The following is a 57,027-nucleotide window of genomic DNA, read 5'->3' as shown; positions in this document are numbered from 1 at the left end:
CGACGTCGGCCACGATCCCGGGCAGGGCTTTCATGGCGGCGCCCGGTTTGCCCGCCGTCACTCCAGGGAGCGGACTGATCATGATGGACCCGGTCTCGGTCTGCCACCAGGTGTCCACAACGGGCGTGCGGTTGTGCCCGATGTTCTCCCGGTACCAGATGTACGCCGCGGGGTTGATCGGCTCGCCCACCGTGCCGATCACACGCAGGCTCCCGAGGTTGTACTTTGCCGGTATCTGGGCGCCCCACTTCATGAACGTGCGGATCGCGGTGGGGGCGCAGTAGAGAATCGAAACTTTGTACTTGTCGATGATTTCCCACCAGCGTCCTTGGTGCGGGGTATCGGGAGTCCCTTCGTACAGTACGGAGGTGGCGCCATTGGCCAGGGGACCGTACACGATGTAGCTGTGCCCGGTGACCCAACCGATGTCCGCCGCTGTCCAGAAAATATCGGAGGCAGCCTTCAGATCGAACACCGCCCAGTGCGTATACGCGCATGCCGTGAGGTAGCCGCCGGTGGTGTGCAGGATGCCCTTGGGCTTGCCGGTGGTCCCCGATGTGTACATCACGTACAGCGGATGCTCGGCATCGAACGTTTCGGCCTGATGGTCAGTGGAGGCCAACTCAACCGACTCATGCCACCAGATATCCCGACCCTGGATCCAGTCGATCTCCTGGCCTGTTCGTCGGACCACAAGGACGTTGCGGACGTCCGGGCAGTCCAGCAGGGCCTCGTCGACGGCGGCCTTCAGCCCGGTTGCCTTGCCCCGGCGGTAGGCGCCGTCGGAGGTGATGACGATCCGGGCGTCGCAGTCGTGGATCCGGGTCCGGAGGGCGTCCGCGGAGAACCCGCCGAAGACGACGGTGTGCGGAGCCCCGATCCGGGCGCAAGCCAGCATCGCCACGATGGTTTCCGGGATCATCGGCATGTAGATCGCCACCCGGTCTCCTGCCGTGACGCCCAAATCAGTCAGCGTATTCGCGGCCTGGCAGACCATGTCCGTGAGCTGGGCATAGGTGATGGTGCGGGTATCTCCGCCTTCCCCCTCGAAGTAGTAGGCGATTTTGTCTCCGCGGCCGGCGGCGACATGCCGGTCCAGGCAGTTGTAGGCCGCATTCAGCTTGCCCCCGATGAACCATTTGGCGAATGGCGGGTTGGACCAGTCCAGGACCTCGGACCATTTTTGCGACCAGTCCAGCCGTTCCGCCTGCCTCGCCCAGAAGGCCAGCCTGTCGGCGTCGGACTGTTCATAGTCCGACGCCGTGGCGTTGGCTTGGGCGGTAAAGCCGGCTTCCGGAGGGAATCGCCGTTGTTCGTGCAGCAGGTTTGCGAGGGTCTCATCCGATTCTGTCGGGTAGTCGGCCATCGCCGGTCACCGTGGTCCCACAGGAAGCAGGACTCGTTTGAACGTAAAGTTCGCCACCACCGCAAGGGAGCAATACCAAGCGATGAGCGCAGTCACAATGCCCAGCCAGCCGCCAAGCATCGTCATGGCGGAGGACGCGGCGAAGGCGCCGATGAACAGGGCGATGAAGGTCAGGGTCAGGAAAACGAAAACGGCGAAGACGCCCATGCTGACACGCCACGCGGCAATGGTCATGTATGCGGTGAAGATGGCCCACGCCAGCAGATAGAGGCCGACGCCCTTGCCGGCGTCCGCCGGTGGAAGGCCGGCCGCGCTGAACTGGGCAAGGAACCAGAAGGACAGCCAGAACGCCCCGTACGAGCAGAAGGCCGTCGCGCCGAAGACGTTGCGGTTGGCAAACTCCCAGATCCCTGCGCCGAACTGTGCAAGGCCACCATAGAACAGTGCCAACCCAAGGACTACGGGTTCGTCGCCCTTGGCGATCAGGCCGGCATTGACGACACTCAAAACGAAAGTGGTCAATGCGAAAGCGCCCAAGCCCAAGGCTGCAGGATCAGCAAACGGGGGACTGGCGCTCGGCTGCGGTGATACCGCAACACTTTGGGCTGGGAGGGGATTTCCAGCCCGGTGACCACTATCGGCCGGGGCGGTTCCCGCGGCAGAACTTGATTCGATACTCATGGCACGACTCCTTGGTCAGCACCAGCACCATCACTGGCGTCGCATATCAGATTACACCTGAGTATGCAAGTCACAATCGAAACGCAGTGTGGTTCAAATCACAGTATCTTGTGGCGTAAGTCACATGGGCGGACGCTTCGCTGCTATCCGCGGGGCGCTGCCCTGACCACCCGGTTCCTTCCGAGTGACTTGGCTTCGTAGAGGGCCGCGTCTGCAGCGGCAATCATCGCGGTGAGGTCGACGGCGTCGAACCCGGTGGAGGTGACTCCGTAACTCACGGTAGGAATGTGAATGTCCTCGAGGTTTTTGCTTGCCGCCAAGGCACGATTGATGTCGGCCGCGATGCTTTCGGCCCGTTCCTGGCTGGCTCCCGGCAAAAGCAGGATGAACTCTTCGCCCCCGTATCGTCCGACCAGGTCGGTGGAACGTACCGACTCGTTGCACGCGGCCGCGAATGCCTGCAGCGCGGCGTCGCCGGCGGCATGGCCGTACTCATCGTTGATCGCCTTGAAGTGGTCCAGGTCGGCCAGGATCAAGGAAGCGACCGAGCTTGAAGTGTGCAGGCGCTCGAGTTCCTTGGTGGCCAAGTCCATGAATGTGCCACGATTGAGAAGCCCGGTCAGGTTGTCGCGGGCAGCGCGCTCGCTGAGCCGGTTGATCAGCTGATCGTTGCTGAGGGCGGTCATGCTGAAGGAAACGGCAACCAGGAGTACCAGCGTGACGAGGCTGGCAATCGACGGGCCAAAATACATGCGGAAGGTCGGGCCGGTCGGACCTTCGACGAGGTAAACAGCAAGGCGGCAAAAATAGTAGGCGGCAAGGAAGCCGGCGGCCAAGGCCATCGATTTGTGCACGTGGGAATAGCTGGAATCCAGGCGCCACAGATCTCGGGAGGCCAACGCGATGCCCAGCGTCATGAATCCCAGATATACCAAGCCTCCGGACCAGGTGTTGTAACCGGGGCTCTCCACAACGGAGGCAAGGGCCGTGATTCCACACGCAGTAGCAAACTGCCACTTTGGCGGCGGCAACTTCCTCAAGGACCGGGCGCCCGTCCACACGCTCAGCGCGCCCGCCACCAACAGGACGTTCCCCGAGGGATTTGCCCAGACTTGATGCGGCGTGCCGTTGAGAAGGAAGGCCAGGTTTCCAGCCAGGAAGCACAGAAGCGCGATGCACCACCACCCGTTGTAGGACGAACGCGTGCGCCTGAAGGATGCATAGAACAAAAGGAGCAGCGTCAGGGCGACAACGCCAAGGGCGACTCGCAGAGTTGTTATATCGAGGACCAAGATTTGCTCCCGTAGCCGAGGACGTGTCCAATTATGGCACTGTGAGTCACAGAACCAAGTGCACCATGCATACGGTCTAGTTAAATAGCGCGCCGTGACGTCCCGTGGACGGCTGCCCAGGCTCCGCGTCTTCCTGTCAGCGGTGTGTGAAAGAGTTTTCCTATGACAGATCCACTGCTTGCCCATGCCACCGAATACGGCCGGATGTATGCCCGGTCCACGTCCGAGGCTTTCTCGGTTCCTTCCATCACCACGGTGATCGGCCAGCAGGCCCATTCCTTGGACGGCTGGTTCGGCTACATGGGTGCCAGCAGCTTGGCGAAAGACCCCGAACTCCCGCAGCACCTTTCCAGTCCTGCCAAGTTGAGGCAGGCCGTCAACAAAGCTGCCAAGGCGGCGGAGGTGTACCGGGACGACGCTGCGCGCCGCGGCGACCGTGTGCACAACTACTGCGAGCAAGTGGCCCTCCGCGCCCTCGGACGCCCTCACCGCGTAAAGGAAACGCTCGAAGAGCTCGTTTCCAACGGAGAGGAAGCGTTCGCGGCCCGCTTCGATGAATGGTGGGAGTTGTACCGGGTGGAGCCCATCGCGCCCGAGATCACCGTGTGGAACGCCAGCGTGGGCTACGCCGGAACCCTGGACCTCGTGGCCAAAATCAACGGCAGGGTCTGCCTGATCGACTACAAGACCAAAGGCACCACCCGCGATGGAACGGTGAAACCCCTCGACGACAAGGTGGTGATGCAGCTTGTCGCGGGAATGAAAGCCGAGGAGAGCCTTGTGGATCCAGTGGCAGGGGAGTGGGAGCCGTGGAAATACGGTGAAAACCCGGTTCTCCTCGCGGTGGCGATCGGCGAGACCGAAGTGCGTCCCCAGCGGGCCAACCCGGACGTCCTCAAACACCATTGGTGGAAGTTCTGCGCCTTGAAGAGGGTGTGGGAGATGTCTGCCGACGTGGCCGCGGCCGGAACGGCGCTGCTCCCTGTGGCTCCGCCGTCGTACCCTGCCGCCACGGCACCCGCAGGCTCAACTAAACTGGCCTAGGCCCCTTTTGCCGGGACCGAAGCTTCGCCGATCGTGAGGAAAGACAGCACATGGCCATTTTGAGTATCCGTATCATCGGCGACCCCGTGCTCCGCACGGTTGCTGATCCAGTCACGGAATTCGGGCCTGAGCTCGCCAAACTCGTGTCGGACATGACCGAGACCATGGAAGACGTGGACGGTGCAGGTCTCGCCGCGCCGCAGATCGGCGTGAGCCAGCGGGTCTTTACCTACCGGATCGGCGGCGTGGAAGGCCACATCATCAACCCCGTGCTCGAGAGCAGCGATGATTTCCAGCCCGACGAAGTGGAAGGCTGCCTCTCCATTCCCGGACTCGCGTTCCCGGTCCGCCGCCGCAGGACCACCCGCGCCACCGGCGTGGACATGCACGGCAACCCCGTGACCGTTGAAGCGGAGGGCATGCTTGCCCGCTGCTTCCAGCACGAGACCGACCACCTGGACGGGATCCTGTTCACGGACCGCCTGGAGGGTGAGGACCGGAAAACCGCCCTCCGGGCCATCCGCGCGGCGAACTACCACTCCGTGACCGAACGGACCACCGCCAAGAGGGCCAACACCGTGGGCTCTAGCTTCGGCAGCTTCGGGGCCGCCGAATGAGGGTGCTCTTCGCCGGCACCCCGGCTGTCGCCATCCCTTCCCTTGACGCGCTGGTCGAGGCCGGATTCGAGATCGTGGCCGTGCTGACCAGGCCGGATGCCCCGACCGGCCGCAAACGGATCCTGACGCCGTCGCCCGTGGCAGCACGTGCCGCTGAGCTCGGCATCGACATCATCCACGCCTCCAAGGTGGACGCCGGGACAACCGAGCGGATCGCTTCGTATGAGCCGGACGTCGCCGCGATCGTCGCCTACGGGGGCCTCGTCCCCAAGGCCGCACTCGGAGTCCCGCGCCACGGTTGGATCAACCTCCATTTCTCCCTCCTCCCTGCCTGGCGGGGCGCCGCACCGGTCCAACGCTCGGTCATCGCCGGCGACGACATCACCGGGGCGGCCACCTTCCTCCTGAAAGAAGGACTCGACACCGGGCCGGTTTTCGGGACGCTGACGGAAACCGTCCGCCCTGAAGACACGGCGGGCGACTTGCTGGAGCGGCTTTCGCGCAGCGGCGCGGTCCTGCTCACCCAGACACTGTCCGCCGTCGAGTCCGGCATGGCGTCCCCCGTGCCCCAGCAAGGCGACGTTTCGCTCGCGCCCAAACTGACGCTCGACGACGGCCGGCTCGACTGGACGCAACCGGCCCTCGCCATCAACCGCAGGTCCCGCGGGGTCACCCCCGAACCGGGAGCGTGGACCATGCTCGACGGGCAGCGCGTCAAACTGGAACCCGTCGGTTTGCGCCCGGACATCCGGGACCTTGCACCCGGATCGATCCGGGTTGACGGCAAGAACGTCCTGGTCGGGACCGGATCCCATGCAGTGCAGCTCGGGCAGATCCAGCCTGCGGGCAAAAAGATGATGCCGTCGGCCGATTGGGCCCGTGGTTTGGCAACACCAGAAAGCGTGGAATTCGAATGAATGAGTCCGGCCGGCGCGGCTCCGACAACAGTGGGAACAGGGACGGCGGGAGCCACGGAAACCGCGGTCCCCGCGGCGAAAGCAACCGCAACGCCCAAGGCCGCGAACGCAACAGGGGCCCGCAACGCGGTTTCACCACCAACGCGCCGTCCCAGCGGACCCGGCGCGCGGATCCGGCGCGATTGGTGGCCTTCGAAGTCTTGCGCGCAGTCGCTTCGGAAGACGCATATGCGAACCTCGTGCTGCCCTCACGGATCCGCCACCACCACCTCGACAAGCGCGACGCCGGATTCGCCACCGAACTGAGCTACGGAGCACTGCGCGGCCAGGGAATGTACGACGCCGTCCTGGCCGAGTGTGTCGACCGGCCGCTCGACCAACTCGATCCGGCAGTCCTGGATGCGTTGCGGCTTGGTGCCCACCAATTGCTCGCCATGCGCGTTCCCGCCCATGCGGCGCTCGACCAGACTGTCGGGCTGGCCCGCGCGGTCATCGGGGCCGGCCCGTCGGCGCTCATCAACGCGGTGCTCCGGAAGGTCACCGCCAGGACGCTCGCGGAGTGGCTCGACCATCTGCTGGAGAGCGAGACCGACGAAACCAGGATCGCCTCCGTACGCCATGCGCACCCGGAATGGATCGTGAGGGCGCTGCGCCAGTCGCTCGTCATGCATGGCCGTCCCGCGAGTGAAATCACCGAACTGCTCGAAGCCGACAACGCCGCCCCTGTGGTGAACCTCGTGGCGCTTCCCGGCATCGGCAACCTCGATGAAGCCTTGGAGAACGGGGCCACTCCCGGTGAACTCGTGATCGACTCGGCGCTGTCCAGCGGTGGCGACCTCGGGCGCATGTCCTCCATCCGCGAAGGCACCACGCGCGTCCAGGACGTCGGATCTCAGCTGGTAGCCCGCGCCGTCGCTGGTGTGGACCTCGGACAGGCTGCCCGGGACGGCGAGAAGTGGCTGGACCTGTGTGCCGGTCCCGGTGGCAAGGCCGCGCTGCTGGCGGCCCTCGCCCGCCAGGAAGGTGCGACCCTCCTGGCCAACGAGCCCGCGGAGCACCGGGCCAAGCTGGTCAGCCAAGCCCTGTCTGCGGTTCCCGCGGACTCCTGGACCGTGCGGGTTGGCGACGGTCGCGACGTCGGCACGGAACAACCGGAGGCTTTCGACCGCGTGTTGGTCGATGTTCCCTGCAGCGGCCTGGGTGCCCTGCGACGCCGGCCCGAGTCACGCTGGCGCCGGACCCCCAAGGACCTCGCCGATCTCGGCCCGCTTCAGCGTGAATTGCTCAATTCGGCCATCGACGCCGTCAAGCCTGGCGGAGTGGTGGCGTACGTGACGTGCTCCCCGCACCCGGCCGAAACCACCGCCGTCGTCAGCGATGTCCTGCGCAAGCGGGACGACTTGGAGCAGATCGACGCCGGCGCGGCCCTGGACGCGGTCAGCCTGAGCGGCAACCTTGGAGCCGGGCACGAGTTGACCGCCCAGCTGTGGCCGCATGTGCATCAAACCGATGCGATGTTCCTGGCGCTGATCCGGAAGAAGCCGTAACCTTCGGCGCCTTTCCCGGTTGAACGTCCCGCGTACCTAAGCTGGAGAATTGCCACAACCACCAGACCGCCACCAACACTGAGGGAACTGCCTTGACTGAGTGCTGTATCAACCCGAGCATCCTGTCCGCGGACTTCGTGAACCTGGAAGCCGAGCTGAAGAGAATCAGCAACGCCGACGCCGTCCACGTCGATGTAATGGACAACCATTTTGTGCCGAACCTGACTCTGGGCCTTCCGGTGGTGGAGCGGATCCAGGCCGTGAGCCCGGTGCCGCTCGACGCGCACCTGATGATCGCCGACGCCGACCGCTGGGCACCGGCCTACGCCGACGCCGGCGTGGCTTCCGTGACTTTCCACGCGGAAGCGGCGATGGCTCCCATCAAGCTCGCCCGTGAGCTCCGTGCCCGCGGTGCGAAGGCAGGCATGGCGCTCCGTCCGGCCACGCCGGTGGAACCATACCTGGACATGCTCAGCGAACTGGACATGCTCCTCATCATGACCGTGGAGCCGGGCTTCGGCGGGCAGTCCTTCCTCGACGTGACCCTGCCCAAGATCCGGCGGGCGCGTGCGGCGATCGAAGGTTCGGGTATCGGCGTCGCCATCCAGGTCGACGGCGGCGTCACCGAGGAGACCATTGTCCGGGCAGCAGAGGCCGGTGCGAATGTGTTCGTTGCGGGCTCCGCGGTGTACGGACATGAGGACCCCGCTGCCGCCATTGAGCGGCTCCGGGCGGCCGGCCTCGCGGCAATGTGACCGGACCCGCTGCAATGTGACAACAATGACGCAAAGGCATGCATATTGCACCGGGAATACATCGGCCATGCCCCCAGTTGTGTCAGAATAGCAACACACATACGTGCTCCGGGGTCGGTGTAATTCCGAACCGGCGGTTATAGTCCGCGACCCGCGAGCCATCGCGATTCTTTCACGGGAATCACGACGGCGGACGGTTGAACTGGTGGAATTCCAGTACCGACAGTTAAAGTCTGGATGGGAGAAGCACGTACAGTCATGCTTTGGGCGTTTCGTGCGCCCGGCATCGCGCTGTCGTACACCCCCGGAGCCATCGCGGCATTCGAGGGAAGGAACGACATGGACTTTCTGCGATGGCTCTTCGAAGCACAGATTCCCGTAGGCGGATCTGTGCTTGTTCTTCGCGAAGTGCTAGGCAATATTTTCGGGCTCGCCAGCGCCCTGGGCGGCATGCGCCGCAAAGTCTGGGCATGGCCGATCGGAATCGCGGGCAACCTGCTCCTGCTCTCGGTCTTTCTGGGCAACGTCTTCGGCGCCGCCTCGCCGGCAACCCTATGGGGCCAGGCAGGACGCCAGATCATGTTCATTACCGTCGCCGTCTACGGCTGGTACCGCTGGCGCCAAGGACTCCAAGCAGGCACGCATGGCCACGCCGTCGTGCCCGGCTGGGCAAGCCCCACAGCGCGGATCGGCATGGTGGCCGCCATGATTGCGGGAACAGCCGCGCTGACTCCCGTCTTCGCTTCCATGGGATCGTACCCTCCTGTGTGGGCAGACGCCTGGACCTTCATGGGTTCCCTCCTGGCGACGTCTGGCATGGCGCGTGGCTGGACCGAATTCTGGCTGATCTGGGTCGCCGTGGACATTGTTGGCGTTCCCTTGCTCTTTAGCGCAGGCTACTTTGCCAGCGCCTTCATGTACCTCTTTTACGGGTTCTTCACCCTTGCCGGATTCTTCGTCTGGTGGCGCGCAGACCGACGTGAAAGCCGGCCGCTCAGGCCAACGCCCGAGCCGGAAACCGCAGGAGCCCTCTCATGAGCGACGCTATTGACCCGAATTTTTCGGAAGCTGAGTCCGCCGCCATGGAGACGGCACTTCACGTGGCCCTCCGGGGACATCGCGGTGCCAACCCGTTGGTGGGTGCGGTTGTGCTCGGGCCCAGCGGAGAACAGCTCATCACGGGTTACCATCGCGGCGCAGGGACGCCACACGCCGAGGCGGATGCGATCGCCAAGGCGCAGGCGAAAGGCCTCGACCTCGCGGGAACAACCATGGTAGTGACCTTGGAGCCGTGCAACCACGTAGGGCGCACGGGACCGTGCACCACGGCGATCATTGACGCCGGCATATCGCGGGTCGTTTACGCCGTCGATGATCCCCACGATCCGGCTGCAGGCGGTGCCGGCAGGCTGCGCGCTGCCGGTGTGGACGTGCGGTCCGGGCTTGCCGCGGCCGAGGCCTTGAAGCTGAACCGCGAGTGGTTCAATGCGGTAGATGCCAGGCGCCCATTCGTCACGCTCCACATTGCCCAGACCCTGGACAGCAGGATCGCGGCCGCCGACGGAACCAGCCAATGGATCTCCAGCCCTGAATCGCTCGCCGACAACCACGGATTGCGCCGCCTGATCGACGCCATCCTTGTGGGCACCGAAACCGTCCTGGTGGACAACCCCCGGCTGACCGCGCGGGACAGTGACGGCGTCGAATCGCCAAGCCAGCCGCTCCGGGCCGTCATGGGGCTGCGGGAGGTGCCGGCGGATGCCGCCGTGCGCGGGACTGACGGCAAGTTCATCCAGTTGCCGACCCGTGACCCGTCAGAGGCCTTGGAGTTGCTGTTCGCCCAAGGCGTCCGGCACGTCATGGTGGAAGGCGGCTCCCGCATCCTGAGCGGCTTCCTCGCCGCCGGCCTGGTGGATGAATTGATCGTCTATCTTGCGCCCACCCTGTTGGGTGCCGGTACACCTGCCCTCATGGATCTCGGCATCTCCACCCTCGCCGACGCCCAGCACTGGAACTGGGACGACGCCGGCGGCGGTGCGGTCCATGCGCTGGGCCGCGACCTCAGGCTGCATTTGAGGTCCGGACCATCGGACGGAAACAAACCGGCCTGGAGCAAGTCGCACACCGAACACCACGAACCATTTCCGGGCAAGGACGCCTCGGACACCACCACAGGAGGACACTGATGTTTACCGGAATCGTTGCCGAGCAAGGCACGGTCCTGTCCGTCGAGCACGACGGCGAGGCCAGCGCCACGCTGCGCCTCACGGCCCCGAGCACTACTGAGGGGCTTGGATTGGGCGGCTCCATCGCGGTCAATGGCGTATGCCTCACCGCAACGGACATCGACGGCCGGGAGTTCAGCGTCGATGTCATGGGCGAAACCCTCGTCCGCACCACCATCGGCGAGCTTGCCGCCGGCGACTTGGTGAACCTCGAGCGGTGCGTCCAGGCGGGCGGCCGCTTGGACGGCCACGTCGTGCAGGGCCACGTCGACGGCGTCGGGCAGCTTCTGGAGCGCGAGTCGCTGGGCAACTGGGACCGCCTCCGCTTCGCCGTGCCGGCCCCGCTGGCACGGTACATCGCCGAAAAGGGCTCGATCGCCGTCGACGGCGTTTCACTCACCGTCACCGCCGTCAGCCCGGCCGAAGAAGAGAACCCTTGGTTCGAAGTGGGCCTCATTCCCACCACGCTGGACGAAACCGGGCTCGGGGCCAAGCCCGCCGGTGGACGCGTCAACCTTGAGGTGGACGTTCTCGCGAAATACACCGAGCGCCTGTTGTCCTTCCGTACTTCAGCAACAGCCGGCGGGGCCGTCCAGTGAGCGCCGCACACAACGGCAGCACCACGGTACTGCGCCAGGGCCTGGACCCTGTGGAGAAGGCCGTGCAGGCCATGGCAGCCGGCCGGCCCGTCATCGTGGTGGACAATGAAGACCGCGAAAACGAAGGTGACATCATCTTCGCCGCCGAACACGCGACGCCTGCCCTCATGGGCTGGACCATCCGCTACAGCTCGGGAGTCATTTGCGTTCCGCTCGAGGAGTCGCGGGCCGATGCGCTGGCGCTGCCGCCCATGGTCCTGGTCAACGAAGACGCCAAAGGCACGGCGTACACGGTGTCCTGTGATGCTGCGCTGGGCGTAAGCACCGGTATTTCCGCCACGGACAGGGCCCTGACGGCCCGGATTCTGGCTGATTCCAGCAGCACTCCGTCCTCGATCACACGGCCCGGGCATATTTTTCCGCTCCGGGCCGTTAAGGGGGGAGTGCGTGAACGTCCGGGACACACGGAAGCGGCAGTTGATCTCTGCAGGCTTGCGGGGCTCGCCCCGGTGGGCGTGATCGCCGAGTTGGTACATGACGATGGTGAAATGATGCGCCTGGACAGCCTCCGGGAGTTCGCTGCCGAGCATGGATGTCCTCTGATTTCGATCGAGGACCTCGTAGCTTATGTTGTAGCGACGGAGGCGGGGCACCAGGTTGCAATTCCGGCAGGAAACGAGGAGCAGCGATGACCACAGCGACAACGCACGACGGCGGCACAGCCGCGCGCGCACCGCATCCCGTGAGCGGCGGCCCGATTGTCCAGCTACCCACCGCCTTCGGTGAGTTCGTGGCACAGGCGTGGACCGATCTCGCGACCGGTGCGGAGCACCTGGCCGTGAGTTCCCCGAAAGCGCCGATTGCCGGCAAGCCTCCCCTGGTGCGCCTGCATTCGGAGTGCCTTACGGGCGACGTTTTCGGTTCGTACCGCTGCGATTGCGGCGAACAGCTGGCCTACGCCCTTGAACTCATCCGCGAAGAGGGCGGGACCCTGCTCTACCTTCGTGGACAGGAAGGCCGCGGCATCGGCCTGGCAAACAAGATCAAGGCCTACGCCCTGCAAGAGGCCGGATTCGACACGGTCGAGGCCAACGAGCAGCTGGGACTCCCCGTGGACGCCCGCTGCTACAAGGCCGCCGCCCAGATCCTTGCCGAAATGGGCCTTCACGAAATCCGGCTCCTGAGCAACAACCCGGACAAGCAGAACCGGCTTGCCGCGGCCGGCGTGAAGGTGGTCGAGATGGTGCCCACCGAGGTCCCGTCCCGGGAAGAAAACCTGCGGTACCTCCAGACCAAGAAGGACCGCATGGACCACCGCCTGACCCTCGGCGACACTGAACCGGCCGGCACGCACGCAACCGCCGGCACCTTTGACCTCGAACAAGACTGAACTTCACCCTTAAGACTGAACGGATCACCACACACCCATGAGCGGACACGGCGCCCCCACCATCGACCTCACCACCCTCAATCCCGAGGAAACCCACCAGCTGAAACTCGCCATCGTTGCTGCCAGCTGGCATACCCAGATCATGGACGGCCTTCTCGACGGCGCGCTGCGTGCCGCCAAGGAAGCCGGCATCGCCGAGCCCACCGTGCTGCGCGTCCCGGGATCCTTTGAGCTTCCCGTCGCAGCTGCACGGCTCGCGCCGCACTTCGACGCCGTCGTTGCCCTCGGCGTCGTCATCCGCGGAGGCACGCCGCACTTTGACTACGTTTGCCAGGCGGCGACGTCGGGCCTCACCGAAGTCAGCGTCCGTACCGGCGTGCCGGTGGGCTTCGGCGTGCTCACGTGCGACACCGAGCAGCAGGGCCTGGACCGCGCCGGGCTGGAAGGCTCGTCCGAGGACAAGGGCCACGAAGCCGTGACCGCTGCGCTCTCCACTGCGCTGACCCTCAAGCAGTACACCTAGTCACTTGCCGCGAGCTCGCCGGAACGGTGCCAACTCGCCGGAGCCTTCCGGCGAGCGGGGCGCGTTCCGGCGATCTCGACGACGGCTTGTGCGTTCGCTCACATCCCTTCCGTCATGCAATGACCCGACAGGCCCCGAGCAAGTAGGCTGTAGGGCGTGAAGAATTTCGAGACGCTGTTCGCAGAACTGAGCGAAAAGGCAGCGACCCGTCCGGCAGGCTCCCGTACCGTGGCCGAATTGGACTCCGGAATCCACGGCATCGGCAAGAAAGTCGTGGAGGAAGCCGCTGAAGTCTGGATGGCTGCAGAGTATGAATCCGATGAAGCCGCGGCCGAGGAAATCTCCCAGTTGCTCTACCATCTGCAGGTCCTGATGCTCGCCAAGGGTCTGAGCCTGGAAGACGTTTACAAGCATCTCTAGCCACGTCCGCTCGGTCCGGACCTGAAAAGGTCCTGGCGGAGCCCAGCGTGGCCCCCGCGCTGACTGCGCCGTCTCTTGCGAGAACAGCGCCGTGAGCACAATGCCTGAAACTTCCCCTTCCACTTCCCAAGAAAGTCCCCCCATGCTGCGAGTAGCCGTCCCCAACAAGGGTTCCCTGTCCGAAGCCGCCTCCGCGATGCTGACCGAGGCGGGATACCGCCAGCGCCGCGATACCCGTGAACTGGTCATGGTCGATCCCGACAACGACATTGAGTTCTTCTTCCTGCGCCCCCGCGACATCGCCGTGTATGTAGGCCAGGGCACCCTCGACGTCGGCATCACCGGCCGCGACCTCCTCCTGGACGCGCAGGTCGAAGCAGAAGAGCTGCTTCCCCTGGGCTTTGCCGCCTCCACCTTCCGTTTCGCCGGGCCCGTCGGCGACTTCACCGGCGTCGAGCAGCTTGAAGGCAAGCGCCTCGCCACGAGCTACGACGGCCTCCTGCGCGACTACCTCGCCGAGCGCGGCGTCAAAGCCAAGGTGGTCCGCCTTGACGGTGCCGTCGAGTCTTCCGTGCGTCTCGGTGTCGCCGACGCGATCGCCGACGTCGTCGAAACCGGCAACACGCTCAAGGCTGCAGGAATGGAGATCTTCGGCGAGCCCATCCTCAAGTCCGAAGCCGTCCTGATCCGCCGCACCGGCGAGGGTGGTGCCGCAAACGGCACGGCGAAGGAGATCGAGGTCCTGATCCGGCGCCTGCAGGGCGTGCTCGTGGCCCGCCAGTACGTCCTCATGGACTACGACATCCGCAAGGACCTCGTCGAAGAAGCAGCCACCCTCACCCCGGGGCTCGAATCGCCCACCGTGTCGCCGCTGCGCGACTCGGACTGGGTTGCCGTCCGCTCCATGGTTCCGAAAAAGGAAACCAACCGCATCATGGACGAACTGTACGACCTCGGCGCCCGCGCAATCCTGGTCAGCAGCATCCACGCCTGCCGCATCTGACACGAGACAATCGAGGAGCAGCAATGGCTGTAGCAGTACGGGTCATCCCTTGCCTGGATGTCGACGCCGGCCGTGTGGTGAAGGGCATCAACTTCGAGGGGCTGCGCGACGCCGGAGACCCCGTGGAGCTGGCGCACCGCTATGACAACGCCGGGGCGGATGAACTCACGTTCCTTGACGTCACGGCGTCTTCCGGGAACCGGGAAACCACGTTCGACGTCGTTCGCCGCACCGCCGAGGAAGTCTTCATCCCGCTGACCGTCGGTGGCGGCGTCCGGGGCGTGGCCGAAGTGGACAAGCTCCTGCGTTTCGGCGCGGACAAGGCCTCCATCAACACAGCCGCCGTCGCGCGCCCTGACGTCATCGACGAGATCACCCGCCACTTCGGATCACAGGTGCTGGTGCTGTCGGTGGACGCGCGGCGGACCAGGCCCGGCTTCGAGCCCACGGCTTCCGGCTTCGAGGTGACCACCCACGGTGGACGCCAGGGGACCGGAATCGACGCCGTTGCGTGGGCAAAGGAAGCCGCGGACCGGGGTGTGGGGGAGATCCTCTTGAATTCGATAGACGCCGATGGCACCAAGGACGGCTTCGACCTCGAACTGATCCGTCTGGTCCGTGCGGCCGTCCACATCCCGATCATCGCTTCCGGCGGTGCTGGCAAACCGGCGCACTTCCCGCCCGCGGTGGAGGCCGGTGCCGACGCCGTGTTGGCCGCGTCGGTGTTCCATTTCGGCCCGGATGACATGATCGCCCAGGTCAAAGCCGCGATCCGCGATGCAGGCTTCCTGGTCCGCTAGCGGGATCCGACCCAACTCCAACCCAACTGGCTCGCAGTTAACGTCGTTTTGAGCGCTCATAACGACAACAACTGCGAGTTAGTTGGGTTAACGGGCGGGTTAGAGGCCGACTTCGGCGGACTGGAGCAGCGCGACGGCGTCCGGCTGGCCTTCGAAGGTGACCAGGGCGTGATGCGTGCGGCCATGGGCGTGCATAAGGAGTTCACCGGGCTCGCCCACGATGGCGACGGATACGGGAGCCCGCTTGGCAACGTGGCGGGGGCCGGTGGGGCGAACCAACACGATCCCGAGATCCACGCCGCGGTAGAGAATGGCGGCGCGCTTGATCAATTCATCCCACAAGGCGTCCGAGTATTCCTCGTCGAGGGCCCGTGGAGCCCAACGGTCTCCGGCCCTGCGGATGTCTTCCGTGTGCACGAAATATTCAATGAGGTTGGAGGACTCGTCGAGGGCCTTGATCTTCAAGGGAGACAAAGCCGGCGGCCCTGAACGGAAGGTATTCACCAGCTCGGCGTAATCTTCCGTGGTCTTGAGCTTGGAGGCCAGCTTGGCAGTGGCTTTGTCCGAGGCCCGGGCGAGGCTCTTGATGAGCAATCCAATACCGACGGCCGCTTTGCGCTCCCGCAAGTACAAGTGCGCAGCGAGGTCCCTTGTCAGCCACCCTTCGCAGAGCGTGGGGGAGTCAGGTCCGGCCGCCAGGAGTGTTTCGGCCAGTACTTCGCGGGAGGGATCGACGAAATGCATCACTTGTGAAACTAGCACGAGACGCGCTCTGTTGCGCAGTGGAACCGCCGCTGAATTTCGCCTCCACATGAGGCACTAGACTTGATCTGATGTCTGAGCAGTCAACACCCCCAGCCACGCCCGCTGCCGCTTCTGCCGCGGAGCCCGCCGTCGTGCCCGTTAGTCCGCTCCCGCACGAGCTGGCCGCCGCGCTCAAGCGCGATTCCGCCGGCCTTGTGGCAGCAATCATCCAGCAGTTCGACACCGACGAAGTGCTGATGCTCGGCTGGATGGACGATGAAGCTTTGCACCGGACCCTGACCACCGGACGCGTCACCTTCTTCTCCCGCTCCCGCCAGGAATATTGGCGCAAGGGAGACACCTCCGGGCACGTTCAGTTCGTGAAATCGGTGGCCTTGGACTGCGACGGCGACGCCCTCCTGGTCCGCGTCGACCAAGTGGGCGCGGCCTGCCACACCGGGACGCGCACGTGCTTCGATGACCGGAGCCTCGCCGCCGTGACCGGCGAGCGGGACTAGCCCGCTACACACCATCCACTGAGGCAAGCACACAAGAAAAGGCGGAGAACACAAACCATGCAGGACCTTGGAATCATCAGCCCGGGCCTGGAGGAGTTCCGCGAACTCGCCGCGCACAGCCGTGTCATCCCGGTCCGGCTGAGGGTACTGGCCGACGCCGAAACTCCCATCGGGCTCTACCGCAAGCTGGCCCAAGGCCAACCCGGCACCTTCCTCCTGGAGTCGGCAGCCGTCGGAGGGGCATGGTCACGCTATTCCTTCATTGGTTCGCGTTCGCGTGCCACTTTGACCAGCAAGGACGGCCAGGCGCACTGGATCGGCGAGCCGCCCGTCGGCGTGCCCGTGGACGGCAGCCCCGTCGACGCCGTCCGGGACACCATTGCGGCCCTGCAGACCGACCGCTTCCCGGACCTTCCTCCCTTCACCTCCGGCCTTGTCGGCTTCCTTGGCTGGGAAACAGTCCGGCACTGGGAGAAGCTGACCAGTCCCCCGGAGGATGACCTCCATCTGCCCGAACTGGCCCTGAACCTCGTGACGGACATGGCTGTCCACGACAACATGGACGGCACCGTCCTGCTGATTGCCAACGCGATCAATTTCGACAACAGTTCCGAACGGGTCGACGAAGCCTGGCACGACGCCGTCGCCCGGGTGAAGCGCTTGCTCGACCAGATCAGCACTCCCGTGAAGCAGCCTGTATCGGTGTTGCAGTCCGAAGCCCTCGACTTCGCGTCGAGCGTCCAGGAACGCTGGGCTGAGCAGGAGTACCTCGACGCGATCGATCGGGGCAAGGAGGCGATCGTCGACGGCGAGGTCTTCCAGGTGGTCATTTCGCGACGCTTCGAAATGGAGTGCGCCGCGGATCCGCTGGATGTGTACCGCGTGCTGCGCAACACCAACCCGAGTCCGTACATGTACCTCTTCAGCCTCGAAGATCCCGACGGACGCGAGTACACGATCGTCGGTTCCTCTCCCGAGGCCCTCGTGACGGTGACGGGCAACGAGGTCATCACCCACCCGATCGCCGGATCGCGGCCTCGCGGCAAAACCGTGGAAGCCGACAAAGCGCTGGCCACCGAGCTGCTCGCGGACCAGAAGGAACGCGCCGAGCACCTCATGCTCGTGGACCTGTCCCGGAACGACCTGTCCAAGGTCTGCGTGGCTGGAACAGTGGACGTCACGCAGTTCATGGAGGTCGAACGCTTCAGCCACATCATGCACCTCGTGTCCACTGTCGTCGGAGAATTGGCGCCCGGGGCGAAGGCATACGACGTGCTCAAGGCGACCTTCCCGGCCGGCACGCTGTCCGGCGCGCCCAAGCCACGCGCACTGCGGCTCCTGGACGAACTCGAACCGCACCGGCGCGGCATCTACGGCGGCGTCGTCGGATACCTCGACTTCGCGGGCGACATGGACATGGCGATCGCCATCCGCTCGGCACTGTTGCGTGAGGGCCGGGCGTACGTCCAGGCCGGCGGCGGCATCGTGGCCGATTCCCACAAGCCTTCCGAAGCGCTGGAGACCGTGAACAAGGCGGCGGCCCCCTTGCGTGCCGTGCACACTGCCGGATCGCTCAACAACATTTCCCCGGACGCCGTTTCCGCGGAATCGATCGTCGACGGGAAGCCCGCGCTGTGACCGCCGACCGCCCTCAGACGGCCACCACAAAGCCTCCCGTGTGGGCACGGAAGGGCAACGTCGTGCTCGCCATGGCCATTCTTGCCCTCGCCGTTTTCGGGACCACCACCCAGACCTGGATCAACGTCCGGCTCGATCCCGCCGCCGCGGCGAATGCCGACCTCCACGTCCAGGGGAGCAAGGCCGCCACAGCGGTGACCGCGCTCGCGCTCGTCGCCCTTGCCGGGGGACTGGCATCGTCCATTGCGGGCAAGGTTTCGCGCTGGATCATTTCAACGATCATCGTGCTCGCCTCGGCGGGCATCCTCATTGCCGCGGTGACCGTCCTGGCAGACCCACTCGGTGCGGCGCAAGGAACCATTGCGGCGACCACAGGCATTTCGGGCGGGCAGGCGGCCGCATCGTCCACCGTCTTCCCGGTACTCGCCGTCGTGGCTGCCGGCCTGCTCGCCTTGTGCGGTGGCCTGCTTCCGCTCGCGGGCCGGCACTGGAAGGCGCGCACCAAGTACGACGTCGCCAGCCGGGCGGCCCTCGCGGGTTCCGGACCGGTCGACGAGATCGACAGCTGGGACAGCCTCTCCCGCGGAGAAGACCCCACGTAAGACTCGACTGTCCGGACGTCGGACGATGTCCCGGGTGCAGTCAATAAATGGCAGAATGTAAGCAGTATTCATCCTGAGGAGATTTTCACATGAGCAAAACCACAGTGTCCGCGAGCAAGGCCCCTGTGACCGCTGCAAGCCACAGCGACGCCATCGGCCACGGCAACAGCCCGGCCGCGTGGACCTGCGTGATTGTCATGCTGGTAGGGGCCTTGATTTCATCCATCGCCTTTGTGATCGCCAGCACCCCCATTTTCATCGCCGGCATTGTTGTCATGTTCGGCGGCCTGATCGCCGGCTGGGCCATGCGCAGGGCGGGCTACGGCGTCGACGGCAGCAAGCTGAAGAACGCCGGCCACTGACCGTGACCGTTCTTGATGACATCATCGTCGGTGTCAGGGAGGACATGGAGGCACGCCGCCTTGTTGTTGGCCTTGACGAGCTGAAAGAGCGCGCCGCGGCCACTGCGCCCGCACTGGACGCGTGGGCTGCCTTGGGCGGTCCGTCTGCCAGCCGCGACGAATTGAAGGTCATCGCGGAAATCAAGCGCCGCAGCCCGTCGAAAGGCGATCTCGCGAGCATCGTCGACCCTGCGGCACTTGCGGTGCAGTACGCCGACGGCGGCGCTTCCGTGATCAGCGTCCTCACCGAACAGCGGCGCTTCAACGGGTCCCTGGCGGACCTCGACGCGGTCCGCGCCGCCGTCGACATTCCGTTGCTGCGCAAGGACTTCACGGTTGACGAGTACCAGATCTGGGAAGCCCGCGCCCACGGCGCGGACCTCATCCTGCTGATCGTCGCGGCGCTTTCCGATGCACAGCTGCGCGAATTCAGCGCGTTGAGCCACGAGCTCGGCATGAACGTCCTGGTGGAAACCCACACGCCCGAGGAAATCGAGCGTGCGGCCGCAGCCGAGGCACGGATCATCGGCGTGAACGTCCGCAACCTCAAGACGCTCGACGTCGACCGCTCCCTTTTTGCCTCGCTCGCCGGAAGCATTCCAGCGGGAGCAGTTGTCGTGGCTGAATCCGGTGTGCGGAACGCCGAGGACGTTGCGCACTATGCGGGAAACGGTGCCCACGCAATCCTTGTGGGCGAAGCCCTTGTGAGCGACTCCACGCCACACGAGCGGATCAGCGAATTCAAGGCGGCCGGAGCTGCCGCCATCGCCGTCAGGACCTAAGGCAGGCCTGATTCGCGACCGGGACCCGGACAGCAGCAGACAACACGGCTGCCTGCTGTCCTGCGGCTCCTGGAAGAACCCAACTACCAACTGAACAGGACGGTGAGACTGATGGTGGACGCATCAACAGCCAACTCGGATGAGAATGTGGCCGACGCATTCCTACAAGGCGGAACCTCGCTCCGCAACGCCGCTGGGCCGTATTTCGGCTCCTACGGTGGACGTTGGATGCCCGAGTCCCTCATCGCCGCCCTGGACGAAGTTGAGGACACGTTCGAGAAAGCCAAAGCCGATCCCGAGTTCCTCGCCCAGCTGAAGGACCTCAACAAGAACTACTCGGGCCGTCCGTCGCTCCTGACGGAGGCCAAGCGGTTCTCGGAGCACGCCGGCGGGGCCCGTATCTTCCTCAAGCGCGAAGACCTGAACCACACCGGATCGCACAAGATCAACAACGTGCTCGGACAGGCCTTGCTCGCGAAGCGCATGGGCAAGTCCCGTGTCATCGCGGAAACCGGCGCCGGCCAGCACGGCGTTGCCAGTGCCACCGCCGCGGCCCTGCTCGGACTCGAATGCGTCGTCTACATGGGCGCCGAGGATTGCCGCCGCCAGGCGCTCAACGTGGCACGCATGCAGCTCCTGGGCGCCACCGTGGTTCCCGTGACCAACGGATCACAGACGCTCAAGGACGCCATCAACGACGCCCTCCGCGACTGGGTTTCCAATGTCGACAACACCCACTACCTGCTCGGCACTGCGGCCGGCGCGCACCCGTTCCCGGCGATGGTGCGTTTCTTCCACGAGGTCATCGGCGAAGAAGCGCGCGCCCAGATCCTGGAGCAGACCGGCAAACTGCCCGACGCCGTCTGTGCCTGCATCGGCGGCGGTTCCAATGCCATCGGCATCTTCCACAGCTTCCTGGACGACGCCTCAGTGAAGATCTACGGCTTTGAAGCCGGCGGCGAGGGCGTCGAAACCGGCCGGCACGCCGCCGCCATCACTCTCGGACGCCCCGGCGTGCTGCACGGTGCACGCTCCTACCTCATGCAGGACGAGGACGGCCAGACCATCGAGTCCCACTCGATTTCCGCCGGCCTGGACTACCCGAGCGTGGGTCCGGAGCACTCCTACCTCGCGGACATCGGCCGCGTCACGTATGAGCCCATCACGGACACCGAGGCCATGGAAGCGTTCCGTCTGCTTTGCCGGACCGAAGGCATCATCCCCGCCATCGAGTCTTCGCACGCCCTCGCCGGCGCCATCAAGGTGGGCAAGCAGCTCACGGAAGGCAAGGAAAACCCGGCAGACACGATCATCATCGTGAACCTGTCCGGGCGCGGGGACAAGGACGTGGAAACGGCCGCCGAATGGTTCGACATGTTGGATGAAAACGGCAACGTCAAGGGCACCACCCTCTCCACGCGCAAGCCCAAGGGCACGTCCGAACGCAGCAACCTTGAGATCAGCACTGAAGAAGCAAACGGGGGCCGGAACTGATGACTGAGCAGATGAGCAGCAAGTCCGCGGCCGCGATCGACCGTGCGAAGGCACAAGGCCGGGCGGCGTTGATCGGATATCTGCCGGCAGGCTACCCGGACGTCCAGTCAAGCATCGACGCGGGCATTGCCATGGCCCGCAACGGCGCGGACCTCATTGAAATCGGCATCCCGTATTCGGACCCCGTCATGGACGGCTCGGTCATCCAGGCTGCGACGACGGAAGCAATCGCCAACGGTTTCCGCGTCGCCAGCGTGTTCGACGTCGTCGCGGGCATCACCGCGGCCACCGACGCCGCAGTGCTGGTCATGACCTATTGGAATCCCGTCATGCGCATGGGCGTCGACGAGTTCTCACGCAGGCTGGCCGAGGCCGGGGGAGCCGGGCTCATCACTCCGGACCTCATTCCGGACGAGGCCGCCGAATGGTTCGCTGCCTCGGACAAATACGGACTCGACCGGGTCTTCCTCGTGGCACCGTCGTCCACGCCGGAGCGCCTCGCCATGACGGTGGAGGCGAGCCGAGGCTTCGTCTATGCCGTTTCCATCATGGGTGTCACCGGAGCGCGGCAGTCAGTCAGCAGCGCCGCGGAGAAGGTCGTGGCCGATACGCATGCAGCCGGCGCCGAACGTGTTTGTGTCGGGCTCGGAGTCTCCACCGCGGACCACGTCCGCGAGATCGCCGCTTATGCGGACGGCGTGATCGTCGGTACCGCGCTGGTTGCCGCAATCCGCGACGGCGGCGTTGACGGCGTCGCGCAACTCACCAAGAACCTCAGCGCCGGTCTCAGCCGGGCAGCAGCGCAAGCCCACAACACAGCGCAGGCCTAGAAAAGGAAAAGCGTAGACAATGCAGAGTCTCCTCCACGTCGCGGCAATGGCTCCCATGAGCATTCCGAGCCCCTCATGGTCCGGATTTGATATTCCGCTTCCGTGGGGGAGCCTCCGCATCCATGCCTACGCCCTGTGCATTCTCCTGGGCATCATCGTGGGCCTGTGGCTCACCGCCGTGCGCTGGAAGCGCCGCGGCACCCCCGAAGGCAGCCTGTGGGACATCGCCATCTGGGCGATCCCCTTCGGCATTGTGGGCGGCCGCCTCTACCACGTGATCTCATCGCCGGACGCGTACTTCGGCCCGGGCTTCAACGGCACCGGCGACCTCTCCCTGATCCCGCAGATCTGGCGAGGTGGCCTGGGCATCTGGGGTGCAGTGGTTCTCGGCGTGGTCGGCGCCTGGCTCGGATGCCGCCGTTCCGGCGTCAAGCTCACTGCCTTCCTGGACGCCGCAGCACCCGGGCTCCTGCTGGCGCAAGCGATCGGACGCTGGGGAAACTGGTTCAACCAGGAACTCTTCGGCGGACCCACCACGTTGCCGTGGGGCCTCCAAATAGATCCCAACAGCCCCAACTTTCCGGCCGGGATGCCTAGCGACACTCTGTTCCACCCGACGTTCCTCTACGAATCCCTCTGGAACATCATCGGCGTCGTAGTCCTCCTTGTCCTGGACCGCCGCTTCCATTTCCGCCGCGGCAGGCTCTTCTGGCTGTACGCCATCTACTACACGCTCGGCCGTGTCTGGATCGAAGCGTTGCGGATCGACGACGCCGAACAGATCAACCTCTTTGGCATCACCACACGGCTCAACGTCTGGACCAGTATCTTCGTCTTCGTCGCGGCGCTCATCATCTTCATCGCGCTGAGCCTGCGCGGCAGGCCCGAGCCGGACACGGCGTACCTTCCCGGCAGGGAACCCGCCGCGGTGACCGCGGAAGAGGATGAGCCCGCCGTCGACGACTCGGATGCCGGGGACTCACATGCCGGGGACGATGAGACGACTGCCGACGACGACACGGCTGCTGCCCGGGAGGCGGACAGCCCAATTGTGACCGATACGAAGTCCCATGATGCGGACGGATCTGTCTCAGATACCGGTGCGCATGGTAATCTCCGGAATAACCAAAGCGATCTGGGCCATACTGCTGAGCCAACGGAAACGGCCGAGGAGCCACATGCCGGCGTCACGTCGGATTCCGGCTCAGCGTCCACCGAAACCACCGCCAGCAGCGTCCCTGGATCCGGGCCGGAAGCTGGCAGAACCAAGTAGCCAGCGCTACGGCACCGGGGAACCGGGCTACCGCCCAGAGACCCCCGGCCACAGCGTCGTGGCACCCTTGGCAGTAGCCCGGCAGCACACAGAGGCTCCGTGGTCAAGCTTGGGTCAGGGGCATGCGTAACTGTTCGTTGCGTCTTGCCCGCTGTCCTACAATTTCTAGTAACTAGCGCTTTGTTATGCCCGTCACACGGCTGGCAAGGTGGGGCCAACGTTGTCCCTTCCATTCGCACGATCTCGAGGAAGGACGTCTTCAATGACCCATCTTCATAACCCAAGCTGGTCCGAAGCAGTCGAACCGCAAGGTGCCATCTCGCCCTTCAAACGTTTTGCTGCGCTCCCGGAAGCCCAGGGACTCTACAACCCTGAGCAGGAGAAGGACGCTTGTGGCCTGGCCATTATCGCCACCCTGCGTGGTGAACCCGGCTATGACATCGTGGAAGCGGCCCTGACTGCCCTGCGCAACCTTGAACACCGGGGCGCCGTGGGCGCCGACGAAGGCACGGGCGACGGCGCCGGGCTCCTCATGCAGGTTCCGGACGAATTCTTCCGGGCCGTCACGGAGTTCGAACTCCCCGCACCCGGGCAGTACGTTGTCGGTACCGCCTTCCTTCCGGCCGAAACCCGCGAAGCCGGGACCGCGAAGGCCGGCATCGAAGCCCTTGCGATAGACGAGGGCCTGACGGTTCTAGGTTGGCGTGAAGTGCCGGTGGTCGGAGACCTGGTTGGCGCCATGGCCCGCGCCTGCATGCCTTACTTCGCGCAGCCGTTCCTCGCCTCCGCGACGGGCGAGGTGCTGGACCGGAATGAACTGGACTCCCGCGCCTGGCGTGTCCGCAAGCGTGCCCAGAACAAGTTCGGCGTGTACTTCCCCTCGCTGTCCTCGCGCACCATCGTGTACAAGGGCATGCTGACCACCGCCCAGCTGGAGCCGTTCTACCCGGATCTCTCGGACAAGCGCTTCAAGACCAAGCTGGCCATCGTGCACTCGCGCTTCTCCACGAACACCTTCCCGTCGTGGCCGCTCGCGCAGCCGTTCCGCACCATCGCCCACAACGGTGAAATCAACACCGTCAAGGGCAACCGGAACTGGATGCGGGCGCGCCAGTCCCAGCTCGCCAACCCGCTGCTGGGCGATTCCCCGGAGGAGTTGTACCCCATCTGCACGCCGGGTGCCTCGGACTCCGCGTCCTTCGACGAGGTTGCCGAGCTGCTCTGGCTTTCCGGACGGCCCATCACGCACTCGATCATGATGATGATCCCCGAGGCATGGGAAAACCACGCCACGATGGATCCTGCCCGCCGCGCCTTCTACGAGTACCACTCGCTGCTCATGGAACCGTGGGACGGTCCCGCGGCAGTGTCCTTCACCGACGGCAACCTTGTGGGTGCGACCCTTGACCGCAATGGCCTGCGCCCCGGCCGCTACTGGATCACCGAAGACGGACTGATCGTCTTCGCCTCCGAGGTCGGCGTGATCGACGTCGAGGCCGCCAAGGTGGTCAAGAAGGGCCGTGTTTCGCCGGGCAAGATGTTCCTGGTGGACACGGAAGCCGGTCGCATCATCGACGACGCCGAGGTCAAGGCCGAGGTGGCCGCCGCCAACCCTTGGGCCGAATGGGTCAAGGACAACCTGATCGACCTCAACGACCTTCCCGAGCGCGAACACGTGCTGCATACCGCGGCGTCCGTGAACATCCGCCAGCGGACCTTCGGCTACACCACCGAAGAACTGAAGATCCTCCTCGGGCCCATGGCCCGCACCGGCGCCGAACCGCTCGGCGCCATGGGCTCCGACACCCCGGTCGCCGTGCTGTCCAAGCGTCCGCGTTTGCTGTTCGACTACTTCGTGCAGTCTTTCGCGCAGGTCACCAACCCGCCCCTGGACGCGATCCGCGAAGAGCTTGTCACCTCGCTGAAGTGCGCCATCGGTCCGAACGGAAACCTGCTCGACGTCGGGCAGGTGCGCCAGCCGCAGATCTCCCTGCCGTTCCCGGTGATCAACAACGATCAGCTCGCCAAGATCGCCAACATCGAGAATGCCGACGGCGACAAGGTCGCCATGAAGGTCCGCGGACTTTACCGCCCGGAGGGCGGAGAAGCGTCGCTCCGAAGCCGCTTGACCGAAATCTGCGAGCAGGTTTCCGGTGCGATCAACCGTGGCGTGCAGTACATCGTGTTGTCGGATCGTGACTCGAACGCGCAGTGGGCCCCGATCCCGTCGCTGCTGCTCGTGAGCGCGGTGCACCACCACTTGCTCCGCAGCGCCAACCGCACCAAGACCGCCCTGGTGGTCGAGGCAGGTGACGTCCGCGAAACGCACCACGTGGCAGTGCTGGTGGGCTTCGGCGCTTCCGCCGTGAACCCGTACCTCGCCATGGAGTCCGTGGAGCAGCTCATCAGCACCGGCGAGGTCGTCGGCGTGACCGCAGAAGACGGTGTCTACAACCTCATCAAGGGCCTCGGCAAGGGTGTCTTGAAGATCATGTCCAAGATGGGCATTTCCACGGTGGCCTCCTACACCGGCGCCCAGACTTTCGAAGCACTGGGGCTGTCCCAGGACCTCGTGGACGAGTTCTTCTCCGGCACCCACTCGCAATTGGGCGGCGTCGGTCTGGACGTCATCGCCGCCGAGGTTTCCGCTCGCCACCAGATGGCCTACCCGGAAGGCGGCATCGAGCTGCCGCACCGTCCGCTGCTCGGCGGCGGCGAATACCAGTGGCGCCGCGACGGCGAACCGCATTTGTTCAACCCGGAGACGGTCTTCCGACTGCAGCACGCCACGCGCGAACGCCGCTACGACATCTTCAAGTCCTACACCAAGGGGATCGACGACCAGTCCGAGAACCTCATGACCCTGCGTGGGCTCCTGAAGTTCAAGGACAGCCAGCGTCCGGCCGTGCCCCTTGAGGAAGTCGAACCGGTTTCCAGCATCGTGAAGCGCTTCTCCACCGGAGCGATGAGCTACGGCTCCATCTCCAAGGAAGCCCACGAGACGCTCGCAATCGCCATGAACCGGCTCGGCGCCAAGTCCAACACCGGTGAAGGCGGCGAAGACGTGGACCGCCTGCTGGACCCGGAGCGCCGCTCCGCGATCAAGCAGATTGCCTCCGGCCGTTTCGGCGTGACCAGCCTGTACCTGACCAACGCCGAGGACATCCAGATCAAGATGGCCCAGGGCGCGAAGCCCGGTGAAGGCGGCCAGCTGATGGCGCAGAAGGTCTACCCCTGGGTGGCCCGGACCCGCCACTCCACTCCCGGCGTCGGGCTCATTTCCCCGCCCCCGCACCACGACATCTACTCCATCGAGGACCTCGCGCAGCTCATCTACGACGCCAAGCGGGCCAACCCCTCGGCTCGTGTGCACGTGAAGCTGGTGTCCGAAGTCGGGATCGGCACGGTGGCGTCCGGCGTCACCAAGGCGAAGGCCGACGTCGTGCTCGTTTCAGGGCACGACGGCGGAACCGGCGCCTCGCCGCTGAACTCGCTCAAGCACGCCGGTGTCCCGTGGGAGCTCGGCCTCGCCGAAACCCAGCAGACGCTCATGCTCAACGGTCTTCGCGACCGCGTCGTGGTCCAGGTGGACGGCCAGCTTAAGACGGGCCGCGACGTCGTCATCGCTGCGCTGCTGGGCGCCGAGGAGTACGGTTTCGCCACCGCGCCCCTGGTCGTGTCCGGCTGCATCATGATGCGCGTCTGCCACCTCGACACCTGCCCGGTGGGCGTCGCAACCCAGAACCCGGAGCTTCGCTCGCGCTTCACTGGCAAGCCCGAATTCGTGGTCAACTTCTTCGAATTCCTTGCCGAGGAAGTCCGCGAACTGCTTGCCGAACTCGGTTTCCGCAGCCTCGAAGAGGCCATCGGCCATGCCGAGGTCCTGGACACCCGCGAGGCGGTGGACCACTGGAAGGCCGACGGACTCGACCTCGACCCGATCCTGCACGGCCTCGAGTTCGACGACGACGTTCCCCTGCGGAACCTCACCGGCCAGAACCACGAGCTCGACAAGCACTTCGACCAGCGCCTCATCGGCATGGCCGCCGAGGCTTTGAGCGACCGCACGCCGGTGAAGATCGCCGTCGACGTCATCAACACGGACCGTTCCGTCGGCACCATGCTGGGTCACGTCGTCACCAAGACGTTCGGCATCGATGTGCTCGCCACGGACACCATCGACGTCACGCTGAAGGGCACCGCCGGGCAGTCGCTGGGAGCGTTCCTTCCGGCCGGCATCACGCTGCGCATGTTCGGCGACTCCAACGACTACGTCGGCAAGGGCCTTTCCGGTGGACGCATCATCGTCCGCCCGGACCGCACCAACGTTTTCCAGGCGGAACGCAACGTCATCGCCGGCAACGTAATCGGCTACGGCGCCACAAGCGGCGAAATGTTCCTGCGCGGCCAGGTGGGCGAACGCTTCATGGTTCGCAACTCGGGGGCCACCGCGGTCGTCGAAGGCATCGGTGACCATGGTTGCGAGTACATGACCGGCGGCCAGACGCTGATCATCGGCCGCACCGGCCGCAACTTCGGTGCCGGCATGTCCGGTGGTACCGCCTACGTGCTGGACCTCCAGCCTGCCCGGGTCAATAAGCAAGCCTTGGATTCCGGCGAACTGCAGTTGCTGGAGCTCGACGACGAGGACCGCACCATTGTCCACGGCCTCCTGGTCAAGCACTTGGAAGAAACCGAATCCGTCCTCGCAGGCCGCTTGCTCGAAAACTTCGACGACACCGCTGCCCGCATCACCAAGGTTCTGCCGCGCGACTACGCCGCAGTCCTGCAAACCCGTCTCGACGCCATCGAAGAAGGGCTTGATCCCGATGGCGAAGAAGTTTGGTCTCGAATCCTGGAGGTAACCGGTGGCTGATCCACGCGGATTTCTGAAAGTCCGGCAGCGCGAGACGCAGCCACGCCGTCCCGTTCCCGTCCGCATCATGGACTGGAAAGAAGTCTACGAGGCCCAGGACAAGGGCGTGCTCAAGAGCCAGGCCGGACGCTGCATGGACTGCGGTGTTCCGTTCTGCCACCAGGGCTGCCCGCTCGGGAACCTCATCCCGGAGTGGAACGACCTCACCTGGCGCGGCAAGGGCGAGGAAGCGATCGAACGCCTGCACGCGACGAACAACTTCCCGGAATTCACCGGCCGGCTGTGTCCTGCGCCGTGTGAAGCATCCTGTGTCCTGGGCATCAACCAGCCTGCCGTGACCATCAAGCAGGTCGAAGTTTCCATCATCGACGACGCCTTTGAAAACGGCTGGGTCCAACCCCTTCCGCCGGCGCGCCTCTCCGGCAAGACGGTCGCCGTCGTCGGCTCCGGCCCCGCAGGACTTGCGGTCGCACAGCAGCTGACGCGCGTAGGCCACACCGTGGCCGTCTACGAGCGCGACGACAAGATCGGGGGACTGCTGCGCTATGGCATCCCCGACTTCAAGATGGAGAAGGAACAGGTCGACCGCCGCGTCGAGCAGATGAAGGCCGAGGGCACCCGCTTCCGCACGGGTGTGGCGGTCGGAAGCGACGTGACGTGGGAGCAATTGCGCCGCCGTTACGATTCCGTGGTGATCGCCACCGGTGCCACCGTGCCGCGCGACCTTCCCATCCCGGGCCGCGGACTTGAAGGCATCCACTTCGCCATGGATTACCTGGTGCCCGCCAACCGCGTGGTGGCCGGTGAAACCGTGGAGGGCCAGATCAACGCCAAGGGCAAGCACGTCATCATCCTTGGCGGCGGAGACACCGGCGCCGACTGCCTCGGTACCGCACACCGCCACGGGGCCGCGTCGGTCACCACTCTCGCGATCGGCAAGCAGCCGCCGCTTGAGCGCGCAACGCACCAGCCATGGCCGACGTTCCCCACGCTCTTCGAGGTTGCCAGCGCGCACGAAGAGGGCGGTGAACGCACCTACCTCGCCTCGACCGTCGAGTTTGTCGGCGAAAACGGCAAGCTCACGGGGGTCAAGGTCGCCGAGACCGAGTTCGTGGATGGCAAGCGCCTGCCGAAGGCCGGCACGGAGCGCGTCATTCCGGCCGATCTGGTCTTTCTGTCGCTTGGCTTCACGGGCGCGGAACCTGCCGGTATCACCGAACAGGTCAGCGCAGAATTCGACGGCCGCGGCAACGTGGCCCGAGATGGGTACTACATGACCAACACCGAGGGTGTTTTCGTGGCGGGCGATGCCGGCCGCGGGCAGTCCTTGATTGTCTGGGCGATTGCCGAAGGCCGCGCCTGCGCTGCCGCCGTCGACAAGTACCTCATGGGCAGCACCATTCTCCCCGCGCCGGTGGCTCCCACCGACCGGGCTATATCGGTCCTCTAAGGACCGGCGCACGACGCTTTCCCAACTCCAACCGCAGCACACTACTAGGGTAGGTATATGAGACGCGCAAAAATCGTGGCAACGTTCGGACCGGCAATTTCCAGCTTTGACAACACCCTCGCGGTGCTGGAAGCCGGCGTCGACGTCGCCCGCATGAACATGAGCCACGGCGACTACTCGGTACACGACAACACGTACGAGAACGTCCGCAAGGCTTCCGCCCAGCTCCACAAGCCCGTTGCCATCATGGCCGACTTGCAGGGCCCGAAGATCCGCCTGGGTCGCTTTGTCGACGGCCCCCACGAGCTCGCCGTCGGTGACACTTTCACCATCACCACCGAGGACGTCCCGGGCACCAAGGACATCTGCTCCACCACGCTCAAGAGCCTGACCGAGGACGTCAACGTCGGCGATGCACTGCTGATCGACGACGGCAAGGTTGCCTTGCGCGCCATTGAGGTTGACGACGTCAAGGTGGTCGCCACGGTGACCGTCGGCGGCTGGGTCTCCAACAACAAGGGCATCAACCTGCCCGGCGTTGCCGTCAACGTCCCCGCGCTGAGCGAAAAGGACGAGGACGATCTCCGTTGGGCCATGAAGCGCGGTGTCGACCTGGTCGCACTGTCCTTCGTCCGCGATGCCTCCGACATCAAGCGCGTGCACGAAATCATGGACGAAGAGGGCCGCCGCGTGCCGGTGATCGCCAAGATCGAGAAGCCGCAGGCAGTGGACCAGCTCCACGAAATCATCGACGCCTTCGACGCCATCATGGTTGCCCGTGGCGACCTCGGCGTGGAACTCCCGCTCGAGGAAGTGCCGATCGTCCAGAAGCGCGCCATCGAACTGGCGCGTCGCTGGGCCAAGCCGGTCATCGTGGCCACCCAGGTCCTCGAATCGATGATCGACAACCCGCGCCCGACCCGTGCCGAAGCTTCGGACTGCGCCAACGCAGTGCTCGACGGCGCCGACGCAGTCATGCTTTCCGGTGAGACCAGCGTGGGCAAGTACCCGATCGAGACGGTCAAGGTCATGGCCCGCATCATCGAGTCCACCGAAGAGCACGGCCTCGAGCGCGTTCCTCCGCTGGGGACCAAGCCCAAGACCCGCGGTGGCGCGATCACGCGTGCCGCCGTCGAAATCGCCGACCAGCTGGACGCAAAGTTCATTTGTACGTTCACCCAGTCCGGTGACTCGGCCCGCCGCCTGTCCCGCCTGCGCCCCGTCAAGCCGGTGTTTGCTTTCACCCCGGTGGAGCACGTCTGGAACCAGCTGGCACTGACCTGGGGCATCCAGCCCGTCCTGGTCCCGATGGTGGGCCACACTGACGCCATGACGGCCCAGGTGGACCGCAGCCTCCTCGAGATGAAGATCGTGGAGAACGGCGACCTTGTGGTCATCGCTGCCGGTTCCCCTCCCGGACAGGCCGGTTCCACGAACTCGCTCAAGGTCCACAAGGTAGGCGACCTCGCGGACACGTCCCGCGTGGAAGAAGCCGCATCCCGCAAGGAAAAGGTCGGACCGTGGCCGGAAAAGAAGAAGGGCAAGTCCAAGGCCTGATCTTTTAGCGCTGTTGAGGAGGCTCCGCCGTTGGCGGGGCCTCCTTTGCTTTGTGGCGGGTGGGTGCGAGCGCAGTCCGGGGCGAGTGACGGCGTCGGGTTCCGGGGGACGACGAAGGGCGCCGCTTCCTGTGGAGGCGGCGCCCTTCGAGGGGGAGTGCTAGTTGACCTGGTTGATGATGGTCTCGGCGACCTCGCGCATGCTGAGGCGACGGTCCATGGAGGTCTTCTGAATCCAACGGAATGCTTCCGGCTCCGTGAGGCCCATCTTCGTGGTCAGGAGGCTCTTGGCGCGCTCCACAAGCTTGCGCGTGGCGAACTGCTCCTGAAGGTCGGACACCTCGTTCTCGAGGGCCTTGATCTCTTCGTGGCGGGACAGTGCGATCTCGATGGCCGGGATCAAGTCTGCCGGGGTGAAGGGCTTGACGACGTAGGCCATGGCGCCGGCGTCGCGTGCGCGCTCCACGAGTTCCTTCTGGCTGAACGCTGTCAGGAGGACCACGGGGGCGATCCTCGCCTTGACGATCTTCTCCGCGGCTGAGATGCCGTCCATAACGGGCATCTTGACGTCCATGAGGACCAGGTCCGGCTTCAGTTCCTCGGCCAGCTGGACAGCCTTCTCACCGTTGTCGGCCTCGCCGACAACGTCGTAGCCTTCGCCCTTCAAGATCTCGATGATGTCTAGGCGGATGAGGGTCTCATCCTCTGCGACAACTACTCGGCGTGCCGGCTGGGATGCGGGCTTGGACTCCGTCTGTTCTGACACGGGATCTCCTTCAAGACGTACGGCGGGTTCTCAACCATCTTAGTTGCACCCGGTCCGTGCGTATGATTTATTGCTCGGCCGAGCCGGTTCTGGAAATTAGCCTATCTGCATGTAGAGTAGTTTCGCGCACTGCAACAGGGAGCGTTGAGTTCTGTGAAGAGCCCGACGTCGGTTAGTCTTGTTTCGGTGTTTCCGCGCCCGAGTGGCGGAATTGGCAGACGCGCCGCACTCAAAATGCGGTATCGAAAGGTGTGTGGGTTCGAGTCCCACCTCGGGCACAATGTTGTCGCAGGTCAGGGGCCTATTTGGCCCCTGACTGTTGACAAAAAGGCCAAAAGTGTTGACACGGATCTAACATTTGTATGTGGCCAGCATCCGCAAACGCACGAAAAAGGACGGAACATCGTCCTTCATGGTGCTTTGGCGCGACCCGAAGAGCCGCGAGCAACAAGGCCTGACCGTCACCTCCGAATCCGAAGCCGAGACCCTTAAACGGTTGCTGGACGCGAACGGACAATCCTTCGAAATCGCCCAGCAAGCAATCCTTGCGAACCAGTCCAAAGTACCAACTGTGGCCGAAGTGATTCAGGAGCATATCGACCTCCTGATTCGACCATCAAGTGGAACCACCCGGACCTACCAGACGATGCTCGATCTTCATGTGCGTAACGTCATCGGTCACATCCCGGTGGACAAGCTTGATTACCGGCACATGAATCACTGGGTGAAGTCGATGTTGGCCAAGGGCCGTTCCCCAAAGACCATCCACAACGTTCACGGTCTTATCTCTGCGGCGATGAACACCGCTGAGATGCTGCAATACATCCCGCGGAACCCTTGTCGCGGCGTGCAGCTGCCCAGCCTTGACCGGGCTGAGGATGAAGCGATGTTTCTCACTCACGCCGAATTCAGCTTGATCATGGAAGGCATGGGGGAGCGGTACAAGGCGTTTACGAACTTCCTGGTCATGACTGGGACTAGGTTCGGAGAAGCTACAGCGCTAACCGTGGGTGATGTCGACCTTTTGTCCAAGCCGCCCACGGTAAGGATCAACAAGGCCTGGAAACGGGACGGGCAGTCGCAGTTTTACGTTGGAGCCACGAAGACCGGCGCTGGAAAGCGCACCATCGGGCTCAATCCGGCACTTGTAGAAATATTGATCCCTCTGGTTGCCAGCCGCCCCGGAAAGGAACTCCTGTTCACCACGCCAAAAGGGCAGCGGATTGTCCATAAGTTGTATTGGCATCACTACTGGGTGCCGGCGGTCCGGACGGCGCAGGCAATTGGGCTGAGCAAGACGCCACGTATTCACGATCTCCGGCACACACATGCGTCGTGGCTAATCCAAGACGGAGTGTCGCTATTTACCATTTCACGGCGCCTCGGCCACGCTTCTACCCGGACAACGGAACAGGTATACGGTCACCTGATGCCACAAGCGCTGCAGGCAGGTGCTGACGCCACAGAGCGTTCGATCACCGGATTCGTTCACTGATGATGTGCGCCGCTGAAGTCCCGCGGTTCGTGTATTAGTTCACCGGGGACAGTCGGCCTTTCGCACGAGTTCCGATGAGCCGTGCGGCCGCCGTCGGTGCAGCCTGCGCCGGAACCTCGCTCAGTCGGGCGATTTCCAGGATGTGCTCGGACGTGAAGATGATTTTTCCTTTGCCCCAGCATGTGTGAGGAAATCGGCCTGTGGCAGCGCCGTCGCGGAGCCAAGCCTCAGTGCATCGCATAAGGGCAGCTGCCTCTGCCGGCTCGAAGAATTCAAGGTCCATTTGCCGTCCCCGATTTCGTGAGTGGAGTTGGCAGTTCATGATCCTGGACGCAGGAATACACATGACCAAGCCCAAGTGGCCGCATTGACCGGTCAATTCGCGGGCATTCGGGGAGTCTGGGGCAGACCTTCGCTGCACAAAGTCGCCGAAAAGGCTTCGGCGGCCGCTCGGACGTTCTGGGGCGAGACTGAAATCCTCGATGAATCCGTCGATTCCACGAGCCCGGCGTGACGCATGAGTGCGATCTGCCGGTGAACGGCTGAGGACGAGATTCGGAGTTCGGCTCCGACTTCTTCGCAGCTTGCGGGCCCCGTCCTGAGAAGGAAACGGATGATTCGGCTTCGTGTTCGGTTCATCAAGATGTTCGACATGGAGACCATAGCCTGGGAAATGTTAGAAGTGCTGCTGTAGACGGGTCTACAGCAGCAGGTTACGCCGGCTTGCTGAAGTTGGGAAGGCCTTCATGGACGTGGGTATCCTCATTGCCCTACAGGGTCACCCGCGAAATACTGGGGACACCAGTGAATGCCGCGAAAACTGATCCCGCTATACCGCGCCAGTAAGTCCCGAGGGGGTGTCCATGCCAAGTGAAGAGCCGGGCTCGACTGGCACCCTGACCCCCCAGGCGGAACTTGCGCGACGCCTGAATCTGCTCCTCGACGTAGTGGTAGCGGAGCGGGGAAAACCGGTGACGTTCCGCGAGGTCCAGGATGAACTGGCCGGAAGGGGTATCAAGCTTTCCAGAGCGCGCTGGTTCTACATGAAGGACGGACGCGGTCGCCTCGTTAGCGATACTGAATTGCTAACCGCCTTGTGCGACATCTTCAACGTTGACCGCTCCTACCTTTTGGTTGGTGGTGACGCTAACTTGCCGGAGCGTATCGATTCCCAGCTTGAATTCGTCAAGTCCCTCCGTGCGGCACGGGTGAAGTCCTTCGCCGCCCGAACTCTAGGAGATGTCTCGCCGGAGACTCTTCGAGTGATCTCCGAGTATCTCAATAAGGACATCAGCCGGCATCCTGCTGGCGAGGAGGCTGCCACTAGCTCTCCATCAGATACTGAAGATGAGCATCCAGAAGTTCCTTAATGCGGACAGCGTTTGCTGAATAGCGAGGTGACCGGCCGTGCCTCCGGCCGGGTTCAACGTCCACGTTGATAGCGCCGGACTCTTCGAGGGCTAAAAGGTGTTTGGCCACGCTTGGCTCGCCCGCACTCACTGCATCCACGATGTCTCCGCGGGTTGCTGGGCCGTGCGCCGAAAGGTAGCGGAGGATTTCGTTCCGCGACCTATTGCCAAAAGTCGCGACGGCAGCCTCGACGTCGGACGACCAGGCGTCGTCGTGAGGCTGAGTAATCCTTGGCATGGAACCATTCTTACCGAACGAGTCTAGAAAAGTAAGACTCGCAGTCTTGACGATACTTTAATTATTCTTGACAATAGTTTGCATAGCTTTGTTGCGACTGTGGGTGGAGTCGATTCTGGGCTGACACCCTCGTGTGCGGGGTTACCCGCGTCGGACTACAGGAGTCTGCTTTGTCGAAGCGGTGAAGACAATGAGTGTCGAAGACGGGGCGAATCAAGCCCAACAAAAACAACCAACACCAGCGACCATAGATGTATCTCTGACCAGGCCTCTCGATCCGGGGCCAATCCCGGTTGACCAGATCATGGTGGCCGTCGAGGGAGTACGACGTTACGTCGTTTCACATCTCTCCAGGATCGGCCGAGCATGCGATGTGGACGATGTCATGCAAGACATCCGGTTGGCCGTCTGGGATGGAGTCGCACGCGGCCACTATCGCCAACTCTCCGGTGTTCGCTTTGAGGCGTGGGTACAGGGAGTGACCGGCAACCTATGCGCCGCACACATTCGTCGTGAGCTGTCCCATCAGACGCTGCCGCTACTGGTCGAACCAAGCTGCGGTGACTGCCCGGCCTCGTCTGACGCGCTCGCTCTCTTGGCTATCGACCGGAACTGGGACAGAGGCGCCGACGGGGTAATAGACCAGCAATGGGCGCGAGCGATTATTGCCCTGACCCGAGCCAGTGTGAATGAAAGCGTTTGGGGCCTAGCCATGGAGAGTCTCACTGCGCCGCGTCGATACGGTCCGCCCTCGCCACAGGATCGCCGCCGGTGGCATGCGGTGACAGTGGTGCGCCAGACCGCGAAGACTGTTCAAAGTGCCTTGGAAGTGGAGCCGGCAGACATCCGCAGCATGGAAGATCTCTGCCAGTCCGCAGCTGAATGCTTGCCGACGCTAGTGCTCCGCCGAGTTGCGGTCAGCATCGTTCGGCGAGGTGTTCGTGGGTCGGAGAGGAACCGAGCCCTGGAGTCTTTGGCCGCGGAGCTCGGGGTCACCGAACGCTATGTTGCCGTGCAGATTGGATTCGCCCGGCGGCTGTATCAGGCGTCGTGGAGGATTCTCCGGAATGGAATGACAACGGCCCCTTGAGTCATGTCGTGAGCCTGTACTGCTTGCAATGAAGGGGACAAGGAGGCAGACATGGGGCTGTTGCAGAGGCGTACACCGCTAGGCTCAGGGAGACGGCGGTTCTGGTGGATCGGCGTCCTGGCAATTCTGAGCGTGGTGGCGGCGATGTTCATTCTTGCGCTTCCCGCAGGCGGGACCCGAACGGAGCCGGCTTCACCTTCGACGGCGGCCCCTGCAACCACCGGCGCCGCGACGTCGTCGACCGTCTCGCCAGCCGCATCGCCGACCTCAGCTTCCGCGATGGTAACTCCACAGGCGATCGGCGAACCACGCACATCGGACTTCCGCAGACTCGCTGGCGCGGCAGCGACGGCGATATATACCTGGGATACGCGAACGGCGTCGTACTCTGAGGTCTACTCCCGACTGCGGGACTGGTGGGACGTTCTGCCGGACGGGTCCAACCCACTAACGGTGTTTGTACAGGAGTTCGAAGCGACCGGTGTTAACGCCGGAACCTTTGCGACCTTGGCGGGGGAACAGGCACGCCGTTCGGCGACGGTCCTGTCCCTTGTGTGCGACGGCGAGCTGGCCAAGGTGCGCGACCACCCGGCGCCCTGGGTTGGCCTCCATGTCTGCACAGCCACTCTAAGCGTTGTGGATCAATCGAACTCGGACCGCAACGCCTATGCCGCTCCCGTGAGCGTCATGGTGAATTGTCCACCGGCCACTACAGCCCCGATCGATCATTGCCAAGTCGTTGGCTTCTACGCGACGCCGAGCAAAATCGTCTACTGATGCCTGCTCCCGCGGTTCTGACCGGATTGGCGAAGAGCCGAGCTATTTTGCGGGCATCGACGGCTGCAGTTATGGCACTGATCCTGGTCTATGCCTTTGCGTTTTGCGCTGGTGTTGCAGTGTTTGCCGCCAACTCGGCGACAACTTCTAATACTTGTTCGTTCGGTGCGATCGCCAATGCACAGCCGACATCGGACGAAGCCACTGGTCTGGAGATTCAGCCACACAGCCAGGCCCCGGCCACTCTAACTCCCGCACAAGTGGCAGTTGCCCGGATTTACATTGCAGTTGGAAAACAAATGGGCGTCCCCAGGGACGGCCAAATCATCGCGATCATGGTGGCAGTTCAGGAATCCGGACTAAGAGTCTTGGCGAACACAAACGTTCCCGCTTCGCTCTTGATTCGGCACGACGGCGTCGGCAGCGACCACGACTCCCTCGGCACCGCCCAGCAACGTCCAGCCGCAGGCTGGGGGACCATCGAGCAACTCATGGACCCTAGCTACAACGCTCGGGCCTTCTACGGCGGATCCAGCGGTCCCAACCATGGCAGCCCACCCGGGCTGCTTGATATCCCGACCTGGCAATCTATGGATAAGGGCAAGGCGGCCCAAGCTGTTCAAGTATCAGCCTTTCCTGAGCTGTACGCGCGCTGGGAACCTGAGGCAACGGCCATCGTTGATGCGCTCGCAGGTGGCCCTGCATCAGCTTCCTGCGACAGCTCTCCTAACGGTTCGACGCCGCCGGGAATAGCATCAAATCTCAGCCAAATCCGGAAGGACATCCTGCACTTTGCTCAAGAAGGGCTGGGTGGGGCATACGTGTGGGGTGGAACGGCGTTCAAAGCGTGGGACTGCTCCGGCTACGTTCAATGGATCTATAAACAGGTGGGGATCAACCTCCCACGTGTAGATCAATGGACCGTCGGGCAGCGAACGGATAATCCACAGCCGGGGGATTTGGTGGTGCAGAATCCGCAGGGACCCGACAACTGGGGTCACGTCGGCATCTATGCCGGTAATGGCATGATGTACAGCGCTCTTAACCCAGCTGTTGGAACGTTGCGGCATCCTGTCGCATGGAACACGGGCACTGCGTACTTTGACCTCTTGCCCTGACATCCTTACACATAGTCGCACGGACGCGTGAGCAACCCCGAGGCGACGGTAAGTGGAACGAACGCCCTTATTTGCCGAATGGAATAGCGACGAAGTTCCGTTTGAATGTGTATGAACCGGTCAGGAGGGGTGGAGGTTGTCGCTCCTGAGGGATCGCAAGCGCCGCGGATGCTCGATGTCACGGTCGATCTCGATCTCGTGAGCGACTTCGGTGGCCAATGCTGCAATTTGTTTGACACTTTCCTCTCGCCTTCGGCTTGTGTCAGATAACGTCGGATAGTATCTGTCCGTGGCTAATAAATTGAAGGTCGGAGAAGTTTTTGTACCGGGAAAGCTTCCCGCACTGACCTATAACCCCCGTGCGGAATTGCATTTGGAGAGGGACCTGCAAGATTATCTGGACGAGACGGGCGCGATTCTGACGGTTGCTGGACCGACGAAGACCGGCAAGTCCGTGCTCGTGGAGCGCGTGGTCTCCGACCCGGTTTGGGTTGATGGACAGGGTATAGATTCGACTGACACTCTCTGGCGGCTCATCGCCGACCAGCTTGGCGCATACCACCAGATTCAGGTCGGCGAAGACCACGGGGAAACTGGCGGCGGTGACCTTTCTTCGGAGGCAGGACTTCCCGGCGTCGCCAAGATCGCCGCAAAGGCTGCATACAGCGCTACTGACTCGACGACATCCCGGTATGGAGCGGACCGGCCTATGCCAGCGGTTGCGCGACAGGCTCTAGTGGCATCTGGTCGGACAGTCGTCATTGACGATTTTCACTTCATCGATCGTCCGATACAGCGTCAGATTGTGCGTGCGCTTAAGCCGCTAGTGTTGGCCGGAGTTGCCATTATTTTCGTATCCATCTCGCATCGCGTTCAGGACGTCGTTACGGCCGAGCCCGATATGACTGGGCGCGTTGTTCCACTCAAGGTGAATTTCTGGAGTATCGAAGATCTGCTATTCATCGCTCGCCAAGGTTTCGCTGCCTTGAAGGTGCGGGATGCCAACGAAGTATTGGCAAACCGACTCGCCGAGGAGTCTTACGGGAGCCCCCACCTCATGCAGAAATTCTGCCGAGAATTGTGCAAGGCAAATGACGTACGGGTCGCTCAGGACGTACTTGTGGATCTCAACGCTCCCGCAGACTGGCCAGCTTTCTTCAGGGCTCAAACCGACCCGGCCTCGCGTGACTGGTTTGAACGATTGATCAGTGGCCCGCAGGAGAGGGGAAATAAGCGCACGCAATGGAAGACCAAGGATAACGGGACTCTCGATTCCTATGGGTTGACCTTGCGAGGGATCGCTCAGACTGGTCCTCGTCTAGAGCTGACCAAAGAAGATATTCGGGCAGCGGTTGAAGCAGAAGTCGAAGGTGCAGGCCCAGCGGCGAACCAGATCACCCGTGCTCTACAGCACCTAAGCCGGATCGCCGCCAAGCGGATGAATGAGAGGCGCCCGACTGAGGATGAGCTCGATGCAGAATCTGACGAAGAGTCCGACATGTTACCCGACGTTCAACCGGTCCTTGAGTATGTGGAAGACGAAACGAACTCCCGCCTCCATATTTCAGATCCGTTCTTTGCGTTCTTCCTACGTTGGGGTAGCGAGCAGTTGCTCCTTGCCGGGCCAGCCTCCCCGGACGTTGAACAGCCGGCCGCGCCGCGCCCGGCGTCGACGGCGCTTCACTTCGATCAGCAAGGTAGTCCTTAGCCCTTTGTGGTTTTCCCGAGGTTTGGGTCCCGCTGTGCGCGGACAATGAAGGCCAATGCAAGTAACTAAGGCAGCAGCTCAAGAACAGGGAGTTACTGCGATAGGTTGGTCCCCTTGTTGGCGAAGCCGCTTTTCCTTGGGGCTCTTTGAGGTTGCGCTCATGTTTTCGCCTCTCTTTCCCCGCCAAACCGAACGTTCGCGTGCTGAGGCAGGGCGTCGGGACAATTCTGCGGAGAAGCCGCTGGATCGATTTGCCCCATGTAGGGAGCGGTCTGGCCTGATCCTGCCAACCAGGTGCCCACGAAACGCTCAGCACAGATTGCTAGGTGGTGTGGCAAAGTTCTCTCGAAGAGCGCAGCCGAAGACGAGAGATGGGCCGCATCGGCAAACCGTTCGCCACGCAAGGTCTCGACGTCACCATGGCGGCCCGTGTGGGTGCGGGGCCCCGCCGCGGAGGGCGAGACCGCCTAAATGGGAAGATTTCAAAGTGGGCGGATTGGTGTCAACGCCCTCATGGCCCGATTACTGATCGAGAGATCCTCATCCGACAACCGAAGGGATAATCACTCACGCATTGCGCGTCGCAGGGATGGACTGCAAACACGTCCAATGCCGTTACCCAGGATGTTTGGCCCAAAGTCAATTATGTACTGTCCGGTCATCTATCCATTCCGGAACGTCATGTCGCTCCACGCCGTCGCCTCCATGAAGCCGTGAGCTTACGCAGCTCATTCCTCTGGAAGACGACGGACGGAGCACTCAATGTTGCTGGCAGCTGTAGATCCCGGAATCACCCCGAATCCTAACTTTCCCTTTCTTGCCTCGTTGAAGGAGATCGGTGGCGGCATCCTCGTCGGTGCCTTCATCGTGATCGCGATCGTGGCGATCGTGGGGGCGGCAATGCTTCTGGCTGGCAAGTTGAGTCAGTCGTCGCGGCTGGCGTCCGGCGGTGGCATGATCTTGCTCTGGACTGGCCCGGTGGCTGCGATCCTGGGCGGCATCAACGGCTACATTCTCTGGTCCCAATCGGCGTTCCCGCTCGGATTCTAGGTCCGATCTGTTATGCCGGTCCAGTGTGACCTGGATGGGTGGTGGCCGCCGGGGTGCGGGCTCGTCTCCCAGGCGAACGATGGTTTCCTCGGAGCCGTCACGGCCCTTTTTGCGAATATTCTCCAGAACATAGCGTCCTGGATTTGGTCATTTATCACGGGGGCATTCAGCGTCTCGAACGTTGATGACTCGCAGTGGATCGTCGTGCAGGGGCTGACGAATTGGTGGGTCGTTGTCATGATGACCCCGCTCGTCGTGGCAATGATCCTGCAGCTCCTATCGGGCTTGATCAGCCAACAGCCCCGCCGCCTCGTACGGGCCTTGGTAGGCGGGGCCGCAGCCATTCCCATGGTGGCCGGAGCGGTTTTCCTTGCTCGCCAGCTCACCCACATCGGCGACTCCGCGTCGCAAGCAATCCTCGACTCCATGGGAACGGACCCGTACGTGGTGTTCATGCGGCTTTTCGGTTTCGAGCGGGCACCCGCGGGATCCGGCCGGGATTGGAACGTTGTGTCCTTGGCACCCGGCTCTAGCAGTGGGGCGGCCGGGGCAGTGATTGTCACGGCGATGGCCGTCATCGTTGTCTGGATATTGGCATTCATTCTGATGTGTTCGATGATCTTCCGGTCATTCGCGCTCATCGTGCTTGCCGCCGTAGCCCCTGTCGCTCTCATGCTCATGCCGTGGGAGAAAACAATATCCTGGGCGCGACGCTGGTGCGAGATCGTCGTCGCGCTGCTCCTAGCCAAGCCTCTGGCCGCGACCGTTCTGGCGGTTGCTATCAAGCTCTTCGCCGAGTCGAAGTCGTTCGCTGGACTGGCTGCCGGCGTGGTCGGAATGACACTTGCGTGCGGCGCTCCTCTGATGGCCTTACGGCTTGTCAGTTTCGCCGGCGGGGAACTGGCCGCGGCTGCCCAAACTGCCGGCGGCGGTCACATTCTTTCGCGCAGCTCCAGCTTCACTGCAAGGCAGATCAGCCGACAGACGGGTGGCCGATTCACGCTTGCTGGCATGGCTGCCCGTTCGTCGATAACTCGCCCGATCCCGTCGAGTCGTCAGCAGTTTCCTACAACTGCATTGCCGCCCAAAGTGCCACTACCCGGAGCGCCGACTGGTACGACGTCGTCGCGGAGTTCCGTCGAAAGTGCCCCTACCTTGATGCTCGACGTCGGCGGGTCAGCTCCCGGTCCTGCATCGCCTCTGGCGCGGGCCACCCGCGGACCGTACACGAGGGAAGGATCGCCGTCCGGTCAGTCGGCTGCCAGTGTCACTGACGAGTCGCCGCAGCCTTCAGCGTCACGCCCCTCGTCTGTTCCTATTGCCTCTCCATCGATAGCGCCGACAGTGCCACCACCGGTCCGACCAAGAACGATTGTCCAGCCCGCGAAAGACAGTGATTCCAGTGTCTGAAAATTCACGCACCCTCGAGGCCGTCAAGTTTCCTCGCTACGAACGTCGCGGTCTGTTCATGGGCTTGAAGTGGTATCAGTTGCTCCTCCTGGCGGGTGGCGTCCTCGTGGCAAGCGTGGCCTCGGCCGCTAACGGACCGGTCGGACTATTCGCGTCAGGACCGATGTGGCTCGGGCTAATGCTGCTCGGATTGCTGCAGTACTCACGGATTCCATATCCGGTATGGGCCAGTCACGCCGTCGTGTTCTTCTATCGATCAGTCATCAACCAGACGCGGTTTTTCGTCAGGCCCGAGCGAGCTGTCCTTGCGGGCCGTCTGGCACTCCCGGGCGGATTGGGAAATCTCGAGCTGCGCCGAACCTCGCGGGGCGAGTCCTTCATCATTGACGCCAGGGGCAGGGAGGCCCTCGCGGTACTGCGGTGCAGCACGAGGTCTTTCGCGCTCTTGGACACCGACGACAAAGCCTGGGCAGTACAGGCCTGGTCCCGTGTTCAGGCGGGCATGGCCCAGCGCAGCTCTCTAGCGAGAATTGCCGTTCAGGATTACACGGTTCCGTATCCGTCGAAGGCCCTGCGTGACTTCTACGAACACGCCGTACCGCATCGGATTGCGGACACACGAGAGCTGAGCTGGGGCGAGCGTTCGTATGAGGATCTGATTTCTGCAGCTGGGTCGGCCATGAGCCACGATCTGCTTCTGACTCTCGTCGTGGACACGGCCAAGGCCCGAAGGCGGATCAAGGAGTCCGGCGGGGGACTGGTCGGCGTTGAACGCGTACTCCGGTTGGAGGTGGAGGCTATGACCACCGCACTGGGAACACACAACGTCAAGGTCGAGGAGTGGCTCCGCGAGGACGGTATCCTCGGGGTTTTACGCGGCGCCTTCGACCCGGCGGCCGTCGCCATTCACCGGCAGCCACCAGCCACCAAACCCATACACGAGAGCGATCCAGCGTCCAAACTGCCTTCGGGCCCTATGGCCGTCGAGGAGCACTGGACCTATGTGCGCACCGACTCCGGGTTTCATCAGACGTTCTGGATCGCGGAGTGGCCTCGGCAGAAGGTCTTTCCGGGCTTCCTGCATCCGCTGATCTACGTCGGAGATTTCCGCCATACGGTGACTGAAGTGATCCGGGCAGTGCCCACGACTGAGGCGCTGCGGGATATCCGTTCTGCCCAGGAAGCCCATGAAACCCGGCGTCGAATCAACACGAGGTTCGACAGGCCCCTCACGCGTGAACAAAAGGCGGAAGAAGAGGAGGTGGCTCAGCGGGAGGAAGAGATCGTCGCCGGCCACGGTGACGTGCGGCCCTCGGCGTACGTCACGATCACGGCAGCCACGCTCGAAGATCTGGCGCGGCACAGGCAGGAGCTTGAATCGGCGGCTGCAGGGGCCTTCGTTGAATTGCGGTTGCTGGCCGGGCAGCAATGGGCTGCGTTCGTTGCCGGCGCCCTTCCGCTCGGGAGGGGGCTCCGATGAAGCGAACCATCCAAAATGTTCAATACGTGCCGTCGGGTGACAACCGCAGGGAAAGGAAGGAACGACGCAGGCGCGAAGGCCCGGGGGAGAGCGGACCGTGGATATCTGCGCTGCGGGGCTTCGGAGACACAATCGATGGTCGGCTGGAAGGTAGCGAACACGGTGGGGACTGGGGGAGTAGGGAACCAAAATCTCTGCGTGGCCCGCATCGTCTGCGTCCAGCACCGCACCGGGCTTCCACACTGACGTTTGCGGCGGCCTATCCGTTCATCACTGAATCGGGTCTGGGTCATGAGGGCACGTACATCGGCACGGATGTCTTCGGGTCCGGGGCCTTTTCCTACGATCCGTGGATTCTCTATGACAATGGTGTCATCAGCGGCCCGTCGATCGTGGTCATCGGCACCGTCGGCACTGGCAAGTCCATGTGCGGTAAATCCTTGGTGGCCCGCTCGATCACGCTGGGGCGGAAGGCGGCAGTAGCGTCTGATCCCAAGGGCGAATGGGTGGCCGTGGCCAATGCTGTTGGCGGCAAAGTCATATCCGTCGGGCCCGGCCGCTCAGCCCGAGTGAACCCCCTCGACGCGGGTCCGCGTTCCAGCGCGCTGAGTGAGGCGCAGTGGCAGGCTGTGGTACGCCAACGCCGTCGCTACCTGTTGGTGGCGTTGGTGTCCCTCATGCGGCAGGGCATGCCACTTCGCCCCGTGGAGCACACGGCGCTGGATATGGCGCTGATGGAGACGGTGTCGCAGAACTCGAACCCGACGCTACCCATGGTCTTGGATCATCTGCTGAACCCATCGAAGGAAACGATCGGGCTCGTCGGCAGGGACGGCGGAACGGCTGTCAGCCACTCGCTCCGACGCACAGTGTCAGGCGATCTGGAAGGAATGTTCGACGCCCCTTCCACGGTCGCCTTCGACGCCGACGCGCCCATGATGGTGATGGATACCTCCGCCCTGATCGGCGCTTCTGAGCAGGCCCTGTCACTCGCGGCAGCGTGCGGGGCGACCTGGCTGGAGGCAGCGGTCACCAATCCCGACGGCGGCAAGCGGCTAGTGGTCTACGACGAGGGTTGGCGGATGCTTGCCGATCCCTACATGCTGGCCAAAATGAGCGAGCAATGGCGACTCGCCCGCACCTACGGGATTGCAAACCTGCTCATCATGCACAAGGTCGCCGATCTCAACGAGATCGGCGACAGCACCAGCGGACACCGTCAGAAGGCCCTCGGGCTTCTCACGGAAGCAGACACGCGCATTATCTACCGGCAAAAGCACGATGCCATGCGCCTGACCAAGGAAGCCCTCGGCCTGACCGAAGCCGAATGCGAACACGTCGAGAACCTTCCCAAGGGCGTAGGACTCTGGAAGGTCGGAAACCGTTCCTTCATCGTTGCCAACAGAGTCACCACCGATGAGCTAGAAGTCTTTGGCACCGACGACCGGATGATCTGATGTTCAGCCACCCGCGCGCAGGAAACACCAGCCCACTCGTCACGGCCGGACTCGTCACCCTCTCTGGCTTCGTGAGCCTTTCCTTCCTGGTTCAGGGTGCCGCCCGGCTTGTCGTCACTTGGCGGTGCGGCACCTCGTCGGCCTCGCCGCCAAACCCGGCGGCCGCCGTCGGACTCTTCACTGGCCGGATCGATTGGATCGTGCGCCGAACTCCCCTCTGCGACGTCGGCACGGGCGAGGTCTGGTGGCTGGTCGCCCCGGTACTGGTCGCGGTCGCCGCGCTCGCGGTGAGTGGGATCTGGGCTTGGCGAAGATGGAAGCAATCGGGGGCATGGCTGCGGCAAGAGATCCTGAACCGGGATGGCATCGCGCGCCGCTCCGAGATTCTGCACGACTTCGGAGCCGGGGCCGTCCGGAGGCGGGGGAAGTTCACGCGTCCCGGGCTGAGCAACCCGAGTATTCAGGACCTTTCCTGGATGCTCGGACGCTCGCGCGGTGTCACGATTCACGTCTCAACTGAAGAATCGATGGTGATCCAGGGTGCGCCGCGTTCGGGCAAGGGACTCTACGTGGTGATCAATGCCATCCTCGATGCGCCCGGGGCCGTGGTGACGACGTCCACCCGGGCCGACAATCTTGTCGTCACGATGAAAGCTCGCGCCACGGGCAATAGGCCTGTGACCGTGTTCGATCCGCAAGGAATGTCCGGTCTGCCGTCCACGCTGCGTTGGTCTCCGGTCAGCGGCTGCCAGGACCCGGATATCGCCACGCGCCGCGCCTTGGTAATCACCGCCGATACGGAGATGAAGGGCGAAAACGCCGCGTGGCAGAAGCGCTCCCTGATAGTCCTTCAGTGTTTGCTTCACGCCGCGGCGTTGTCCGGGGAGGGGGTCCGAGCCTTTCGGCGTTGGTCCTCGAGTCCGGTGTTGGCTCGTGAGGCTGTGGAGGTTCTCAGCCGCCCAGGGGCTGCATTGGGGTGGCAGGCAGATCTGATGGGGATCCTTGAAGATGATCCAAGGAACACCTCCAACTCTTGGATTGGGGTCTCGGCGGCCGTGGCTCCGCTGTCCTCGCCGAAAGTCTTGGCTGCGCTTGACCCCCAGGACGAATCGGAGGAATTTGATCCGAAAAGCTTCATCCGAGATCGCGGCACTCTCTATCTGATTGGCACACGAGCAGGGGCCGCCGCGGCAGGCCCTTATCTCTCAGCTTTGATTGACGACATCGACTACGCCGCCCGGGAAATGGCGTTCGTCTCGCCGGGCGGCCGGCTCGATCCGCCTCTGTCTTTGATCCTCGACGAGATCGCCAATCTTGCTCCTTGGCCCGGCTTACCGATTGCCCTTTCGGACGGTGGCGGAATCGGCATCTCAACACTCGTTGTGCTGCAGTCGCTCTCCCAGGCCCGAACAGGTTGGTCCATCGACGAGGCCGCCACGATCTGGGATTCGGCCATCATCAAGGTGATCTTCGGCGGCGGCTCCGACGAACGTGACCTCCGCTCGCTCGCGGGGCTGCTGGGGGAGCGAAGCCTCACCCTGACTACGCGCTCATGGTCCTCGCAAGGCCGTCAGGACGGCGAGCAGATCCGGGAGAGCCCGGTCATCGCCCTCGATGAGATCCGCCGGCTGCCTACCGGCACGGCCCTCATGCTTGGCCGGCGCACAAGACCGATCCTGTTGGACCTGCGCGAATGGCGCAAGCGCAAGGACGCGGCCGAACTTGGGCGCTCAAAGGCAGAAACCGAACGCGCACTCACCGAAGGGCACAAACAGCGACAGCAAATAGCCGAAGGAACCAGCGATGGGGAACTATGACGATGTCGAACACTTTGACATTCCCTCAGCTGGAGCGGACGACGACGAGCTGACAGCCGAGCTGTTCCGCTCGGCCTTCCGAGCCCCGAACGGTTTGCAGGGCACGACTTATCGCTGGCGGGATATGGGCCCTCAGCAGGCCGTAGGCGTCTGGGCTGCGCTCGCAGACTGGGTGAGATGGCTTGTCGCGACCTACCAACTGACGACGTCAGTGGTACCCGATTGCTGGTGGAAGCACCAAGAGATCGTCGCCGAGCTCTACGCCCTGCAGCGGGCAGAACAGGCGTCCTACGCCGCCGACGATGCTGGCTTCGGACCGTTGGCTTTTCACGAGCGGCTCCCACACGCCGTCGAACGCCTCAGAACCCACACCCGAACGGCCGGCTGCGTCGGCCTGCAGTCACACAAAGAACCCACCTCAAGAGTTCTCACGGTGGATGGTCCAGAGTTCATCGAGTGGCAGGCAGCTCACCATCAACTTGGTGCCGAGTTCTGAAGTCATGCAGTCCGCGCGTCTGCGGACATGAACAGATATCCGCGATTGCGGAATCCAAGAGGCATGGAGGTGGCTGTCGTGGCTCCGAGAGGCGAGGGCGTATCGAATTCTGAGGCGCACGATCCCGCGCCCGCCCTGGTGGCATTGGGCCAGTCGCGGATGACACCGGAGGAACGCATCTCCGTCCTGACGGATGGCCTCCACACGATCCTGGAACAAGCCGTTGAATCACCTTCCCACTGGCAGGTACTGCTGGACGCTTCGGCCACCCTTTGGCGATACTCCGGCGGGAACGTGGCCCTCCTCATGATGCAGATGGCCCAGCGCGGTACCGAAGAGCCCACACTCGTCGCGGGGTACAGGGAATGGGAACGCCACGGCCGAGCTGTGCTAAAGGGTGAGCATGCCCTGTGGGTGATTGCGCCGCGCACAGCACGCATGCAGGAATTCACGCTTCCGGATGGGACCAGGCAGCGGATACGCGTCGGAGAGAAGGCTCCCCGTGGCGCCGTCGACGATGGAAAGAAGACGGTCATCACCGGGTGGCGCGGACAGGCAGTCTTTGATGTCTCGCAAACCCAAGGGACTCCGCTGCTCGTGCCGCGAGACGGCACCGGGCCTGGCGTCGACGCCTCACAGCTTTTCGGATTGTTGACGGAGGTCGCTCACCGGCACGGTTTCGAAGTCCACGTCGACGCCGCCCAATACGGACTCACCAGCGGCTACACGGATTTCGCCAAGCACCGCGTCCAAGTGGGAGCGTGGCTGAGCACCGAGGAGCGCACCGCGGTACTCGCCCACGAGCTTGGGCATGTACTGCTGCATGGCCCGGACGACGCCGTCGGGCGGCTTTACGGCAGCAGTGCAGACCACCGCGGGCTTGCCGAAGTCGAGGCCGAGTCTGTCGCCTACACCGTGCTGCGGGCCCACGGGATCGACCGCGGACCACAATCGGCCTCCTACCTTGCCGGATGGGCAGACGCTGTCATCGAGACGGAAGGTGGTGTTTTGGCGGAGGGGGCGGATCACCGCAAACTTCCTGCCTCCCGGGTTGATATTGCGAAGTCCGTCCTCGGGCGAGTGACGGCAGCATCGAAGGGGATCCTCGAAGTCACTCATCCACCTGGCTTCGGGGGCAAGGTTCCCTCCGTCGACGCCGATCCTCGGCTCAACCAGACGGTGTCCTACGTCGGCGTGGGACGGCCCGCCGCGTCGATAGACGGGCCCACAATCGCGGGCCCTGGAGTCTGACTCAAACTATCTGTCCGGCGGGAGAGTCCTGCTGGGACTGGAAAGGAAAAGAACAATGAGCACCAAAATCCCGATCAGCATCGCCGGCAACCTCGTCGCCAACCCAGAGCTCACCTACGGCGAGTCCGGAGTGGCCCACGCCAAGCTGCGCGTCGCTGTAAACCAGCGAATCCAGGGAACGGACGGGACCTGGCAGGACGGCGAACCCGTCTTCCACAACGTCTCGGCCTTCCGGGCTCTAGCTGAGAATGCATCGAACTCACTGAAAAAGGGCGATCCGGTTACTGTGGCGGGCGAGCTCGAATTCCGCTCCTACGAGAAGGACGGTGAGAAGCGAGAAGCCCGCCGCATAGTCGCCGACACGATTGGGCCGGATCTGCGCTTCGGTACCGCCGTCTACCAGCGATCGGCGCATGCTGCCGTTGCTGCGCCGGATGCTGGCATTGGGTCCGGTCTAGAGGCGGCGGCTTCAGCGGAGGCCTCCTCGCCCGTGTACAACATTGCGACTAAGAGCCCGGTGGTGGTGCCCCCTTTTGGGGCGGCGCAGGGGAGTGAGATGAGTTACTAGTCGGGCGGCACCGAGAGTGCGGGGCGGGTGTCTGCACTCGTTGATCCGCCGTGGCCCAGGACGATCTCGCGGATGGCTTCGGCGGCGGTGCTTGGGCTCGAAGACATTCCTCCCGATGCTTTCGAGGATGTCGAAGCACGATTGCACGGCCCGGTCTCCGATTGGGGCCCGCCTACCCGGGCGCGCTACGGTATCGGGCCAGTTATCAGCCTCGGTGCCATCGAATCTCCAAAACAGGAACGTGGAGGGCGCGCCCAGGTCCACATCCCGCATTAGATGCAACAGGGTTGATTCGCGTCAATGTCCGGGCCTGGGGCTACCATTTGAATAGAACATATATTCGAATAAAGGTGTGTCATGTCTCTTGCCCTAGACCCTCGCATGATAAAAGCGGGGGCCGAGCCCGGGCACATCCCGGTGGCTCCGGTGGCGGTCCCTGCGGGCTACCCTTCGCCGAGCCAGGACTACTTTTCCTCGGAGCTCGACCTGAACGAGCACCTGATCAAGGACAAGACCAGCACCTTCGTCGTCCGCGTGGCCGGAGACTCCATGGAACCGGCAGGCATCAGCGACGGTGACGAGATCATCGTCAACAGGGCACTCGCTCCAAAGGACGGCTCAGTGGTGGTCGCGATCCTCGACGACGAACTCACCATCAAACGCCTCCGGATCACCCGGGCCGGCATCGTCCTGCAGTCGGACAACCCGGAATACCCGCCGATCCGCGTCCCTGAACTCTCCGATCTTCGGATCTGGGGAGTCGTCACATGGTGCCTCCACCATGTCTAATAAGCGGAATTGCATCTAATTCACCGTGCTCAGCTTTCATGCAGTCCGATCCTTCGGATGTCCTGTGCTCCTGAAGCTGTCGTAAAGTGGCAAACGTCACGGGGCGGCGCTGCCAATGAGGGTGCGCAGGACTGGGCCTTATAGGCCGAGGGCGCGTAGTTGAAAGTCGTTGGGAACCGAGAAGCTTACGAGGTGGAGCCGGTTCTCGCTTTTGATGGAGACTGCGGCGTGTGCCGTTCCGTCGGCGAGGAGGGCAAAGTCGAGGATGTCGCCGGGCTTTGGCTTCGGCCGTGGACCTCTGTCATTGAAGAGCATGGTGAAGATGCGGTCATTCCCCGTGGTGTCCTGGGCTTCTAGGTACAGGGTTGTGCCGCTCTTGGACTGGGTCCGGCCCCGGACCGTGGCGATTATGTTGTGCCATCGCGTCTCCTGAGAGAACAGTCGCTTTGTGCTGCGATAGGAAAATGCCCAAAACAGGAGGAACAGGCCCAGCATCACGGCCATGATGGGGGCGATGATGGCTATGCCCTTCCATGCGTTCTCCCGGGGATACCCGTACCCGAGGACGGCGATGTCACCTGGGTTGTCGGGGTTGAGCGCGATCTGGACCTGCGTGCCGGGTTGGAGGGATGCCTTGCAGGCTTGGCCGGATTCGACGGTGGCGTGCCGCTGTTGACCGCCCAAGGTGTAGGCGACGCCGAGTGTGCAGTAGTCGTGGTTCTTGTCAGTGTGGGGCTGCTGGCTGGTCACGGCGGCGCCTGTTCGGACGGACCCGGCTGTGAAGGGTGCCAGTGCTACGCCGAGTCCGAACCCTGCGGCGATCACCACAGCGGTCAGGGCAACGGCGAAAGCCGTCGCGGTGAGCAGCATCCTTCGCCGCAAGGAACTGCCCGGCCAAGCCGGCGGCTGGTGCTCCAGGTACGGGCTGGCCTCCAGGCGCAGACCGTCGGGCAGGGCCACAGACCAGGACTCCCCGTCGCCCCCGACTACTTCGCGTGGCGCCGAGGGCACGTCCTCGCCGACGTGCTCGACCCGCACATCATCCCCTTGTCGATCCTTCATTCCCCCACCTCTCGTAGAATCACGGGCAGTCTATTCCACGGGTGCCGGGGCCGGGCGGGGCACGCCGCGCCCCTGAGACCGCCGGTGGCCGCCTTCGAGCGCATGGATCGGGATTTCCCGGTGGGTCGGCAATCTTCCATGACACTTTCGGTTTACTAACTGGTAGGTTGTCGGCATTGGGGCGCAGTGGGTGCTCCCGCGCGCTGAAACGGACTTCCCTGATGAGTGGTTACTACCCGCAGAACAATGACCTGCCGCAATCGTACGGGCCGATAGTGTCGCTCCCTTCCCCGGAGATGAAACGCTCACGGTCGCTGCGGACCACGGTCGGGGTCTCGTCCCTCATCCTCACCGCGGGGGCCGTGTTCTATGCAGGCCTAGACGTGTCCTTGCTGGGTCGTTTCAGCGGCGCCACTGACATGCTCTTCGCTGCGTCTGCCGCAGTGTACGCGGTCGGCGCCGCTGCCTACCTCGGAATCGGCATCTGGCTGCTCGTCACCCGTAAGAGGACGTCAAAGGCCCCGCTGATTACCGCAGCCGCGGTGGCCGGCGTTGCCGTGGTCCTTCTGCTGTTGGGGCTGGTGACGTCCCCGGCGGGGAACCATGCACCGCAATACGGCAGCCTCGGGCTGAACTTGCTCATGATCATTCGCGCCATCATGGCGCTGTGTATCCGGCCGGTCCCCGCCGTCGTTCCGGCCGCGCGGTTCTAAGTGGGAAACGATGGTGAAACGGGACTACCGGCCAGACACTGCCAACCTCATCGGACGAATCCTCATGGCCGCCGCTGTTACCGTCACGGCAGCCGGCTGCACTTATGTCGCACCGGAAGCCCCGTCCGGCACTTCAACCAATGCGGTGTCTGGGGCGTCGACCCCCCAAGCCGCCCCGACATCGGTGTCCGCCTCGTGGGATGCCCCGTTGACGGGCCGGTTCATTAGCCAAGGCACTCGGACCGTGGGGGTCGTGCACATCGCGGAAACAGAGGCAGGTGCCACCCTCACGCTGGAGAACTTCTCAATAGCCCCGAATCCGGACTTGAAGGTCATCCTCAACGAAGGAGCCTTATCCAAAGACACCTCGGGGGACATGGTGGTCGAAGACCCGAAGTTCTTGGACATCGGTGGCAGGTTGCAACCCGGGCCCGGCTCCCAAACTTTCAACTTGCCCCCGTCCCCGCCCTTCAGAATCCGAAGCGTCACGATCATGGACTCGCGGACGGGCGTTGCCTACGGGACGGCCGACCTGACCCCGGGCTCGGCCGTCAAGTAGGCCAGTAATGACGTGAACGGCCACGGCCAGCCTGCGGGTGGGAAGCACCGCCCAGCCAGCCTCGCGTCAGATACAACATGGTGGACTCGGCGCATTGTCGGTACTCGGCGCTAAACTTAGAACTCGAATATATGTTCGAAAAAAGCGTGTTGTGCGCGGCCGGGTTGGAAGTTGCATGCTATGCGACTACGCCGCGGGCAAGTGGCGAGCTGCGCGCGCTTTCAGGCTTGATCGCGAGGAATAGCGCCAATATGAATAACGCCACTTACCGACATAAACCAGCGGTCATGCGCCGCATGCAGGAGATCGCGCACATCGACGTCAACTGCTTCTACGCCTCGGCTGAACGGATCTTCGATCCCTCCCTCGAAGGCAAGCCGCTGATCGTCCTGTCCAACAACGACGGCTGCGCGGTTACGAGGTCGAACGAGGCCAAGAAGCTCGGGATCGCGCTCGGAGAGCCATGGTTCAAACTCGAGCCACGGGCCAAGGAATGGGGGCTGATTGCGAAGTCCAGCAACTACGAGCTCTACGGATCAATCAGCGCCCGGGTGATGGAGCTGCTGGCGCGGTATTCGGCCTGGCAGGAGGTCTACTCGATCGATGAGTGCTTCCTCGGCGTCAAGGGCTCCGGAGAGGATCTGCTGGCCCTTGGTAGGACGATGAAAGACGCCTGCCAAAGGAACGTCGGCGTGCCCGTGTGCGTCGGCGTCGCCCCCACGAAAACTCTCGCCAAGCTGGCCAACAAATGGGCGAAACACAATCCGGCGTTCGGCGGCGTGTGCCGCTGGGAGTCCGTGCCACCAGCGGAACGGGAGGCGCTCATGTCCCGGCTTTCCGTGATCGAGATCTGGGGTGTGGCCGCCAGGCTCACCAAGCGGCTTTATGCCATGGGGATTCACTCGATCCTCGACCTGTCACGCGCCAACCCTGTCGCCATCCGGGACAAGTTCTCCGTGGTGATGATGCGCACCGTCCTCGAGCTGCAGGGCACGCCGTGCATCCCTATGGAGGAAGAGCGGATCGGTCGGGACCAGCTCATTTTCAGCCGGTCCTTTTCCAAGCCGATCACGACGGCCGCGGACCTGCGCCAGGTCTTGAGCGTCTACGCGCAGATGGCCAGCGCCCGCCTGGCCAAGCACGATCAGCAAGCCAAGCTCCTGACCGCGTTCGCGGGGACGTCGTACTACAACCCCAATGACAAGTCGTTCCCTTCAGTGAACGTCCGGCTGCCGATGCCCACGGCAGATCCGGTCATCCTCACTAAGGCCGCCCACGCCCTGCTCCCGAGGATCGTCGAGGGCATCAAATACGCCCGGGCCGGGATCATGGTCACCGACCTGCGTCCCAGCGGAAACCAGAAGCCGCTGGAACTGTTCGAGAACGCCCACGAGGAACGAGGCATCGGGACACTGCTCGAGGACGTTAGCAAAAAATACGGCCGGGGCTAAATCGGTCTCGGGCATGCCGGCATCAAGCGAGGCCCGGACTGGACCATGAAGCGGGACATGCGCAGCCCGCGCTATACAACGGAATGGGCCGAGCTGCCCATCGTCCGTGCAGCGTGACCGGTCGCGGGGGAGCGTCACGATGGCATTTGCTGATTCCGACTCAAGTTAGCTATTGAAATTCTCGACGGCAGGTCGAATTCGTGCGTTCTGACTTAGGATGAAGCTCCGTGGCTCTGTGATGAAGCGGCGACAGGACATATTGGGGGATACAAAATGGCGGTGCCTGCTGGCTGGTATGTAGACGCGATCGATCCCGGGCAGCAGCGTTGGTGGGATGGAAATCAATGGACCCAACACGTCCGCCCCCAACAAACGGAAGTACCCATTCCGGAGATTCCCAAACACACGCCTGCACTCGCCAACGAGAAACTCACGCACCGAAATCTTCTTCGACGGCTCGGTCCCTCAACCTATGTAGCCGCCGGGTTGTTTGTAATCGCGCTGATCGCGCTAGCGGCCACTGGCTATTTCTCCACTTGGCTTGTCCTGGCTGACATCGTCTTGTTGTTGACAGGTCTCTACACATTGATTTCGGGAAGAGGGTCGTGGGCCCGCTTCACGGGGCGTCAAGCAGGCGCCGTCGCGTTTGGCGGCGGCATTGTCGGGCTCGTCATCGTCCCATTAGTGGCCACGGGAAACTATTGGATCTGCCTCTTCCTGATCGCCCTCTTGGCCCTTGGAACCGGTCTTTACACTCTGGTCAGCGGGCGACGGTCTTGGGCCCGAATCGCCGGACGCCGTATCGGGGCTGTCGTTGTTGGCGCCAGCCTTGTCGCGCTCATTGCCTCAATGTCCGCAGTCGCCGCGACGCTCCCGGCGCATGTCAAAGTTGCTGCGTCAGCGCAATCCTCTGTATCGGCCGTGCGTTCAGCGAACCCGACCCCAACTCCTAGCTCAGCGACCGCCACCCCCACTTCAAGATCCAGCCCAAGTCCCACACCCAGCCCAACGGTGACGACGGTGCCTTCTCCATTCGCCGACGCTGTTGTAAGCGGTACTTTCGCTGTCAATGCCTCGGGTGCCGTTCTCCCCGATAAGGCAGCAACCCCTGGTGCAACGAATCCTAAGGTCCTGCAAGGAACCATTAACGAGACAATATGCCTTAGTGGCTGGACGGCCACCGTTCGTCCTGATTCGTCCCTGACGACGACGCTCAAGCTCCGTCAGCTCACGGCCGGTTACGCCTACAATTCCGATACCAATCCGGCCGATTACGAAGAAGACCACCTGATTCCGCTCGAACTCGGTGGCGCACCTGCCGACGCTTTGAACCTCTGGCCCGATCCATACAACCTGCCAAATGGTGCCCGGACGAAAGACACTCTCGAGAACAAGCTCCACGACCTCGTCTGCTCGGGCTCTTTGCCATTGGCTACGGCCCAACAAGCAATTGCCTCTGATTGGTGGGCGGCCTACGAGACGTACGTGGCCCCGGCCCCGGCACCGGCACCCGATCCGGTTCAAGCCCCAGCCCCGGCACCGGCACCCGATCCGGTTCAAGCCCCAGCCCCGGCCCCAGCCCCGGCACCCGATCCGGTTCAAGCCCCCGATCCGGGCCCCGCTCCCGCTCCGGCTCCGGCACCAGGTGGCGGCGCCACCGCTTTGTGTGTTGACGGATCATATTCATTCTCCGCAACGCACTCAGGTACTTGCTCTCACCACAAGGGTGTGGCCGTCTGGTACAAGTGACACCGACGGGCAACCAGTCCAGATGTTAGTTCAGGTCAGCGGAACGTCCGCCCTTTGAAGTCTCTCCGAGTGCAGGAGCGTTGCTGTATGTACGGAGCCCATTGTTTGACGGTCTGATTTACGGGCCATAGGTCGTCATTGGCGTTCGTGAAGTTGGCTTCGCGTACTGCGCTGTCACGTCCTTGCACTCCGAATTCGCCGAATTGGCGCCCAACTGAGTCAGCGCTGACGTTCGTTCCATAAGGGACTGAATCTCGGGCGGCGCAGGAGATGAGGCCGTGAGACCCTTGCTGCGTCAGTGGGGTTGAAGCCAAGTCAGACGACAGGGCGGCACAACTCAGGGCAGGAGCCGAGCCTTTCAACTGCAGTCGATGAAAGCCCACATCTCGGATCCCCTTTTCTGCTTGTATTTGTCTGGGCTGACGAGGATCCGAGAAGGGCCAGTGTTCGGTGCTCGTCGGTTTCATTTTTCTTCTGATTCCACGGCGGTAGGAGCGATTACGACCACCTGAAAGGTACGCGGTTCGGTCGGACTAGTTCTTCTGGCTAGGGGCCCAAGCATGGCACCTCGAAGCCTGTATGAAGTAGGTGGCCGGCCACGGCGAACCCGGCCTGACCTGGGCTGGATCCGGTGATATCAACAGGACGGCCCCTGCCCAGATGGGTTCTTCCAATGCTTCCAGCCATGCACTCTGAACGTGACCGAAGCGGTTCCAGTTGATCGTGATCCACGAGCCGGTGGGCTCAAGAGCGTCGACGCTCAGGACTGTAATTTCTGCGGTTGTGCCGTGGGTTCGCCGAGCCTCTTCGAGGTGATCCCACTTACTAGTTGCCTCCACTAGCCAGGTACGACGGCGTCGCTCGCGCACCAGCCACATGGCGCAGATTAGGCCTGTGCAGACGAGTAAGACGACCCAGACAATCGCTAGGCCTGCGCCTTCTGGCCGGCTAACAGCGGGAACGAGCGCAGCAGCCATAACGACAGCCGCGCTGGCGAGAATCAGGGCGGGCGTCGCAACTTTCGGCTTGATGGCTGGGTTCGAGATCATGGCATGCCTTCCCGCCTATTTTAGAGCTGCCAGCCGACATTGATAAGTCGGGCTTCTCGGGAAACAGAGTCTTCGACCCATAGAGAAGAATGCTGCTGCCCGACTGAAGGGGACGCTGCGTGGTCAATGAACCCCCGAATGGTTTCATAGTGCGATTTCCGTTCCCACTCGTATTCCGCCGG

Annotated in this window: 53 protein-coding genes, 1 tRNA gene, 2 pseudogenes and 1 riboswitch (2 of these 57 cut by a window edge); of the genes and pseudogenes, 46 read left to right on the top strand and 10 right to left on the bottom strand. The window is 63.3% G+C overall.

Annotated features, from left to right (window positions below):
• From acs to ACSBOX_RS12520, 3 genes are all read right to left on the bottom strand, one after another.
• Positions 1-1,366, bottom strand: the 5' portion of a protein-coding gene (gene acs, locus ACSBOX_RS12530; protein WP_442542757.1) for an acetate--CoA ligase. The gene continues 614 nt to the left of window position 1, outside the view; only the first 1,366 of its 1,980 coding nucleotides appear in the window; the start codon lies at positions 1,364-1,366; the stop codon falls past the left edge of the window.
• A 6-nt stretch (positions 1,367-1,372) separates the two neighbouring features.
• Entirely contained in the window at positions 1,373-2,047 is a 675-nt protein-coding gene (locus ACSBOX_RS12525; protein ID WP_442542756.1) for an acetate uptake transporter, read from the bottom strand.
• 143 nt (positions 2,048-2,190) lie between these two features.
• Complete coding sequence (locus ACSBOX_RS12520) at positions 2,191-3,339, bottom strand: GGDEF domain-containing protein (RefSeq protein ID WP_442542755.1); 1,149 nt, start codon at positions 3,337-3,339, stop codon at positions 2,191-2,193.
• 162 nt (positions 3,340-3,501) lie between these two features.
• On the opposite strand from ACSBOX_RS12520, the gene ACSBOX_RS12515 reads away from it, so the two are divergent.
• The 14 genes from ACSBOX_RS12515 to hisF all read left to right on the top strand — a co-directional run bounded on the left by ACSBOX_RS12515 (position 3,502) and on the right by hisF (position 15,179).
• The gene (locus tag ACSBOX_RS12515) at positions 3,502-4,383 is read left to right on the top strand and encodes a cytochrome (protein ID WP_442542754.1); all 882 of its coding nucleotides are present in this window, start codon (positions 3,502-3,504) and stop codon (positions 4,381-4,383) included.
• A gap of 50 nt (positions 4,384-4,433) precedes the next feature.
• Positions 4,434-5,000, top strand: a complete 567-nt coding sequence (gene def / locus ACSBOX_RS12510; protein WP_442542753.1) for a peptide deformylase — start codon at positions 4,434-4,436, stop codon at positions 4,998-5,000.
• Positions 4,997-5,917 carry a methionyl-tRNA formyltransferase gene (gene fmt / locus ACSBOX_RS12505; RefSeq protein ID WP_442542752.1) on the top strand — a complete coding sequence of 307 codons (921 nt, stop codon included), beginning with the start codon at positions 4,997-4,999 and terminating at the stop codon, positions 5,915-5,917. The genes def and fmt overlap by 4 nt, the downstream gene beginning before the upstream one ends.
• Complete coding sequence (locus ACSBOX_RS12500; RefSeq protein WP_442542751.1) at positions 5,914-7,464, top strand: RsmB/NOP family class I SAM-dependent RNA methyltransferase; 1,551 nt, start codon at positions 5,914-5,916, stop codon at positions 7,462-7,464. Before fmt ends, ACSBOX_RS12500 begins: the two co-directional genes overlap by 4 nt.
• A 92-nt stretch (positions 7,465-7,556) precedes the next feature.
• Complete coding sequence (gene rpe / locus ACSBOX_RS12495) at positions 7,557-8,219, top strand: ribulose-phosphate 3-epimerase (protein WP_078105467.1); 663 nt, start codon at positions 7,557-7,559, stop codon at positions 8,217-8,219.
• A gap of 99 nt (positions 8,220-8,318) precedes the next feature.
• Positions 8,319-8,473, top strand: a riboswitch (FMN riboswitch).
• Positions 8,474-8,558: 85 nt separating this feature from the next.
• Positions 8,559-9,257 carry a nicotinamide riboside transporter PnuC gene (gene pnuC, locus ACSBOX_RS12490; protein WP_442542750.1) on the top strand — a complete coding sequence of 233 codons (699 nt, stop codon included), beginning with the start codon at positions 8,559-8,561 and terminating at the stop codon, positions 9,255-9,257.
• On the top strand, positions 9,254-10,405 hold the full coding sequence (gene ribD / locus ACSBOX_RS12485) for a bifunctional diaminohydroxyphosphoribosylaminopyrimidine deaminase/5-amino-6-(5-phosphoribosylamino)uracil reductase RibD (protein WP_442542749.1): 1,152 nt from the start codon (positions 9,254-9,256) through the stop codon (positions 10,403-10,405). Before pnuC ends, ribD begins: the two co-directional genes overlap by 4 nt.
• The gene (locus tag ACSBOX_RS12480; RefSeq protein ID WP_442542748.1) at positions 10,405-11,043 is read left to right on the top strand and encodes a riboflavin synthase; all 639 of its coding nucleotides are present in this window, start codon (positions 10,405-10,407) and stop codon (positions 11,041-11,043) included. Before ribD ends, ACSBOX_RS12480 begins: the two co-directional genes overlap by 1 nt.
• A complete protein-coding gene (ribB, locus tag ACSBOX_RS12475) occupies positions 11,040-11,735 on the top strand; it encodes a 3,4-dihydroxy-2-butanone-4-phosphate synthase (RefSeq protein WP_442542747.1) in 696 nt (231 codons plus the stop codon). Before ACSBOX_RS12480 ends, ribB begins: the two co-directional genes overlap by 4 nt.
• Positions 11,732-12,433, top strand: coding sequence for a GTP cyclohydrolase II (ribA, locus tag ACSBOX_RS12470; protein WP_442542746.1), 702 nt, complete (start codon positions 11,732-11,734; stop codon positions 12,431-12,433). The genes ribB and ribA overlap by 4 nt, the downstream gene beginning before the upstream one ends.
• Positions 12,434-12,470: 37 nt before the next feature.
• Positions 12,471-12,956: a 6,7-dimethyl-8-ribityllumazine synthase gene (gene ribH / locus ACSBOX_RS12465; protein WP_284981500.1), complete on the top strand. Its 486-nt coding sequence runs from the start codon at positions 12,471-12,473 to the stop codon at positions 12,954-12,956.
• Positions 12,957-13,112: 156 nt separating this feature from the next.
• A complete protein-coding gene (locus ACSBOX_RS12460) occupies positions 13,113-13,376 on the top strand; it encodes a phosphoribosyl-ATP diphosphatase (RefSeq protein WP_018778638.1) in 264 nt (87 codons plus the stop codon).
• A gap of 142 nt (positions 13,377-13,518) precedes the next feature.
• Positions 13,519-14,379 carry an ATP phosphoribosyltransferase gene (gene hisG, locus ACSBOX_RS12455; RefSeq protein ID WP_078105459.1) on the top strand — a complete coding sequence of 287 codons (861 nt, stop codon included), beginning with the start codon at positions 13,519-13,521 and terminating at the stop codon, positions 14,377-14,379.
• 23 nt (positions 14,380-14,402) lie between these two features.
• The gene (hisF, locus tag ACSBOX_RS12450) at positions 14,403-15,179 is read left to right on the top strand and encodes an imidazole glycerol phosphate synthase subunit HisF (protein ID WP_442542745.1); all 777 of its coding nucleotides are present in this window, start codon (positions 14,403-14,405) and stop codon (positions 15,177-15,179) included.
• A gap of 99 nt (positions 15,180-15,278) precedes the next feature.
• Here the strand turns inward: hisF and ACSBOX_RS12445 are convergent, their stop codons facing one another.
• Complete coding sequence (locus tag ACSBOX_RS12445) at positions 15,279-15,923, bottom strand: TIGR03085 family metal-binding protein (protein ID WP_078105457.1); 645 nt, start codon at positions 15,921-15,923, stop codon at positions 15,279-15,281.
• A gap of 89 nt (positions 15,924-16,012) precedes the next feature.
• Between ACSBOX_RS12445 and hisI the strand changes: the two genes are divergently transcribed.
• The 11 genes from hisI (at position 16,013) to pyk (ending at position 31,344) form a co-directional block, all read left to right on the top strand.
• Positions 16,013-16,441, top strand: a complete 429-nt coding sequence (gene hisI, locus ACSBOX_RS12440; protein WP_078105456.1) for a phosphoribosyl-AMP cyclohydrolase — start codon at positions 16,013-16,015, stop codon at positions 16,439-16,441.
• Between the two features lie 57 nt (positions 16,442-16,498).
• Entirely contained in the window at positions 16,499-18,079 is a 1,581-nt protein-coding gene (locus ACSBOX_RS12435; RefSeq protein ID WP_442542744.1) for an anthranilate synthase component I, read from the top strand.
• Positions 18,076-18,681: a Trp biosynthesis-associated membrane protein gene (locus tag ACSBOX_RS12430; RefSeq protein ID WP_442542743.1), complete on the top strand. Its 606-nt coding sequence runs from the start codon at positions 18,076-18,078 to the stop codon at positions 18,679-18,681. Before ACSBOX_RS12435 ends, ACSBOX_RS12430 begins: the two co-directional genes overlap by 4 nt.
• 89 nt (positions 18,682-18,770) lie before the next feature.
• A complete protein-coding gene (locus tag ACSBOX_RS12425) occupies positions 18,771-19,043 on the top strand; it encodes an HGxxPAAW family protein (RefSeq protein WP_442542742.1) in 273 nt (90 codons plus the stop codon).
• 2 nt (positions 19,044-19,045) lie between these two features.
• The gene (gene trpC, locus ACSBOX_RS12420; RefSeq protein ID WP_442542741.1) at positions 19,046-19,864 is read left to right on the top strand and encodes an indole-3-glycerol phosphate synthase TrpC; all 819 of its coding nucleotides are present in this window, start codon (positions 19,046-19,048) and stop codon (positions 19,862-19,864) included.
• Between the two features lie 111 nt (positions 19,865-19,975).
• Positions 19,976-21,358: a tryptophan synthase subunit beta gene (trpB, locus tag ACSBOX_RS12415; RefSeq protein WP_442542740.1), complete on the top strand. Its 1,383-nt coding sequence runs from the start codon at positions 19,976-19,978 to the stop codon at positions 21,356-21,358.
• Positions 21,358-22,188 (top strand): tryptophan synthase subunit alpha, encoded by an 831-nt coding sequence (gene trpA / locus ACSBOX_RS12410; protein ID WP_442542739.1) that lies wholly within the window; start codon positions 21,358-21,360, stop codon positions 22,186-22,188. Before trpB ends, trpA begins: the two co-directional genes overlap by 1 nt.
• A 19-nt stretch (positions 22,189-22,207) precedes the next feature.
• Entirely contained in the window at positions 22,208-23,461 is a 1,254-nt protein-coding gene (gene lgt, locus ACSBOX_RS12405) for a prolipoprotein diacylglyceryl transferase (protein ID WP_442542738.1), read from the top strand.
• Positions 23,462-23,723: 262 nt separating this feature from the next.
• Positions 23,724-28,337 (top strand): glutamate synthase large subunit, encoded by a 4,614-nt coding sequence (gene gltB, locus ACSBOX_RS12400; RefSeq protein ID WP_442542737.1) that lies wholly within the window; start codon positions 23,724-23,726, stop codon positions 28,335-28,337.
• On the top strand, positions 28,330-29,787 hold the full coding sequence (locus tag ACSBOX_RS12395) for a glutamate synthase subunit beta (RefSeq protein ID WP_442542736.1): 1,458 nt from the start codon (positions 28,330-28,332) through the stop codon (positions 29,785-29,787). The genes gltB and ACSBOX_RS12395 overlap by 8 nt, the downstream gene beginning before the upstream one ends.
• Before the next feature lie 57 nt (positions 29,788-29,844).
• Positions 29,845-31,344, top strand: a complete 1,500-nt coding sequence (gene pyk, locus ACSBOX_RS12390; protein ID WP_442542735.1) for a pyruvate kinase — start codon at positions 29,845-29,847, stop codon at positions 31,342-31,344.
• A 159-nt stretch (positions 31,345-31,503) separates the two neighbouring features.
• Here pyk and ACSBOX_RS12385 read toward each other — a convergent pair whose 3' ends face one another.
• Entirely contained in the window at positions 31,504-32,109 is a 606-nt protein-coding gene (locus tag ACSBOX_RS12385) for an ANTAR domain-containing response regulator (RefSeq protein ID WP_028266834.1), read from the bottom strand.
• 196 nt (positions 32,110-32,305) lie between these two features.
• On the opposite strand from ACSBOX_RS12385, the gene ACSBOX_RS12380 reads away from it, so the two are divergent.
• Positions 32,306-32,387, top strand: a tRNA-Leu gene (locus tag ACSBOX_RS12380).
• Between the two features lie 86 nt (positions 32,388-32,473).
• Positions 32,474-33,604: a tyrosine-type recombinase/integrase gene (locus tag ACSBOX_RS12375; protein ID WP_442542734.1), complete on the top strand. Its 1,131-nt coding sequence runs from the start codon at positions 32,474-32,476 to the stop codon at positions 33,602-33,604.
• Positions 33,605-33,638: 34 nt separating this feature from the next.
• On the opposite strand, the gene ACSBOX_RS12370 is transcribed toward ACSBOX_RS12375, so the two are convergent.
• Positions 33,639-33,887 (bottom strand): hypothetical protein, encoded by a 249-nt coding sequence (locus ACSBOX_RS12370; RefSeq protein WP_268022675.1) that lies wholly within the window; start codon positions 33,885-33,887, stop codon positions 33,639-33,641.
• Positions 33,888-33,962: 75 nt separating this feature from the next.
• Between ACSBOX_RS12370 and ACSBOX_RS12365 the strand changes: the two genes are divergently transcribed.
• A complete protein-coding gene (locus ACSBOX_RS12365) occupies positions 33,963-34,118 on the top strand; it encodes a hypothetical protein (protein WP_442546096.1) in 156 nt (51 codons plus the stop codon).
• A 29-nt stretch (positions 34,119-34,147) separates the two neighbouring features.
• Here ACSBOX_RS12365 and ACSBOX_RS12360 read toward each other — a convergent pair.
• Positions 34,148-34,243: pseudogene (locus ACSBOX_RS12360) on the bottom strand (hypothetical protein); the annotation flags it as partial.
• Between the two features lie 224 nt (positions 34,244-34,467).
• Between ACSBOX_RS12360 and ACSBOX_RS12355 the strand changes: the two are divergent.
• Positions 34,468-34,974 (top strand): hypothetical protein, encoded by a 507-nt coding sequence (locus ACSBOX_RS12355; RefSeq protein ID WP_442542733.1) that lies wholly within the window; start codon positions 34,468-34,470, stop codon positions 34,972-34,974.
• Here the strand turns inward: ACSBOX_RS12355 and ACSBOX_RS12350 are convergent.
• The gene (locus tag ACSBOX_RS12350; protein WP_370872733.1) at positions 34,928-35,251 is read right to left on the bottom strand and encodes an ArsR/SmtB family transcription factor; all 324 of its coding nucleotides are present in this window, start codon (positions 35,249-35,251) and stop codon (positions 34,928-34,930) included. The genes ACSBOX_RS12355 and ACSBOX_RS12350 overlap by 47 nt on opposite strands.
• A gap of 190 nt (positions 35,252-35,441) precedes the next feature.
• Between ACSBOX_RS12350 and ACSBOX_RS12345 the strand changes: the two genes are divergently transcribed.
• From ACSBOX_RS12345 to ACSBOX_RS12285, 13 genes are all read left to right on the top strand, one after another.
• Positions 35,442-36,341 (top strand): sigma factor, encoded by a 900-nt coding sequence (locus ACSBOX_RS12345; RefSeq protein WP_442542732.1) that lies wholly within the window; start codon positions 35,442-35,444, stop codon positions 36,339-36,341.
• 51 nt (positions 36,342-36,392) lie between these two features.
• On the top strand, positions 36,393-37,118 hold the full coding sequence (locus ACSBOX_RS12340; protein ID WP_442542731.1) for a hypothetical protein: 726 nt from the start codon (positions 36,393-36,395) through the stop codon (positions 37,116-37,118).
• Between the two features lie 71 nt (positions 37,119-37,189).
• On the top strand, positions 37,190-38,236 hold the full coding sequence (locus ACSBOX_RS12335; RefSeq protein ID WP_442542730.1) for a C40 family peptidase: 1,047 nt from the start codon (positions 37,190-37,192) through the stop codon (positions 38,234-38,236).
• A gap of 289 nt (positions 38,237-38,525) precedes the next feature.
• Positions 38,526-39,944 (top strand): hypothetical protein, encoded by a 1,419-nt coding sequence (locus tag ACSBOX_RS12330; protein WP_442542729.1) that lies wholly within the window; start codon positions 38,526-38,528, stop codon positions 39,942-39,944.
• 762 nt (positions 39,945-40,706) lie between these two features.
• Positions 40,707-40,994, top strand: a complete 288-nt coding sequence (locus tag ACSBOX_RS12325; protein WP_078108165.1) for a hypothetical protein — start codon at positions 40,707-40,709, stop codon at positions 40,992-40,994.
• Positions 40,995-41,006: 12 nt separating this feature from the next.
• Positions 41,007-42,404 carry a type IV secretion system protein gene (locus tag ACSBOX_RS12320; protein ID WP_442542728.1) on the top strand — a complete coding sequence of 466 codons (1,398 nt, stop codon included), beginning with the start codon at positions 41,007-41,009 and terminating at the stop codon, positions 42,402-42,404.
• The gene (locus ACSBOX_RS12315; RefSeq protein ID WP_442542727.1) at positions 42,397-43,884 is read left to right on the top strand and encodes an SCO6880 family protein; all 1,488 of its coding nucleotides are present in this window, start codon (positions 42,397-42,399) and stop codon (positions 43,882-43,884) included. Before ACSBOX_RS12320 ends, ACSBOX_RS12315 begins: the two co-directional genes overlap by 8 nt.
• On the top strand, positions 43,881-45,341 hold the full coding sequence (locus tag ACSBOX_RS12310; RefSeq protein WP_442542726.1) for an ATP-binding protein: 1,461 nt from the start codon (positions 43,881-43,883) through the stop codon (positions 45,339-45,341). The genes ACSBOX_RS12315 and ACSBOX_RS12310 overlap by 4 nt, the downstream gene beginning before the upstream one ends.
• Positions 45,341-47,158, top strand: coding sequence for a type IV secretory system conjugative DNA transfer family protein (locus ACSBOX_RS12305; RefSeq protein WP_442542725.1), 1,818 nt, complete (start codon positions 45,341-45,343; stop codon positions 47,156-47,158). Before ACSBOX_RS12310 ends, ACSBOX_RS12305 begins: the two co-directional genes overlap by 1 nt.
• The gene (locus ACSBOX_RS12300) at positions 47,145-47,654 is read left to right on the top strand and encodes a hypothetical protein (RefSeq protein ID WP_442542724.1); all 510 of its coding nucleotides are present in this window, start codon (positions 47,145-47,147) and stop codon (positions 47,652-47,654) included. The genes ACSBOX_RS12305 and ACSBOX_RS12300 overlap by 14 nt, the downstream gene beginning before the upstream one ends.
• Positions 47,655-47,732: 78 nt before the next feature.
• Positions 47,733-48,905 (top strand): ArdC-like ssDNA-binding domain-containing protein, encoded by a 1,173-nt coding sequence (locus ACSBOX_RS12295; protein WP_442542723.1) that lies wholly within the window; start codon positions 47,733-47,735, stop codon positions 48,903-48,905.
• 55 nt (positions 48,906-48,960) lie between these two features.
• Positions 48,961-49,473 carry a single-stranded DNA-binding protein gene (locus ACSBOX_RS12290; protein WP_442542722.1) on the top strand — a complete coding sequence of 171 codons (513 nt, stop codon included), beginning with the start codon at positions 48,961-48,963 and terminating at the stop codon, positions 49,471-49,473.
• A gap of 381 nt (positions 49,474-49,854) precedes the next feature.
• Entirely contained in the window at positions 49,855-50,262 is a 408-nt protein-coding gene (locus ACSBOX_RS12285) for a LexA family protein (RefSeq protein ID WP_442542721.1), read from the top strand.
• Between the two features lie 138 nt (positions 50,263-50,400).
• Here the strand turns inward: ACSBOX_RS12285 and ACSBOX_RS12280 are convergent, their stop codons facing one another.
• Positions 50,401-51,324 carry a hypothetical protein gene (locus ACSBOX_RS12280; RefSeq protein ID WP_442542720.1) on the bottom strand — a complete coding sequence of 308 codons (924 nt, stop codon included), beginning with the start codon at positions 51,322-51,324 and terminating at the stop codon, positions 50,401-50,403.
• A gap of 221 nt (positions 51,325-51,545) precedes the next feature.
• On the opposite strand from ACSBOX_RS12280, the gene ACSBOX_RS12275 reads away from it, so the two are divergent.
• The 4 genes and pseudogenes from ACSBOX_RS12275 to ACSBOX_RS12260 all read left to right on the top strand — a co-directional run bounded on the left by ACSBOX_RS12275 (position 51,546) and on the right by ACSBOX_RS12260 (position 55,796).
• Entirely contained in the window at positions 51,546-52,037 is a 492-nt protein-coding gene (locus tag ACSBOX_RS12275) for a hypothetical protein (protein ID WP_442542719.1), read from the top strand.
• A gap of 10 nt (positions 52,038-52,047) precedes the next feature.
• Entirely contained in the window at positions 52,048-52,596 is a 549-nt protein-coding gene (locus ACSBOX_RS12270) for a DM13 domain-containing protein (protein WP_442542718.1), read from the top strand.
• Between the two features lie 287 nt (positions 52,597-52,883).
• Positions 52,884-54,164: pseudogene (locus ACSBOX_RS12265) on the top strand (Y-family DNA polymerase).
• A 156-nt stretch (positions 54,165-54,320) separates the two neighbouring features.
• Positions 54,321-55,796: a DUF3761 domain-containing protein gene (locus tag ACSBOX_RS12260; RefSeq protein WP_442542717.1), complete on the top strand. Its 1,476-nt coding sequence runs from the start codon at positions 54,321-54,323 to the stop codon at positions 55,794-55,796.
• Between the two features lie 1,069 nt (positions 55,797-56,865).
• Here the strand turns inward: ACSBOX_RS12260 and mobF are convergent.
• Positions 56,866-57,027, bottom strand: partial view of a MobF family relaxase gene (gene mobF / locus ACSBOX_RS12255; RefSeq protein ID WP_442542716.1) — the final stretch only. 3,396 nt of this gene lie beyond the right edge of the window; 162 of the gene's 3,558 nt are visible here — the last part of the coding sequence; the start codon falls outside the window, past its right edge; its stop codon occupies positions 56,866-56,868.

Origin of the sequence: Arthrobacter sp. KN11-1C, assembly GCF_052180225.1 — a bacterium.
GTDB lineage: Bacteria > Actinomycetota > Actinomycetes > Actinomycetales > Micrococcaceae > Arthrobacter.
This window is presented reverse-complemented; position numbering and strand designations above follow the sequence as displayed.

Excerpts from the sequence above, each read along its gene's own strand:
- ACSBOX_RS12525 (WP_442542756.1), bottom strand. The coding sequence starts at position 2,047 with ATGAGTATCGAATCAAGTTCTGCCGCGGGAACCGCCCCGGCCGATAGT.
- ACSBOX_RS12515 (WP_442542754.1), top strand. The coding sequence starts at position 3,502 with ATGACAGATCCACTGCTTGCCCATGCCACCGAATACGGCCGGATGTAT.
- def (WP_442542753.1), top strand. The coding sequence starts at position 4,434 with ATGGCCATTTTGAGTATCCGTATCATCGGCGACCCCGTGCTCCGCACG.
- fmt (WP_442542752.1), top strand. The coding sequence starts at position 4,997 with ATGAGGGTGCTCTTCGCCGGCACCCCGGCTGTCGCCATCCCTTCCCTT.
- ACSBOX_RS12500 (WP_442542751.1), top strand. The coding sequence starts at position 5,914 with ATGAATGAGTCCGGCCGGCGCGGCTCCGACAACAGTGGGAACAGGGAC.
- pnuC (WP_442542750.1), top strand. The coding sequence starts at position 8,559 with ATGGACTTTCTGCGATGGCTCTTCGAAGCACAGATTCCCGTAGGCGGA.
- ribD (WP_442542749.1), top strand. The coding sequence starts at position 9,254 with ATGAGCGACGCTATTGACCCGAATTTTTCGGAAGCTGAGTCCGCCGCC.
- ACSBOX_RS12480 (WP_442542748.1), top strand. The coding sequence starts at position 10,405 with ATGTTTACCGGAATCGTTGCCGAGCAAGGCACGGTCCTGTCCGTCGAG.
- ribA (WP_442542746.1), top strand. The coding sequence starts at position 11,732 with ATGACCACAGCGACAACGCACGACGGCGGCACAGCCGCGCGCGCACCG.
- ribH (WP_284981500.1), top strand. The coding sequence starts at position 12,471 with ATGAGCGGACACGGCGCCCCCACCATCGACCTCACCACCCTCAATCCC.
- hisG (WP_078105459.1), top strand. The coding sequence starts at position 13,519 with ATGCTGCGAGTAGCCGTCCCCAACAAGGGTTCCCTGTCCGAAGCCGCC.
- hisF (WP_442542745.1), top strand. The coding sequence starts at position 14,403 with ATGGCTGTAGCAGTACGGGTCATCCCTTGCCTGGATGTCGACGCCGGC.
- ACSBOX_RS12445 (WP_078105457.1), bottom strand. The coding sequence starts at position 15,923 with ATGCATTTCGTCGATCCCTCCCGCGAAGTACTGGCCGAAACACTCCTG.
- hisI (WP_078105456.1), top strand. The coding sequence starts at position 16,013 with ATGTCTGAGCAGTCAACACCCCCAGCCACGCCCGCTGCCGCTTCTGCC.
- ACSBOX_RS12435 (WP_442542744.1), top strand. The coding sequence starts at position 16,499 with ATGCAGGACCTTGGAATCATCAGCCCGGGCCTGGAGGAGTTCCGCGAA.
- ACSBOX_RS12425 (WP_442542742.1), top strand. The coding sequence starts at position 18,771 with ATGAGCAAAACCACAGTGTCCGCGAGCAAGGCCCCTGTGACCGCTGCA.
- trpB (WP_442542740.1), top strand. The coding sequence starts at position 19,976 with ATGGTGGACGCATCAACAGCCAACTCGGATGAGAATGTGGCCGACGCA.
- trpA (WP_442542739.1), top strand. The coding sequence starts at position 21,358 with ATGACTGAGCAGATGAGCAGCAAGTCCGCGGCCGCGATCGACCGTGCG.
- lgt (WP_442542738.1), top strand. The coding sequence starts at position 22,208 with ATGCAGAGTCTCCTCCACGTCGCGGCAATGGCTCCCATGAGCATTCCG.
- gltB (WP_442542737.1), top strand. The coding sequence starts at position 23,724 with ATGACCCATCTTCATAACCCAAGCTGGTCCGAAGCAGTCGAACCGCAA.
- pyk (WP_442542735.1), top strand. The coding sequence starts at position 29,845 with ATGAGACGCGCAAAAATCGTGGCAACGTTCGGACCGGCAATTTCCAGC.
- ACSBOX_RS12370 (WP_268022675.1), bottom strand. The coding sequence starts at position 33,887 with ATGGACCTTGAATTCTTCGAGCCGGCAGAGGCAGCTGCCCTTATGCGA.
- ACSBOX_RS12355 (WP_442542733.1), top strand. The coding sequence starts at position 34,468 with ATGCCAAGTGAAGAGCCGGGCTCGACTGGCACCCTGACCCCCCAGGCG.
- ACSBOX_RS12350 (WP_370872733.1), bottom strand. The coding sequence starts at position 35,251 with ATGCCAAGGATTACTCAGCCTCACGACGACGCCTGGTCGTCCGACGTC.
- ACSBOX_RS12345 (WP_442542732.1), top strand. The coding sequence starts at position 35,442 with ATGAGTGTCGAAGACGGGGCGAATCAAGCCCAACAAAAACAACCAACA.
- ACSBOX_RS12340 (WP_442542731.1), top strand. The coding sequence starts at position 36,393 with ATGGGGCTGTTGCAGAGGCGTACACCGCTAGGCTCAGGGAGACGGCGG.
- ACSBOX_RS12335 (WP_442542730.1), top strand. The coding sequence starts at position 37,190 with ATGGCACTGATCCTGGTCTATGCCTTTGCGTTTTGCGCTGGTGTTGCA.
- ACSBOX_RS12325 (WP_078108165.1), top strand. The coding sequence starts at position 40,707 with ATGTTGCTGGCAGCTGTAGATCCCGGAATCACCCCGAATCCTAACTTT.
- ACSBOX_RS12320 (WP_442542728.1), top strand. The coding sequence starts at position 41,007 with ATGCCGGTCCAGTGTGACCTGGATGGGTGGTGGCCGCCGGGGTGCGGG.
- ACSBOX_RS12310 (WP_442542726.1), top strand. The coding sequence starts at position 43,881 with ATGAAGCGAACCATCCAAAATGTTCAATACGTGCCGTCGGGTGACAAC.
- ACSBOX_RS12305 (WP_442542725.1), top strand. The coding sequence starts at position 45,341 with ATGTTCAGCCACCCGCGCGCAGGAAACACCAGCCCACTCGTCACGGCC.
- ACSBOX_RS12300 (WP_442542724.1), top strand. The coding sequence starts at position 47,145 with ATGGGGAACTATGACGATGTCGAACACTTTGACATTCCCTCAGCTGGA.
- ACSBOX_RS12290 (WP_442542722.1), top strand. The coding sequence starts at position 48,961 with ATGAGCACCAAAATCCCGATCAGCATCGCCGGCAACCTCGTCGCCAAC.
- ACSBOX_RS12285 (WP_442542721.1), top strand. The coding sequence starts at position 49,855 with ATGATAAAAGCGGGGGCCGAGCCCGGGCACATCCCGGTGGCTCCGGTG.
- ACSBOX_RS12280 (WP_442542720.1), bottom strand. The coding sequence starts at position 51,324 with ATGAAGGATCGACAAGGGGATGATGTGCGGGTCGAGCACGTCGGCGAG.
- ACSBOX_RS12275 (WP_442542719.1), top strand. The coding sequence starts at position 51,546 with ATGAGTGGTTACTACCCGCAGAACAATGACCTGCCGCAATCGTACGGG.
- ACSBOX_RS12270 (WP_442542718.1), top strand. The coding sequence starts at position 52,048 with ATGGTGAAACGGGACTACCGGCCAGACACTGCCAACCTCATCGGACGA.
- ACSBOX_RS12260 (WP_442542717.1), top strand. The coding sequence starts at position 54,321 with ATGGCGGTGCCTGCTGGCTGGTATGTAGACGCGATCGATCCCGGGCAG.